This is a genomic window from Vibrio sp. 10N.286.49.B3, from assembly GCF_002873395.1.
Classification (GTDB): Bacteria; Pseudomonadota; Gammaproteobacteria; order Enterobacterales; family Vibrionaceae; genus Vibrio.
Genome location: NZ_MCUV01000035.1, coordinates 41121 through 98791 on the forward strand (window position 1 = coordinate 41121; position 57671 = coordinate 98791).

At 41.8% G+C, this 57671-nt stretch carries 59 protein-coding genes (1 of these 59 only partly in view); 13 read left to right on the forward strand and 46 right to left on the reverse strand.

Going from position 1 to position 57671, the window contains the following annotated elements:
* Nucleotides 1–141: 141 nt before the first annotated feature.
* The 36 genes from BCU68_RS12385 to BCU68_RS12560 form a co-directional block, all read right to left on the reverse strand.
* Nucleotides 142–921, reverse strand: a complete 780-nt coding sequence (locus BCU68_RS12385) for a ParA family protein (protein ID WP_102565056.1) — start codon at nt 919–921, stop codon at nt 142–144.
* A 2-nt stretch (nt 922–923) separates the two neighbouring features.
* Nucleotides 924–2057: a chemotaxis response regulator protein-glutamate methylesterase gene (locus tag BCU68_RS12390; RefSeq protein WP_102565057.1), complete on the reverse strand. Its 1134-nt coding sequence runs from the start codon at nt 2055–2057 to the stop codon at nt 924–926.
* Between the two features lie 13 nt (nt 2058–2070).
* The gene (locus tag BCU68_RS12395) at nt 2071–4362 is read right to left on the reverse strand and encodes a chemotaxis protein CheA (protein WP_102565058.1); all 2292 of its coding nucleotides are present in this window, start codon (nt 4360–4362) and stop codon (nt 2071–2073) included.
* A gap of 9 nt (nt 4363–4371) precedes the next feature.
* Nucleotides 4372–5091 (reverse strand): protein phosphatase CheZ, encoded by a 720-nt coding sequence (locus tag BCU68_RS12400; protein ID WP_102565059.1) that lies wholly within the window; start codon nt 5089–5091, stop codon nt 4372–4374.
* A 64-nt stretch (nt 5092–5155) separates the two neighbouring features.
* Complete coding sequence (cheY, locus tag BCU68_RS12405; protein ID WP_102565060.1) at nt 5156–5524, reverse strand: chemotaxis response regulator CheY; 369 nt, start codon at nt 5522–5524, stop codon at nt 5156–5158.
* Between the two features lie 44 nt (nt 5525–5568).
* Complete coding sequence (locus BCU68_RS12410) at nt 5569–6303, reverse strand: RNA polymerase sigma factor FliA (protein ID WP_102565061.1); 735 nt, start codon at nt 6301–6303, stop codon at nt 5569–5571.
* Nucleotides 6296–7183 (reverse strand): MinD/ParA family protein, encoded by an 888-nt coding sequence (locus BCU68_RS12415; protein WP_102565062.1) that lies wholly within the window; start codon nt 7181–7183, stop codon nt 6296–6298. Before BCU68_RS12415 ends, BCU68_RS12410 begins: the two co-directional genes overlap by 8 nt.
* A gap of 12 nt (nt 7184–7195) precedes the next feature.
* Complete coding sequence (gene flhF, locus BCU68_RS12420) at nt 7196–8689, reverse strand: flagellar biosynthesis protein FlhF (protein WP_102565063.1); 1494 nt, start codon at nt 8687–8689, stop codon at nt 7196–7198.
* Nucleotides 8690–8721: 32 nt separating this feature from the next.
* Nucleotides 8722–10815, reverse strand: a complete 2094-nt coding sequence (gene flhA, locus BCU68_RS12425) for a flagellar biosynthesis protein FlhA (protein WP_102565064.1) — start codon at nt 10813–10815, stop codon at nt 8722–8724.
* A gap of 159 nt (nt 10816–10974) precedes the next feature.
* Nucleotides 10975–12105 (reverse strand): flagellar biosynthesis protein FlhB, encoded by a 1131-nt coding sequence (gene flhB, locus BCU68_RS12430; RefSeq protein ID WP_102565065.1) that lies wholly within the window; start codon nt 12103–12105, stop codon nt 10975–10977.
* A 9-nt stretch (nt 12106–12114) separates the two neighbouring features.
* Nucleotides 12115–12897, reverse strand: coding sequence for a flagellar biosynthetic protein FliR (gene fliR / locus BCU68_RS12435; protein ID WP_102565066.1), 783 nt, complete (start codon nt 12895–12897; stop codon nt 12115–12117).
* A 10-nt stretch (nt 12898–12907) separates the two neighbouring features.
* Nucleotides 12908–13177, reverse strand: a complete 270-nt coding sequence (gene fliQ / locus BCU68_RS12440) for a flagellar biosynthesis protein FliQ (RefSeq protein ID WP_102565067.1) — start codon at nt 13175–13177, stop codon at nt 12908–12910.
* Nucleotides 13178–13205: 28 nt separating this feature from the next.
* Entirely contained in the window at nt 13206–14072 is an 867-nt protein-coding gene (gene fliP, locus BCU68_RS12445) for a flagellar type III secretion system pore protein FliP (RefSeq protein ID WP_102565068.1), read from the reverse strand.
* On the reverse strand, nt 14065–14490 hold the full coding sequence (gene fliO / locus BCU68_RS12450) for a flagellar biosynthetic protein FliO (RefSeq protein ID WP_102565069.1): 426 nt from the start codon (nt 14488–14490) through the stop codon (nt 14065–14067). Before fliO ends, fliP begins: the two co-directional genes overlap by 8 nt.
* A gap of 2 nt (nt 14491–14492) precedes the next feature.
* Nucleotides 14493–14903 (reverse strand): flagellar motor switch protein FliN, encoded by a 411-nt coding sequence (gene fliN, locus BCU68_RS12455; protein WP_102565070.1) that lies wholly within the window; start codon nt 14901–14903, stop codon nt 14493–14495.
* Nucleotides 14904–14928: 25 nt separating this feature from the next.
* The gene (gene fliM, locus BCU68_RS12460; protein ID WP_102565071.1) at nt 14929–15963 is read right to left on the reverse strand and encodes a flagellar motor switch protein FliM; all 1035 of its coding nucleotides are present in this window, start codon (nt 15961–15963) and stop codon (nt 14929–14931) included.
* Nucleotides 15964–15970: 7 nt separating this feature from the next.
* Nucleotides 15971–16456 (reverse strand): flagellar basal body-associated protein FliL, encoded by a 486-nt coding sequence (fliL, locus tag BCU68_RS12465; RefSeq protein ID WP_102565072.1) that lies wholly within the window; start codon nt 16454–16456, stop codon nt 15971–15973.
* A gap of 47 nt (nt 16457–16503) precedes the next feature.
* Complete coding sequence (locus BCU68_RS12470) at nt 16504–18162, reverse strand: flagellar hook-length control protein FliK (protein ID WP_241901373.1); 1659 nt, start codon at nt 18160–18162, stop codon at nt 16504–16506.
* Between the two features lie 94 nt (nt 18163–18256).
* A complete protein-coding gene (gene fliJ / locus BCU68_RS12475; protein WP_102565074.1) occupies nt 18257–18700 on the reverse strand; it encodes a flagellar export protein FliJ in 444 nt (147 codons plus the stop codon).
* A gap of 25 nt (nt 18701–18725) precedes the next feature.
* Nucleotides 18726–20045, reverse strand: a complete 1320-nt coding sequence (fliI, locus tag BCU68_RS12480; RefSeq protein ID WP_102565075.1) for a flagellar protein export ATPase FliI — start codon at nt 20043–20045, stop codon at nt 18726–18728.
* Nucleotides 20045–20845, reverse strand: a complete 801-nt coding sequence (gene fliH / locus BCU68_RS12485) for a flagellar assembly protein FliH (RefSeq protein ID WP_102565076.1) — start codon at nt 20843–20845, stop codon at nt 20045–20047. Before fliH ends, fliI begins: the two co-directional genes overlap by 1 nt.
* A gap of 84 nt (nt 20846–20929) precedes the next feature.
* The gene (fliG, locus tag BCU68_RS12490) at nt 20930–21979 is read right to left on the reverse strand and encodes a flagellar motor switch protein FliG (RefSeq protein WP_102565077.1); all 1050 of its coding nucleotides are present in this window, start codon (nt 21977–21979) and stop codon (nt 20930–20932) included.
* Nucleotides 21972–23720 (reverse strand): flagellar basal-body MS-ring/collar protein FliF, encoded by a 1749-nt coding sequence (fliF, locus tag BCU68_RS12495; protein WP_102565078.1) that lies wholly within the window; start codon nt 23718–23720, stop codon nt 21972–21974. Before fliF ends, fliG begins: the two co-directional genes overlap by 8 nt.
* Nucleotides 23721–23735: 15 nt before the next feature.
* Entirely contained in the window at nt 23736–24047 is a 312-nt protein-coding gene (gene fliE, locus BCU68_RS12500) for a flagellar hook-basal body complex protein FliE (protein ID WP_102565079.1), read from the reverse strand.
* Nucleotides 24048–24179: 132 nt separating this feature from the next.
* The gene (locus BCU68_RS12505; protein ID WP_102565080.1) at nt 24180–25592 is read right to left on the reverse strand and encodes a sigma-54 dependent transcriptional regulator; all 1413 of its coding nucleotides are present in this window, start codon (nt 25590–25592) and stop codon (nt 24180–24182) included.
* Nucleotides 25593–25654: 62 nt separating this feature from the next.
* Nucleotides 25655–26698 (reverse strand): ATP-binding protein, encoded by a 1044-nt coding sequence (locus tag BCU68_RS12510; RefSeq protein ID WP_102565081.1) that lies wholly within the window; start codon nt 26696–26698, stop codon nt 25655–25657.
* Nucleotides 26699–26813: 115 nt separating this feature from the next.
* Nucleotides 26814–28280, reverse strand: a complete 1467-nt coding sequence (locus BCU68_RS12515) for a sigma-54 dependent transcriptional regulator (protein ID WP_102565082.1) — start codon at nt 28278–28280, stop codon at nt 26814–26816.
* Between the two features lie 226 nt (nt 28281–28506).
* On the reverse strand, nt 28507–28917 hold the full coding sequence (fliS, locus tag BCU68_RS12520) for a flagellar export chaperone FliS (RefSeq protein ID WP_102565083.1): 411 nt from the start codon (nt 28915–28917) through the stop codon (nt 28507–28509).
* An 11-nt stretch (nt 28918–28928) separates the two neighbouring features.
* Nucleotides 28929–29234, reverse strand: coding sequence for a flagellar protein FliT (locus BCU68_RS12525; protein ID WP_102565084.1), 306 nt, complete (start codon nt 29232–29234; stop codon nt 28929–28931).
* A gap of 3 nt (nt 29235–29237) precedes the next feature.
* Nucleotides 29238–31265 (reverse strand): flagellar filament capping protein FliD, encoded by a 2028-nt coding sequence (gene fliD / locus BCU68_RS12530; protein ID WP_102565085.1) that lies wholly within the window; start codon nt 31263–31265, stop codon nt 29238–29240.
* A gap of 20 nt (nt 31266–31285) precedes the next feature.
* On the reverse strand, nt 31286–31711 hold the full coding sequence (gene flaG / locus BCU68_RS12535; protein WP_102565086.1) for a flagellar protein FlaG: 426 nt from the start codon (nt 31709–31711) through the stop codon (nt 31286–31288).
* A 79-nt stretch (nt 31712–31790) separates the two neighbouring features.
* Nucleotides 31791–32924, reverse strand: a complete 1134-nt coding sequence (locus tag BCU68_RS12540) for a flagellin (RefSeq protein WP_102565087.1) — start codon at nt 32922–32924, stop codon at nt 31791–31793.
* A 266-nt stretch (nt 32925–33190) separates the two neighbouring features.
* Nucleotides 33191–34324 carry a flagellin gene (locus tag BCU68_RS12545; protein ID WP_102565088.1) on the reverse strand — a complete coding sequence of 378 codons (1134 nt, stop codon included), beginning with the start codon at nt 34322–34324 and terminating at the stop codon, nt 33191–33193.
* Between the two features lie 271 nt (nt 34325–34595).
* The gene (locus tag BCU68_RS12550) at nt 34596–35726 is read right to left on the reverse strand and encodes a flagellin (RefSeq protein ID WP_102565089.1); all 1131 of its coding nucleotides are present in this window, start codon (nt 35724–35726) and stop codon (nt 34596–34598) included.
* 143 nt (nt 35727–35869) lie between these two features.
* Complete coding sequence (locus tag BCU68_RS12555) at nt 35870–36772, reverse strand: Dyp-type peroxidase (protein WP_102565090.1); 903 nt, start codon at nt 36770–36772, stop codon at nt 35870–35872.
* A gap of 121 nt (nt 36773–36893) precedes the next feature.
* Nucleotides 36894–37364: a DUF2919 domain-containing protein gene (locus BCU68_RS12560; RefSeq protein WP_102565091.1), complete on the reverse strand. Its 471-nt coding sequence runs from the start codon at nt 37362–37364 to the stop codon at nt 36894–36896.
* 90 nt (nt 37365–37454) lie between these two features.
* Between BCU68_RS12560 and BCU68_RS12565 the strand changes: the two genes are divergently transcribed.
* Nucleotides 37455–37796 (forward strand): DUF2956 domain-containing protein, encoded by a 342-nt coding sequence (locus BCU68_RS12565; protein WP_102565092.1) that lies wholly within the window; start codon nt 37455–37457, stop codon nt 37794–37796.
* 102 nt (nt 37797–37898) lie between these two features.
* On the opposite strand, the gene BCU68_RS12570 is transcribed toward BCU68_RS12565, so the two are convergent.
* Nucleotides 37899–38180 carry a helix-turn-helix domain-containing protein gene (locus BCU68_RS12570; RefSeq protein ID WP_102565093.1) on the reverse strand — a complete coding sequence of 94 codons (282 nt, stop codon included), beginning with the start codon at nt 38178–38180 and terminating at the stop codon, nt 37899–37901.
* A 223-nt stretch (nt 38181–38403) separates the two neighbouring features.
* Here BCU68_RS12570 and BCU68_RS12575 point away from each other — a divergent pair, with 223 nt between their 5' ends.
* Genes BCU68_RS12575 through BCU68_RS12590 form a run of 4 tightly spaced genes read left to right on the forward strand, consistent with a single transcriptional unit; the run spans nt 38404 to nt 40814 of the window.
* Nucleotides 38404–38754, forward strand: a complete 351-nt coding sequence (locus BCU68_RS12575) for an ArsC family reductase (protein ID WP_102565094.1) — start codon at nt 38404–38406, stop codon at nt 38752–38754.
* Between the two features lie 44 nt (nt 38755–38798).
* Nucleotides 38799–39938, forward strand: a complete 1140-nt coding sequence (gene dapE / locus BCU68_RS12580; protein WP_102565095.1) for a succinyl-diaminopimelate desuccinylase — start codon at nt 38799–38801, stop codon at nt 39936–39938.
* 7 nt (nt 39939–39945) lie between these two features.
* Nucleotides 39946–40620, forward strand: a complete 675-nt coding sequence (locus BCU68_RS12585; protein ID WP_102565096.1) for a M15 family metallopeptidase — start codon at nt 39946–39948, stop codon at nt 40618–40620.
* Nucleotides 40621–40628: 8 nt separating this feature from the next.
* The gene (locus BCU68_RS12590) at nt 40629–40814 is read left to right on the forward strand and encodes a DUF2897 family protein (RefSeq protein WP_102565097.1); all 186 of its coding nucleotides are present in this window, start codon (nt 40629–40631) and stop codon (nt 40812–40814) included.
* A gap of 60 nt (nt 40815–40874) precedes the next feature.
* On the opposite strand, the gene bamC is transcribed toward BCU68_RS12590, so the two are convergent.
* Complete coding sequence (gene bamC / locus BCU68_RS12595) at nt 40875–41891, reverse strand: outer membrane protein assembly factor BamC (protein ID WP_102565098.1); 1017 nt, start codon at nt 41889–41891, stop codon at nt 40875–40877.
* Nucleotides 41892–41944: 53 nt separating this feature from the next.
* Nucleotides 41945–42823 carry a 4-hydroxy-tetrahydrodipicolinate synthase gene (gene dapA / locus BCU68_RS12600; RefSeq protein WP_102565099.1) on the reverse strand — a complete coding sequence of 293 codons (879 nt, stop codon included), beginning with the start codon at nt 42821–42823 and terminating at the stop codon, nt 41945–41947.
* Between the two features lie 277 nt (nt 42824–43100).
* Between dapA and BCU68_RS12605 the strand changes: the two genes are divergently transcribed.
* On the forward strand, nt 43101–43643 hold the full coding sequence (locus BCU68_RS12605) for an ACT domain-containing protein (RefSeq protein WP_102565321.1): 543 nt from the start codon (nt 43101–43103) through the stop codon (nt 43641–43643).
* Between the two features lie 61 nt (nt 43644–43704).
* On the opposite strand, the gene bcp is transcribed toward BCU68_RS12605, so the two are convergent.
* The 3 genes from bcp to BCU68_RS12620 are packed head-to-tail and all read right to left on the reverse strand — an operon-like array spanning nt 43705 to nt 45503.
* Nucleotides 43705–44169 carry a thioredoxin-dependent thiol peroxidase gene (gene bcp / locus BCU68_RS12610; RefSeq protein ID WP_102565100.1) on the reverse strand — a complete coding sequence of 155 codons (465 nt, stop codon included), beginning with the start codon at nt 44167–44169 and terminating at the stop codon, nt 43705–43707.
* Between the two features lie 25 nt (nt 44170–44194).
* Nucleotides 44195–45271, reverse strand: a complete 1077-nt coding sequence (locus BCU68_RS12615) for an AI-2E family transporter (protein WP_102565101.1) — start codon at nt 45269–45271, stop codon at nt 44195–44197.
* Between the two features lie 13 nt (nt 45272–45284).
* Entirely contained in the window at nt 45285–45503 is a 219-nt protein-coding gene (locus tag BCU68_RS12620) for a sulfurtransferase TusA family protein (protein WP_102565322.1), read from the reverse strand.
* A 226-nt stretch (nt 45504–45729) separates the two neighbouring features.
* Between BCU68_RS12620 and BCU68_RS12625 the strand changes: the two genes are divergently transcribed.
* From BCU68_RS12625 to BCU68_RS12635, 3 genes are all read left to right on the forward strand, one after another.
* The gene (locus BCU68_RS12625) at nt 45730–47187 is read left to right on the forward strand and encodes a M48 family metallopeptidase (protein ID WP_102565102.1); all 1458 of its coding nucleotides are present in this window, start codon (nt 45730–45732) and stop codon (nt 47185–47187) included.
* 41 nt (nt 47188–47228) lie between these two features.
* Nucleotides 47229–47579, forward strand: coding sequence for an arsenate reductase (glutaredoxin) (gene arsC, locus BCU68_RS12630; RefSeq protein ID WP_102565103.1), 351 nt, complete (start codon nt 47229–47231; stop codon nt 47577–47579).
* A 113-nt stretch (nt 47580–47692) separates the two neighbouring features.
* Nucleotides 47693–48145, forward strand: coding sequence for a DUF2069 domain-containing protein (locus tag BCU68_RS12635; protein ID WP_102565104.1), 453 nt, complete (start codon nt 47693–47695; stop codon nt 48143–48145).
* Between the two features lie 107 nt (nt 48146–48252).
* On the opposite strand, the gene BCU68_RS12640 is transcribed toward BCU68_RS12635, so the two are convergent.
* On the reverse strand, nt 48253–49434 hold the full coding sequence (locus BCU68_RS12640; RefSeq protein ID WP_102565105.1) for a DUF2066 domain-containing protein: 1182 nt from the start codon (nt 49432–49434) through the stop codon (nt 48253–48255).
* 266 nt (nt 49435–49700) lie between these two features.
* Between BCU68_RS12640 and BCU68_RS12645 the strand changes: the two genes are divergently transcribed.
* Nucleotides 49701–50948 (forward strand): uracil-xanthine permease family protein, encoded by a 1248-nt coding sequence (locus BCU68_RS12645; protein ID WP_102565106.1) that lies wholly within the window; start codon nt 49701–49703, stop codon nt 50946–50948.
* 108 nt (nt 50949–51056) lie between these two features.
* Here BCU68_RS12645 and upp read toward each other — a convergent pair whose 3' ends face one another.
* Nucleotides 51057–51683, reverse strand: coding sequence for a uracil phosphoribosyltransferase (upp, locus tag BCU68_RS12650; protein WP_102565107.1), 627 nt, complete (start codon nt 51681–51683; stop codon nt 51057–51059).
* 168 nt (nt 51684–51851) lie between these two features.
* Here upp and purM point away from each other — a divergent pair, with 168 nt between their 5' ends.
* On the forward strand, nt 51852–52892 hold the full coding sequence (gene purM, locus BCU68_RS12655) for a phosphoribosylformylglycinamidine cyclo-ligase (RefSeq protein ID WP_102565108.1): 1041 nt from the start codon (nt 51852–51854) through the stop codon (nt 52890–52892).
* Between the two features lie 134 nt (nt 52893–53026).
* On the forward strand, nt 53027–53668 hold the full coding sequence (purN, locus tag BCU68_RS12660) for a phosphoribosylglycinamide formyltransferase (RefSeq protein WP_102565109.1): 642 nt from the start codon (nt 53027–53029) through the stop codon (nt 53666–53668).
* Nucleotides 53669–53756: 88 nt separating this feature from the next.
* On the opposite strand, the gene BCU68_RS12665 is transcribed toward purN, so the two are convergent.
* Nucleotides 53757–54602 (reverse strand): class II glutamine amidotransferase, encoded by an 846-nt coding sequence (locus BCU68_RS12665; protein ID WP_102565110.1) that lies wholly within the window; start codon nt 54600–54602, stop codon nt 53757–53759.
* Between the two features lie 75 nt (nt 54603–54677).
* On the reverse strand, nt 54678–55259 hold the full coding sequence (gene lpcA, locus BCU68_RS12670; protein WP_102565111.1) for a D-sedoheptulose 7-phosphate isomerase: 582 nt from the start codon (nt 55257–55259) through the stop codon (nt 54678–54680).
* Nucleotides 55260–55582: 323 nt separating this feature from the next.
* On the opposite strand from lpcA, the gene fadE reads away from it, so the two are divergent.
* Nucleotides 55583–57671 carry the 5' portion of an acyl-CoA dehydrogenase FadE gene (gene fadE / locus BCU68_RS12675; RefSeq protein WP_102565112.1) on the forward strand. Its footprint extends 362 nt past the window's final position, so 2089 of the gene's 2451 nt are visible here — the first part of the coding sequence; it begins with the start codon at nt 55583–55585; its stop codon lies off the right edge, out of view.

Genomic DNA, 57671 nt, shown 5'->3' on the forward strand with positions numbered 1-57671 from the left:
GGCTCTGGCTCTGGCTCTGGCAAGGAGGCTAAAACATCTGCCATATCTTGCGCTAGCTCTATTTGGGGTTCAAGTGCACTATCATCAAGTAAATCGGTAAAGTAATCATCTAATGCCTGTTCACTCGACAGTACATGATGGCTATTGTTCATTGATGGCCAACCTTTCAAGATGAATTAACAATTGCTTATAGGCAAAAACGCCTCGACTACCTGCTGCAAAATGAGAAACGGGTAAACGCTTTAAACTGGCATCTCGAAACTTAGTATCAATCGGAACGGCAGAATTCCAAACTTGACCGGGATAATCTTGCTTTAGTTGCGTTAGCGTTTCGAGTGAAGCGCGAGTTCGCTTATCGTACATCGTAGGCACAATCGTTACGCTAAAAGGCTTTTGACGAGATTTTTGCATAATCGATAATGTACGGATCATACGCTCTAAACCTTTCATTGCTAGAAATTCTGTTTGAACAGGGATAAGAATGCGATCGCTTGCTGCTAGGGCATTAACCATCATCACTCCTAAAATAGGAGGGCAGTCAATAAGAACATAGTCATAATGATTTTGTAGCGCTTTGAGTGCACGCTTTAAAATCAGCCCCATGCCACTGCGATTCCCCATAACACGATCAAGGGTCGCCAAGGACATGTGAGCTGGAATAATATCGATACCTTCGACATCCGTTTCAATAACAAGAGGGGCTACGGTCTGAGTCGTAAATTCATTTAGTTGGAACAAATCAAATAAGCTCGCAGGAACGCTGTCTGAATCTAAACCAAGATAGGTGGTCAGTGAGCCATGAGGATCGGTATCTACCAATAAAACTTTATGCCCTTTTTGGCTAAGTAAACCGGCTAATGTTACTGTGCTTGTTGTTTTACCAACACCGCCTTTTTGATTTGCTACACTCCACACGATCATTTTTATAAACCCTTAGCCAAACTAACTTCAACCAAAATACGCTCAGCTATACGCTCTAGTGGTAAACTTTCTGATGAAATGCCAACTTTCGCTACTGCTTGTGGCATACCATAAACAACGCAACTCTCTTCATTTTGCGCCCAAACGGTGGAACCAGCCGCTTTTAACATACGCGCACCTTCTCGACCATCTGCGCCCATACCGGTCAAAACCATTGATAATACTTTATCTTGATAAACCTTCGCTGCTGAACCAAATGTCACATCAACACAAGGTTTATAATTCATCCGCTCTCCGCCATCAATAATGCGCAGCTTACTTAAGCTTGAACGCCCTTCAACCATCATTTGCATACCGCCAGGGGCTAAATAAGCCACACCAGGACGCAGTACGTCACCATCACTTGCCTCTTTCACCTGAATTCGACACAGTGAGTTTAAGCGACTAGCAAATGCCGCCGTAAAAGTCGCGGGCATGTGCTGAATTAACAATATTGGATGGGGATAATTAGCCGGTAGCTGCGTTAGAATTTTCTGCAGTGCAACCGGCCCCCCCGTCGAAGTGCCAATCGCAGTTAATTGATACCTTTTGCCACTAGCTTTAAATTTTGCAATGCGACTGATTGAAGGCGCCTGAATGGTAGACTTCTCACTTGCAAGTGATTTTTGCTCAAAGCGAGATGTCGTTTTATTTGTGGCTATCGGTTTAACAGGTACGCTACGTCGACGCATAAAAAGGCGACGCGTGGCGATTTGTAGCACCCTCTGCTGAAGTAAATTTATCGCCTCTTCTCGATTACGGGCAATATCTTCAAATTTTTTCGGTAAAAAATCGAGTGCTCCGGCATCAAGTGCTTCAAGCGTTGCTTTTGCTCCATCACTAGTTAGCGATGAAAACATTAAAATAGGCGTTGGATTGCTGCGCATGATTTCACGCACAGCAGAGATCCCATCCATAACAGGCATCTCTATATCCATAGTAATAACGTCAGGCTTCAGTCGTTGAACCTTCTCTAGCGCATCTTTACCATTAATTGCAACATCGATAACTTCAAGTCGAGCTTCTGCATTAATTATTTCACTAACTCGGCGACGAAAAAAACTTGAATCATCAACGACTAAAACTTTAACTGTCATATAAGCCCTTTAGTTAAATACGCGAACCTGCAGCATACTGTTTCAATAAGTCTGGCACATCAAGTATTAGCGCTATATGACCATCACTGGTAATGGTTGCCCCAGCCATACCTGGCGTACCTTGCAGAAGCTTATCTAGTGGCTTAATCACCACTTCTTCTTGACCAATTAAGGTATCCACAACAAAACCAACACGCTGGCTACCAATTTGAACAATAACCACATGCCCATGACCTTGACGAGAGGCGACTTGCTCAGCTTTTGGTGCTAACCAATTTTGCAAATAAAACAGTGGTATCGACTTATCTCTAACAATAATCGTCAGTTGCCCATCGACAACATTAGTTCGGCTTAAGTCAAGGTGGAAAATTTCATTCACTGATGCTAAAGGTAAAGCAAAGGGGTGATCTGCAACACCAACCATTAACGTTGGCAAGATCGCTAATGTCAAAGGGACTTTAATGGTGATTTTGGTCCCTTTACCAAGCTCTGAATCAATATCAATTGAACCATTCAAACCATTAATCGCGGTATTAACAACGTCCATACCTACGCCACGACCAGAGATGTCGGATATCTTCTCTTTACTTGAAAAACCAGGGGCAAAAATTAGGTTAAAGCATTCTTTATCGGTTAAACGTGATGCGGCATCTTCATCCATAATACCGCGTTTAACGGCAATACCACGTAATACATCAGGGTCCATTCCACCGCCATCATCAACAATAGCAAGTAAGATATGATCACCTTCTTGAGATGCCGATAAAATTACTTTACCGGTTCTAGGCTTACCATTTTCAACGCGCACCTCTGGCATCTCAATACCATGGTCAACGGAGTTACGTACTAAGTGAATAAGGGGATCGGCTAATGCTTCAACCAAGTTTTTATCTAAATCAGTATCTTCACCACGCATCTCTAACAAAATATCTTTATTGAGGCTACGAGCAAGATCACGAACAACTCGCGGGAAACGGCCAAATACTTTTTTGATCGGCTGCATGCGGGTTTTCATTACCGCACCTTGCAGATCGGCAGTAACGACATCTAAATTTGAGACCGCTTTTTCCATCTCTTCATCGTTACTATTAAGTCCTAAACTCACCAAACGGTTACGCACGAGAACAAGCTCACCAACCATATTCATGATCGTGTCAAGTGTTGAGGTATCAACACGAACACTCGCTTCCGCCTGCTTTTTAACCACAGGTGTTGCTTTTGCCGTTTCTACAACAGCAGGCGCTAAGGGTTCAAGAGCAGTAACAGGCTCAGGTGTCACAGATTTTGCGGAGGCCACAGCTGGAACTGAAGCTGGAGTAAAGTTTTGCGCCGCAGGTTTTGTTGCAACGTCCAACTCTTCAGGGCTTGGGCCATTGCCAGCACCATGTAGCTGATCAAGCAGACGCTCAAATTCTTCGTCTGTCATCAGATCATCATTACTATCTGATGATACCGCAGGTATTGCTGGCAGTGGTGGTGGCGTAACCGAAGATGTTGAAGAGGCAGGGCTATTACCGACACCATGCAACTCATCTAACAACTTTTCAAATTCATCATCGGTTATATCACCACTGTTTGAAGCGCTTGCCACACTTGGCGCGACCACAGGGGAGCTACCCGGCGCAGAACCAGGGGCACTTCCCTTACCATGTAGCTCATCAAGTAACTTTTCAAACTCATCATCAGTAATATCTGCGTTTTCCGTGCAAACCTCTGGAGAAGGCTTGACTGCGCGAGTTTGATTAGAGATTGCGCTTGGTGCGCCGCCTTTACCATGCAATTCATCAAGTAGCTTTTCAAACTCATCTTGAGAAATGTCATCAATTGAGCTATTCACGACATTAGTTGTCACAGGCTCAATAATAGGCACAACGGCTGCCGCTGGGGTCGGTACCACCGCTGGGATATCTTGTGACTCAGGCTGACATAAGCGATGTAACTCATCGAGTAAGTATTGCTCAGCGGGTTGCGGCTGAGTACCGTCTTGGACTGCTTGAAACTGCATATTTACAGTATCTAACGCACGTAGCATGGTATCCATCAACGCTGGCGTTACGCTTCGCTTACCTGTGCGAAGAATATCAAAGACATTTTCAGCACCATGACAGGTATCGACAAGCTCTGATAAAGATAAAAACCCTGCACCACCTTTTACCGTATGGAAACCACGGAAAATAGCATTAAGTAACTCTTTATCGCCTGGGTTATTTTCCAGCTCAACTAACTGTTCAGATAACAGCTCTAAGATCTCTCCAGCTTCGACTAAAAAATCCTGCAGAATATCTTCATCTAATTCATAGCTCATACATCATCCTTAAAATCCAAGACTGGATAATAAATCATCGACTTCGTCCTGCGATGAAACAGCATCCTCACGCAACTCAGGGTGCATTATTGGTCCCTCGGCAGCAATTGGCACTTTTTTATCTTCGACGATATTACTGATTGGCTGCTCACCACTAAATACGGTTAATATCTCAACTAAACGTCCTTCAACTTCACTCACTAAAGTGATAACTCGACGAATAATCTGCCCTGTTAAATCTTGAAAGTCTTGAGCCATCAAAATATCCGTAAGCTGACTTTTTAGCTGAGTGCTATCACCTTCAACTTGCGTTAATAAGTGATCAATGCGATGGCACAGAGCTTTAAATTCACTCAATTCAATGCGGCCATGCATCAGTTCATTCCATTGCGGTCTAACCTGCTGCAACCCATTATTGAGGTTATCAGCGATTGGTAAGCAATAATCAACGGCATCCATTGTCTTATTTGCAGCAATTTCTGTTTTATCAATCACATATTGAAGGCGGTCTTTTGCTTCAGGAATATCATCATTCGTAATTTCGATCATTCGTTGATCTAAATTAAATTGCACTAACGAGTCGTGTATATCACGGGTTAAAGCACCAATTTCTTGTATCATTGGATTTTTAGGTCCCTCATACACCGCAGTTACAAGGGCATTGGCTTCCTGTTGCTTATTATTCTCGAGTAGTTCAACGAGTTCTTTGGCTTGCTCTAATGAAATCATGACAAATAGACCTTTATCCACGCCAAATATATTATTCGCGGATTATTTAACCTCAAATAAAAACTTATAAACGCTCAAATATCTTCTCAAGCTTTTCTTTTAAGGTCGCAGCAGTAAATGGTTTCACAATATAACCATTCACTCCAGCTTGAGCGGCTTCTATAATTTGCTCACGCTTTGCTTCCGCTGTGATCATCAGAACGGGTAGGTGCTTTAAATTCGCATCTGAACGTATATGTTTTAATAAATCAATACCTTGCATTCCTGGCATATTCCAGTCAGTCACAACGAAATCAAACTCGCCTTTTTTAAGCATAGGAAGTGCTGTTAACCCATCGTCGGCTTCTTGAGTATTATTAAAACCTAAATCTCGAAGTAAGTTTTTTACGATGCGTCGCATTGTTGAAAAGTCATCAACAATAAGGATTTTCATATTTTTGTTCAAAATGGCCTCCACTGAAATTCAAAATCAGTGTATTAGTCGTTTTGTGTCCAAGCACTTAATTTAGTGCGAAGACGCTGCATTGATTGGCTTAATATTTGGCTAACACGAGATTCGCTTACACCTAATACTTCACCAATTTCCTTCAAATTTAATTCTTCGTCATAATAAAGCGATAAAACTAATGCTTCACGTTCCGGCAGTTGTTTAATCGAAGCAACCAAAGCTTGACGAAAAGCTTCATCTGCGACCCCTTTAAAAGGGATATTCTCATCTTCATTATCATCAGGGGCAATAGAGTCATCCGAGATACCGAGATCTTCTATACCAACCAGTCTTGAGCTATTAATATCAGTAAGTGCGCTGTGATATTGCGCTAAACTCATCCCCATATGCTGAGCAACCTCAGCGTCTGTTGGATCGCGATTTAGTTGATTTTCTAATTCGCTGATTGCTACATTAATCTCTCTATTATTCTTATGCACTGAACGAGGAACCCAGTCTCCTCGTCTAATTTCATCTAACATGGCACCACGGATTCGGATACCTGCATATGTTTCAAAACTTGCGCCTTTACTACCATCATAGTTTTGTTGTGCTTCAATCAAACCGATCATTCCAGCTTGGATCAAATCATCGACAAGTACACTCGGAGGCAGTCGCCCAAGCAAATGATGAGCGATACGCTTAACCAGCACTGAATACTTTTCAATAAATGCGGTCTGGCTATTGAGCCGAGCATGCTGATTATATGTAAGCGGCTTATTCACCGAATGGTTCCTCTACAAACGTTGGTCGATTCACTAATCGCTCAACAAAAAACTCTAAGTGCCCTGTTGGTGTTTTTGGTATTGGCCAAGTCAATGCCTTATTTGCTAATGAGTTAATCGCTAATGCTGCTGGTGAACGTGGAAAAGCATCAACTACAATTTTTTGTCTTTTTACTGCTTGACGCACTTTATCATCTAATGGGATGCACGCGACGAGCTCAAGGCTAACATTTAGAAATCGCTCTGTGACTAAGGTCAACTTTGCGAACAATTCTCGCCCTTCGCGATAGCTTCTGACCATATTTGCAACAATTTTAAAACGTTGCACTTGGTGTTGACGGCTTAATAATTTAATCAAAGCATAAGCATCTGTAATAGATGTTGGTTCATCACACACGACCACAACCACATCTTGGGCTGCACGAGAAAAGCTGATAACCATATCAGAAATACCAGCAGCAGTATCAATAAGAAGAATATCCATCTCATCTTCTAGGCTACCAAAAGCACGAATTAACCCTGCATGCTGCGCGTGCGAAAGCTCCGTCATACTTTGCGTGCCTGACGTGGCTGGTATAATTTTAATACCGTGTGGACCTTCAACAATCGCGTCTTTTAATTCACACTCACCCGCTAAGACATGCCCTAGGTTACGCTTTGAACGAATACCCAGCATGATATCAATATTGGCTAAGCCAAGATCGGCATCGAGAACCATCACTTTCTTACCTTGACGAGCCATGCTAATTGCTAAGCCAAGTGTGACGTTCGACTTGCCAACACCACCTTTACCTCCCGTTACAGCAATAACTTTGGTTAACGATGGTTGAGTTAAACGGCGTAGACCGCTTGCTTGATCATATATTGTATTATCAATCATATTTATCGTCGCCTAAAGTCCTTCGGAATCACTGTTCCAATAATGAGGTTCATTTTCTGTCGACTTTTCCAACAACTCATTAGCCTTAGCTATCAAATACTTTGGCTGAGCAATCACGATGTCTTCAGGTACACGTTGTCCATTCGCTATATAAGCAACGGGTAAGGCATTTTGCACAACAACACTGATAAACTCACCAAGACTTAATGACTCATCGAGCTTAGTTAAAATACAGCCTGATAAAGGAATACGTCTAAAGTGTTCTATGGTTTCTTGCAGTACTTGTCGCTGAGCGGTCGCAGGTAAAACTAGGTAGCTATGGATAACTTCACCGCTATCTTGCATCAAAGTGTCGAGCTGTTCGGATAAGCGAACATCTCTTTGTCCCATACCAGCAGTATCAACTAAAACCAAACGCCTATTACGCAACTGGTATAATACATCGGCGAGTTCCTCTGAATCTTTAGCGACTCGCACAGGGCAACCCATAATTCGACCATAAATAGAGAGTTGCTCATGCGCACCAATTCTATAACTGTCAGTGGTAACCAAAGCGACATTATCTGCGCCATATTCCATCGCTGCACGTGCCGCAAGCTTAGCAACCGTCGTCGTTTTTCCAACGCCTGTAGGGCCAAGTAACGCAACAACTCCACCACGCTTAAGAATATCTTTTTGCGTAATGCTGATTTGATCAGAAACTAAAGCTAACAGTGCTTTCCAGGCCTTCGCTGGTTGCGTATCTTCTGGAATATAGCAAGCCATTTGATCGGCAAATTCAGGCGAAAACCCCATGCGCTCAAGACGTTTGATAAGCATGGCTCTTAGCGGCTCTCTACGTTCGACCTCTTGCCACATTAACCCAGATACCTGATGCTCTAGTAAGCGACGAATCGAATTCATCTCTTCACGCATCAATTCCATATCTTGGTTTGGTAGCGCTTTGGGCTCAGGCTCTCGATAACGGTCATAACGAGTAGGATCTAACTTAGGGCTAGGTCTATCAACTCGGCGATCTTCTGCAATCAACTTAGCTAACCCAGCTTGCTTCTCTTGATGAGGAGTGAGCGAAGTTTGGCTGTTTTGTTTCCTTGATGCTGCCTGACGGTTAAGTAGTGCCGATAAAGAATCATTTTTGCCTGGCGTATCTTCTTCTTGTTCCTGGTCACTACTGTACTGCTTAAGCATATTGGCAAAGCGCTTGGTCATTGAGTGAGAACCTTGCTCTCCTCTCTGCAAGCTAACCTTGTCATCATCAAGCGAGCGATGTGCTGAGCGAGTACTTGCCGTCGTAGAGCTCGACATTTGAGTGTACTCATTACGCACAGGACTCGTTGGAGCTCGTGAGGGAAGTGCTTTTGTTGGCTCACCGTCGACAGCAGCCACAATTTCAACCCCACCAGCGACTTTTTTATTTGACATGATCACTGCATCCGCCCCAAGTTCTTCTTTAACTTGAAGCAGAGCAGAACGCATATCTTTGGCAAAAAATCGTTTAATTTTCAATTAAGAGTCCATTGTCATTAAAAAAGGGGTTATTAATTTCCAACTGCCTGTACGATTCGGATTTGTTTTTCATCCGGTATCTCTTGATAAGACAGTACCCGTAAATTCGGGATAGTATTTTTTACAAACTTGGCAAGTGTTGAGCGTAAAACTCCAGACGTCAATAAAACGGCAGGTTCACCTTTTAACTCTTGCTCTTGTGTCGCTTGGCTTAATGACATCTGCAAACGCTCCGCTAAGCCAGGCTCAATACCTGAAGACTCTCCGCCAGATGCTTGCAGTGTTTGATGCAAAATTTGTTCCAATTCAGGTATTAACGTAATAACTGGCAGCTCTGGCTCTATGCCATTGATTTCTTGCACAATCAGGCGTTTTAATGCAATTCGTACGGCAGCAGTAAGGATGTCAGATTCTTGACTCTTTGCCGCATACTCTGACAAGGTTTGTACAATACTACGAATATCACGAATAGGAATAGCTTCATTAAGAAGATTTTGTAACACTTTAACCAAGGTACCTAATGGCAGCTGCTCTGGTACAAAATTTTCAACTAATCTTGGGGCTGAACGACCAAGCATATCCAATAAGTTTTGAACTTCTTCATGCCCTAATAGCTGTGAGGCATTATTCGTCAGTAATTGGCTCAAGTGCGTTGCTAATACCGTTGAGGAGTCAACAACCGTATAGCCTAATGCCTGTGCATGCTCTTGTTGATCTTCTCGAATCCAGACAGCTTCAAGACCAAATGCAGGGTCAATTGTCGCTTGACCATCTATAATGCCATAAACTTGACCAGGATTGATGGCTAATTCTTGATCCGGACGAATTTCTGCTTCGCCAACCGCCACCCCCATCAAAGTAATTCGATAGCTATTCGGAGTCAGTTCTAAGTTATCTCGAATATGAACCGGTGGAATCAAAAAGCCAAAGTCTTGCGATAACTTTTTACGTACCCCTTTCACTCGCTCTAAAAGCTCTCCACCTTGCTCTCTATCAACTAAGGGAATTAAACGATAACCAACCTCAAGACCTATAATATCAACCGGATGAACATCATCCCAAGAAAGCTCTTTTTCTGCTGTCGACTCACCTTCCGGAATAACAGGCGCTGGCGGTGACTCAGCTAAACGTTTATTCTTCTTATCAATGAAGTATCCCCATGTACCAGCTGCTGCTGCTAAGGATAAGAATGAGAAATGCGGCATTCCCGGTACAATGCCCATAACACCTAAGATGCACGCGGTAATATTCAATGCCTTCGGGTTATCAAACATCTGGAATGCCAGTTGCTGCCCCATATCTTCATCGGTATTTTGACGAGTTACCATCATTGCCGCTGCAATAGACAGCAATAAAGAAGGGATCTGAGCAACGAGCCCATCACCAATGGTTAGTAGAGTATATAGCTCAATGGCTTCACTAAACCCTAGGCCATATTGCACCATACTAATGGTCAAGCCACCAATGATGTTGATAAAAAGAATCAGAATACCTGCAATGGCATCCCCTTTAACAAACTTTGAGGCACCATCCATTGAGCCGTAAAAGTCCGCTTCTTTAGTCACTTCAAAGCGGCGTATTCGAGCTTGATCTTGATCGATCAAACCAGAGTTTAAATCCGCATCAATGGCCATCTGCTTACCCGGTAAAGCATCTAAGGTAAAACGAGCGCTGACTTCGGATATACGCCCTGCACCTTTCGTTACAACCATAAAGTTTATGATCATTAAGATCATAAATACCACTAAACCAACCGCGTAATTACCACCGATAACAACATTACCAAACGCTTCAATCACGTTACCAGCAGCACCTGCGCCTTCATGCCCATTAAGTAAAACCACACGGGTTGAAGCCACATTTAGAGCGAGTCGTAGCAAGGTTGCGATCAGCAGTACCGTAGGAAAGGCAGCAAAATCAAGCGGTCTACGGGTGTAAATAGAGACGAGAAGAACAACTAATGACAACGCAATATTGAATGTGAAGGCCATATCCAATAAAAAAGCAGGGATAGGTAAAACGACCATAGCCAATGTCGCGAGTACCATAACCGGAGCGCCAATTGCAGGGAACGCTCGCTGTGGAATTGGTGGTAATTTATCTAAAAATGGGAGATTAAATTTCATTACATACTGCTTTGTTCATTTTAGGTAATGTGGCTCAAGAGTAATAATAAGCCTACAGGATACAAGACCTTAGACCTTTCAGCTATGCGCAGTATACTGGATTATTGACTTATGCTCCAATTTAGCAGCAATAGAGTACAAAAACCTCCAACAATACGGCTAATGGCGCAACTCAGGTGGAACGATTAACGCCTCTCGTTGTAGTTTAGGTCTTTCTCCACCCCGTTTTCGATAATGCTTCAACTGAAAAACATAAGCTAATATTTGTGCTACAGCGGTAAATAGACCGTCTGGGATCTCTTGCTCTAGCTCCGTAGTATGATAAAGAGCACGTGCTAATGGTGGAGCTGGAATAATATAAATGTCATGCTCTCGAGCCACTTCACGGATCTTCATTGCCATATGGTCAACCCCTTTCGCTACCACAACAGGTGCTTTATCTTTGTCTTGCTTATAGCGTAGAGCTACCGAAAAGTGCTCTGGGTTCGTGACAATAACATCCGCCTCAGGTACATCCGCCATCATACGGCGTTGAGCCGCTTCCCTTTGCAGCATTCGAATTCGACCTTTAACCTCCGGCTTACCTTCAGTATCTTTATACTCATCTTTTATTTCTTGCTTGGTCATTTTTAGCTTGTCTGCATGCTGCCAAATTTGGAACGGTATATCGATGGCAACCACAATCAATAATGAGCAGCTAATCAGTAAGATGAAATTTAATAGCAAATCGAGCGCTTTAAATATATTTTGCGGAAAAATACTGGTGCTCAGCATCAATAAGTCGGCTTGAGAAGATTGAATCAAATAAATAGCGACCCCTGAAACTAAGGATATTTTTAAAATCGATTTGATCAGCTCAACCCAACTTTGCATGCCAACCATGCGCTTTAAACCACTAAGCGGGTTCATTTTTGATAATTTTGGCATCGCGGCTTGTGGTGAAAAATTGACACCACCGATACCTCCCGCCCCTAAAATAGCAGCACAGAAAAGAATAATAAGTATGGTAAATAAAGGGATGATTAGCCCGATAAGTGCCCGCCCAATCACTTCAAAAAGAGCTGACACATCGAATATTTCTTCTCGGCTTAATGTAAAAAGCCGCGACATGATATTAAATAACGCTTGCGCTAACGGCTCACCAAATAGCATCAGTGAAACCGCTCCGACAATAAGCACTGACGCCGAGGCTAACTCTTTCGACCTTGCAACCTGCCCTTTCTCTTTAGCCTGTTGCAAGCGTTTGGGCGTGGCGTCTTCTGTTCTTTCTTGACCGTCTGACTCTGCCATATCAGCCTCCTAACACGTTAAGCGGATCAAGCGACATATTTGCTGCTCACCTTGCATCCAGTAAAGATCATAATGACCATATAGCCCTCCAAGGATATACCAACAGAGTAAGAGGCCAATAAGAAGCGCAAAGGAAAAGCCTAATGAGAAGATATTCAACTGAGGCGCAGCTCGTGTCATTACACCAAAAGAGAGGTTGATCGTTAATAGAGCAATAATGGCTGATAACGACATATTAAGTGCCACTTGAAAAATAGTACCTAGCCATAATGCCATTTCACGAAAATCAACGGCGGTCAACGCGCCAGTACCTATTGGCAAGGTTTCAAAGCTCATGACAACTAGCTGGATCATCTTTAAATGCCCGTCAGTTGCCAGAAAAAACATCGTCGCTAAAAACATAAAGAGCTGCCCGAGTACTGGCGCACTTTGTCCATTGGCAGGGTCAACCATAGAAGCAAAGCCTAAGCTAGATTGCATACCGATGATTTGCCCTAACATAACAAAGGTTTGAATAATGAATTGCGTAACCATTCCCATGGCAACCCCGATAACAAGTTGCTCAAATAGAATTAAAAAACCTCGCATAGAAAGCAATTCGATATCCGTGGGCACAGCAGGTATCGCCGGTGTTACCGCTAAAGTGACGGCTAACCCTAAATAGAGGCGAATACGTGAGGATACAAAGCGCGCTCCAGTCACCGTCATCACCATCAACATGGCTGAAATACGGGTATAAGGCCAAAAATAGTTCGCTAACCAATCAAGAACAACACTCGTCGGGTATTCCATAAGCGCTCTTTTAGTACAACACTTGAGGCAGGCGCTCAATAATGCTGAAAAAGTACTCCATCAGCATTTGAGTCATCCAGTGCGCGAACATCATTAGTGCAAGCAGCGTTACAATTAAACGAGGCAAAAAACTCAACGTTTGTTCATTAATTGAGGTTGCCGCTTGGAAAATAGCCACAACCAAACCAATCAAAAGGCTAGGAATGATAATGGCACACACCATAATCAAAACCATTGAAAGTGCGCCTCTAAATAACTCAACAAAGACTTCTGGTGTCATGACTTCCTCATTCGATCACGTTGACTTATCACAAGGCAAAACTGCTGGCTAAAGTCGATAAAATCAAATTCCATCCGTCGACTAAAACAAACAGCATAAGCTTAAACGGCAGTGACACAATCATAGGTGATAACATCATCATACCCATCGCCATTAATACTGATGCCACCACTAAGTCGATGATCAAAAAGGGTAAAAATAACATAAAACCAATTTGGAAAGCGGTCTTTAATTCAGAAGTAATAAAGGCAGGGATTAAAACCGCCATTGACACCTCTTCTGGCGACGTCACCTCTTCTCCCGAGATATTAACAAAGGTTTCTAAGTCTTTAATACGAGTCTGCTTTAACATAAAGGCACGGATTGGCCCTTGAGCCGAGTCAAATGCTTGACGTGCGCTTATCTGCTCATCCATATAAGGCTGAATAGCTTGCTGATTTATCTGATTAAGCACTGGCGACATAATAAAGAACGTTAAAAACATCGCAATACCAATAATAACCTGATTAGACGGGGTTTGTTGCAAACCCATCGCCTGCCTCAATATTGACATAACAACAACGATACGAGTAAAGGATGTCATCAAGATAACCATTGCCGGTAAAAAACCTAGCATGGTCATCAAGGCTAAAATCTGTAAATTAATCGAGTAATCTTCACCACCATTGGCATTGGTGGTCATAGTAAAAGCTGGGATACCGCTGCCGTTACGACTGGAAGTTAGCGTGCTCGATGCCCCTAACTCTGCATCCATAGCTCGCACTGTCACGCTCTCACTGCTTGCTGGTGATAAAGCCTGAGCTTCATCTTGCTGGGCGGCACTCAATGGCGACCACAATAAACAGCAGCTGATAAATAAAGTAAGGAAAGAAGAAAATGAAATACGCTTACTCATGATTTTTCTGCTTGTTATGATCTTTTTGGAGGAGTTGGTTCAGTTGAGCTGAAAACGGTGTTTTAGCTGTGGTAGAAGTAGAGACTGGCTGCTCCAACTTTGAAATGAGCTGTATAGAGTGCGGAGTCACACCTACCAAGAACTGCTCTTCGCCAGCCTGCACTATGGCAATTCTTTCTTTGCCGCCAACCACTATCTGACGCACAACCGACAAATCAGCCTGTTGAGAAAACGCCGGGATCTGCATACGTTTTAATAACCAAGCTAAAAATAAAATCAGCGCAATAACAAAAACTAAAGAACTAAGTGTTGCAAACAAATCCAATTGATTCGATTGCGCTCCTGATTCTGTCGCCAAACTCCATGGGGCATATAAGCTACCAATAGTGGCGGCTATTGCGCAAATTTTTTTTTGCATTTCTATCTCAGCTTCTTAATTCGTTCTGTCTGGCTAATGACATCGGTTAGTCGAATACCGAATTTATCATTCACGACGACAACTTCACCGTGAGCAATTAAAGTACCATTCACCATGACATCCAACGACTCACCAGCCACACGATCTAACTCAACAACAGAGCCTTGGTTTAACTGTAATAAGTTACGGATGCTAATTTGTGAACGCCCAACTTCCATGGAAATGGTCACCGGTATATCCATGATAGTATCAAGCTTGCGGCGCTCATCTTCAGAGATTGGGCTAGAGGAATCCGTCAGTTCATCCAGCGGTGCTGCCATTATGTCGTTGACATCCATTTTAGGTGCTAATGGGTCTTCACCTAATGCTGCTGCCCATTCGTCAGCTAGCTTTTGATCGTCACTTGGTTCCATTAATCAATTCCTAGTTATCTTGATATTAATCGTCACTATCAAGCTCAGACATAATGTCTTTGCCTAAAAATGCTAAGTCAGTTTTGACCACATGTGGCCTTTCTATTTTTTCAGAAACTTGCACCGCTATTTTTTCACCTGAGCGCCCCATTTTGACTCGATAAGTGGGTAACTCTTCGACAAACATTGTCGCGTGCTCTGGCATATCAATAGGGATAATATCTCCAGCTTGTAAATCCATTAAGTCGCGTAAAGAGAGTTTTTGTTCTAGCAAGTTGACGCGGAAATTAACGGGTACATCCATGATTTCATCACGTAAGGCTGAACTCCAACGTACATCCGTTTCCATTTTATCCGACTGAACACCGGCATCGAGCAACTCTCGAATCGGTTCAACCATCGAATAAGGCATCACCATATGAAAGTCGCCACCGCCGCCATCGACTTCAATATGGAATGAACTCACCACAATCACTTCCGTTGGACTAACAATATTTGCCATGCTTGGGTTAACTTCTGAATCTAAGTACTCAAATTCAACCCCCATGACGGGTGACCATGCTTCTTTGTAGTCTTCAAAGACAATTTTCAGTAATAACTGAATGATGCGACGCTCTGTAGGGGTGAACTCTCTGCCTTCAATTTTGGCATGAAAACGACCATCGCCTCCAAAAAAATTCTCTACTAAGATAAAAACTAATCGTGCTTCCATCGTAATTAATGATGTGCCTTTTAATGGACGAAAGCGCACCATATTTAAACTGGTTGGGACATATAGTGTGTTTTGATATTCACCAAACTTCATCATCTGTACGCCATTGATCGATACTTCTGCCGTTTTGCGGAGCATGTTGAACAGACTGATCCTCATATGACGTGCAAAACGCTCGTTAATAAGTTCAAGCGTCGGCATTCGACCACGTACAATGCGATCTTGAGAGGAGAAGTCGAAGCTAATGGCACCATCGATATCTTCGTCTAGTTCGTCATCGACATCATCGACATCATCAACACCATGTAAGAGTGCATCAATTTCATCTTGGCTTAATAAATCGGTCACACGTTACCTACTGAATTACAAAATCGGTGAAAAGAACTTTATCTATCACAGACTGCCCTATCGCAATCACCAGTTGAGCTTGAATATCTTCTGTTGCTTTATCTCGTAACTCTGCGCGCCCATCTGGTGAACGCAGTTGCTCGACAGTAACGGAAGCAAATGTGGATAATAAAGCGCTTTCAATCAGTGGTGAATGATGACGAGCTAAATTTTCGTTACTTTCTCCCCTAACCATCACTTGTACTTTTATCTGTACTAGCCTGTCACGTTGGTCACCCGTCACATTAAATAAGAATGGCTGAGGAATATTCACATATTGAATACGATTTTTTGGACTCACCACTTGGGTTGATTTATCGTCACCCACTTTATTATTATCGCTTGAATTTAATACAAAAAAAGCAACCGCCCCACTAATTAATAATACAGCAATAACCGCTATGATCATTAGTAGTTTCTTTTTAGAAGCATTACCTTCTTGTTCATCAGCCATAGTGTTCTCTACTCATTTCACTTTAAAAAATACCGCTTAATAATCTATTAAGCGTAATAACTAATTCCATCTTGCTTTGAGTCTACACTCAGTTCTATCTGAGTTTCAGCCTCATTATCATCAGTTTGAGAAGTGTGATTACCTTCATTATGATGATCACTGCCTGTATCACTAGCCTGCCCTTGCTGACCACTATTTTGCTGGGATACTGATGAATCACTTAATTGAACGCCTTGCTGGGCTAACATATCGCGTAGCCTTGGTAGCGTTTGCTCAATGATATCTCTCGCTTGTGAATTACTCACCGTAATATGTAGGCTTGCGCTATCGTTATTCATATTTAAACGAATACTCATGCGCCCTAATTCTGGCGGATCTAAACGAATATCTAAATTTTTCAGATTTTTCGACATCATTATCTGTACTTTTTCAGCGACTTGCTCGTTAGCTAGCTCTTTTGTTAGCTGTAAAGGAACTTGTTGAGCTGCTTGTATTTCAGCACGTGTCGCTTGCTGTTGAGTAGCGGGAGCGAGTTGTTGGCTCGTGGCTGCTGATAGCTGCGATAATGACTCTTCACCCTCACTACCTTGTAAAGCTAACACACCTTGTTCGGTTGGCTTGATCGTTGCCGCTGTTGTCGTCAGTATACCATTTTCTATTAGTTCAGCTTTAGCGCCGTTGGCTATTAAGGCTGCAGGAGCTGACTCTGAAGATGCTGCTGATGCAACGAAAGTCTGCGCTGTGTTCGAGGTTGCATTGCCAAGGGGATCACTCCCCGTACGCTGAATATTATTGGTCTGTGAAACTGGAGCGCTTCCCTCTGCTGTATTAGCATTAGGTTGATGAGCAGCCAACGTGCTATTACTTAACGTGCTATTACTTGTTGCTAATTGGCTTACAGAGGCGCTGATCGTATGTAACTTATCGTCAGCAATCGCTTCATCAACTGTACTTTTATCAGCAGCATTTTCATCAGTAATAGTTTCATCACTGAGTAATTCTTCTTCTGCCCTAGGTAAAGCCACTGATTGTTTTTCAATAGCTTGCTCATCGCTACTATTATCAATACTTGCCAGCACATTCCCATTATGATGACTCACTTTGGCTAGCTGATCGCTATCTGTCACTCCCCAAGGGATAGTATTAACATGCTGCTCAACTTCAAGCTCTACGTGCTGTTCAATTTCAGGCTTGCCATGCCGCTCAACTTCATGCTCGGCATACTGGTGAGGCAAGTCTTTGCCGCCTAACGAATCGATTGAGTCAAGCTCATAGGGTATAGAAAGTTCATCGGATGCAGAAAGTTCTGTCGGCGCATTCGCTTTATCCGTCGCTGCTAGTGTTTTATTGGCTAATACTAACCGCTCTAAAAGCTGGCTACCCTCATCCATTAAAGCATCGGATGTCGGCTCTTTGCTTACTTGAGCTTCTGTATCTGCCTTGCTACCAACTTGCTCTTCACCTTCCAAAACAACTGTAGGCGATTGTTCTAGCTCGCCTTCTATTGATGTAACATCAAGGTTCGTTTCATCTTTTTCAGTGTTTAGAACTGGCGAAAACGGATGAGTGTCTTGCTGTAATGCTGATGATAAATGGGTAACAAACGTCTGTTCATCTGCAGAGTGTTCTAAGCTTGGTAACAGCGGAGTTTCTTTATTTAAAGCTGCTACACTATTTGTGCTGCTTACTGTTGAGTGCAAATTCACATTCATATCCAATATTTATTATCCAGAACTAACCAAGCGGTAGCTAAAAAATGCAATAAGCACGCCACCATGAGGGCTTTTTCTTCTCCCGCGTTTATAGCGTTCGATTTTTACGGCTAAATAATAACGTTGAAAACTCATCCATTTGCTTTTGCTCACGCTTATCTTCTGCTCGTTTCTTTTCTTGCTGTTTTTTATCAATTAACCACTCATAAGACTTACATTGCTTACGAGTGTTTAGCCAATACTCTTGGCAGTTGTCGACTTGACTCTTAAAGTGCTGCTCGGCTTCTTTTTGCTTAGCGAGTGTTGCATCAAGTTGGGTTAAAAAACGGTTTAAGTGTCCGTACTCACTTGCTGTTAAGCCGTTTTTTCCTCTATCAATCAACTGCTGGCAATAATCCATGCGATATTGCTCAATTTGCTCCACTTGTCGATAATAATCAGCAAGTTCAGCATTGGCTTTGGTTAAAGCCATTTGAGCTTGGCTCTCTTTATCTTTTGACTGTTCGAGTAAAAAATCCAGTGCACTATTCATTATCTATTTATCCACTAAATACAGCTTAGCCACCAAGCACGTGCTTAAGCATATTCACGCACATATCATAAGGTACGCTCTCTTTCATGCCTTGCTGCAAGTAAACATCCAATCTTGGTTTTAATGTAAAGGCACTATCAATCGCTTGATCACTGCCAGGCTTATAAGCGCCAATAGAGACCAAATCTTGATTTTTACGACAAATGGACAGCACTTGGCGCACCGCTTTAGACATTAATAAATGCTCATCCGTGGTGATTTGAGGCATTACGCGACTGACCGACTTTTCAACATCAATCGCTGGATAATGCCCTGCGTCTGCCATTTCACGCGATAAGACAATATGACCATCTAAAATAGCTCGCGACGCATCCGCGATGGGATCTTGCAGATCATCGCCTTCCGTTAACACCGTAAAGAAAGCGGTAATTGAGCCTTGATCTTCACTACCATTACCAGCGCGCTCAACAAGAGCAGGAAGCTTAGCAAAGACGGAAGGTGGATAACCTTTGGTTGCTGGCGGCTCACCAACAGAGAGGGCAATTTCACGCTGAGCTTGAGCAAAACGAGTTAATGAATCCATTAGCAGCAGAACATCGAGCCCTTGATCGCGAAAGTATTCAGCAATGGTTAAAGCGGTTTGGCATCCTTTAAGTCGCATCAATGGCGACGCGTCGGCTGGTGCTGCAACGACAACAGAGCGCCTGCGTCCCTCTTCACCTAAGCTCTCTTCAATAAACTCTTTAACTTCTCGCCCACGCTCACCAATGAGACCAACGACAACCACTTGTGCGGTGGTTCCTCTTGTCATCATGCCAAGCGTAACCGATTTACCAACACCTGAGCCAGCAAACAAACCAATACGCTGACCTTTACCAACCGTTAATAAACCATTGATCGCTTTCAAGCCGACATCCAGTGGCTCTGAAATCGGTTTTCGGGCGAGCGGGTTAATGGGTTCGGCATTAAAAGGCACAAAGTGGTCGGTATAAATATCCCCTAAGCCATCAAGTGGTTTCCCCACCCCATCAATCACACGACCTAACAGTTCCATACCAACGGCAAGCCCAGTTTCACCAGTAAGAGGGGTCACTTTCGCTCCAGGAAAAATGCCATTAATTTGCTCACTAGGCATAAGAAATAAGTTGTCACCAGAAAAGCCGACAACCTCTGCTTCCATCTGTCCCGACATCGTTTCAATATGGCATAGGCTACCAATTGGCGCTCGACACCCAGTAGCTTCTAACGTCAAACCAACAACTCGCACTAACTTACCAGAAGTAATTGGTCGTGATGTTAAACCTTCCACTTTGTATTGATTCAAGCGTTCAGCAAGTACTGACATTATTCGGTACCTGGCTGATGGCGGTTAGCACGACAAAAGCCCTGAATAACCGAGCGAATACGATCCTCGATACGATAATTGACACTGGAGTCTCCAGCTTCAATTTGTAAATCACCACGATTTAATGCTGGCTCGCCAATCAAGCTCCATTGACGCTGCTCTAATTCATTTTCACCATAGGATGAACGAATGATCTCAGCATCATCAGGGTTTAGCTTTACAGTAATAGCATGACCCGTCACTGGTAATGACTCCACTGACTCTTTTACCGTATCTAAGATAATTTGTGGGTTAGTTTGCGCTTCAATATGGACAACTTCTTTCACTAGCGTTAAAACCATATCGACTAATTGCTTTTCAACTTGATTAGTCATTAATGCTAGAGGTTGAGAGAATTGATCAGCAAGTCCCATAAAAATATCGACTTGCTGTTTAATGTATTCCTGCCCAGCAGTGACGCCTTCTAGCTGACCAGCTTGTAATCCTTCGCTATGCCCTGCTTGAAAGCCTTCTTCTTTGCCTTTGTCATAACCTTGCTTAAAGCCCGCTTCTTGACCTTCATAGAGACCTTCTTGATAAGCGCCTTTTTTTATAATCTCGATTTGCTCATCGGTTAAAACGAACGCTTCTTCCTCGATAACCTCTTCTTGAGGCACCCAGCTAGGATCATAATTAAAAGCTGTCTCACGTGCGCTTTTCTGCACTTCAGAGCTATAGTCTGGCAACCCCCACTTCTCTGGTTGGGCTATCGACTGCTCATCATCAGGACGTAAAAAACCACGTTTTCTGTCAACGGACATAGCATTACCTATTAAAAAATGGAGGGGAATTTGTGATTAGTGACTCTCAAAGCTTAATTTAACGCTTTAAGAGTCAAGGATACGCTATAAGAACTCTTCTGCGCCACCAGAAAGCATAAGGTCACCGCTATCGGCTAAACGACGCGCTATGGCAAGAATTTCTTTTTGTGATGATTCAACATCAGCAACACGTACTGGCGGCATAGCTTCGATGTCATCTTTCATCATATCCGCTGCACGTTTTGACATATTTTTGTAGATTTTCTCACGAAGATCTTCATCGGCACCTTTTAGTGCTCGCTGCAGTACATCTTGTGGAACATCTCGCAGTAATTTTTGTACGCCTTGATCATCGACTTCAATCAAGTTTTCAAAGACAAACATCAGATCTTGAATCTGCGTTGCCATATCTTCATCTTGATCACGAATTTGATCCATCAAGATGCCTTCAACATTATTATCCATGTAGTTCATGATTTCAGCTGCTGCTTTTAGACCACCAATTTTGGCAGCTTGTGCACCCGCCTGACCTGCGAACTGCTTCTCCATGATCTCATTTAATTCGGCTAATGCAGAAGGTTGTACTTCTTCTAAGTTAGCAATACGCATCATCAAGTCCAAACGTACTCGTTCAGGGAATTGAGACAGTATTTCTGCCGACTGATCGGCATCAAGATAAGAAAGTACAATGGTTTGGATCTGTGGGTGTTCATTAATAATAATGCTCGCTACTTGGCGAGGGTCCATCCACTTCAATGAATCAAGCCCTTTAGAGCCTGTGCCTAGTAAGATTTGATCGGCTAAGTTATTCGCTTTATCTTCACCTAAGGCTGCGACTAAAGCATTACGCATAAAGTCTTCACTACCCATACCAATGTTGGTGTATTTTTGAATATCCTCTAAAAATGCACGATGAACAGCGCCGACCTTGCCTTGGCTAAGATCTTTCGCTTGTGCCATTGCACTACCTACACGTTGAACCTGTTTTGGCTCTAAGTGACGAATGATACCAGCAGCATCTTGCTCATTTAAGCTTAGTAATAAAATGGCGGCTTTTTCATCACCACTAATGCTAGAGATATCAATATCTACAGGCTCTAGTTCATCATCCTGCTTTACTATTTCATTAGGCATCTGTCATCCAATTTTTAACTACTTGTGCTGCCAACTCTGGCTCATTTGCAACTAATGCTCGCACGGCTTTTAAGACATCTTCATCTTTATGTAGGTTTGGTAAATCGATACTTGAACCAAACTCAAATAGCTCTCCACCATCAATATCACCAGCAATTAAGCTCGTTTCACCATCAGAGCCAATCGGCAACCCATCAGGTCCATACATTTTATCATCGTTATCTTCTGCAATAGGGTTCAATAGTTTTTTCATTGCTGGTCGTACAAGAACAAGCACAACAACGATAATAACCAATGCACTTGCTAGCCAACGAACCCAATCATTAAAGTTAGGGTGTTCCCAGATCGGCACATCCGCTAATAATTCTGTTTCTGGTTCCGCGAACTTAACACTTAATACATTGAGTAAATCACCACGATTTTCGCTAAAACCAATAGTACCGATTAGCACTTGGCGGATAGCATTTATTTTTGCATCACTCAATGCAGTATAGGTAACTTCGCCAGTACTCGGATCCACTGAACGCTGATCTTTAATGGCAACAGAAACCGTTTGTCTATCGACAATACCGCTTTGTTTGCGTTCATGGCTAATAGTCGTATCCAATTCAAAGTTACGTGTCGCCTCTTTATGAACAGAACCTTGCCCTAACACGGAACCGTCTTTCATTTGAGCGACGTCTTGAGGAATGGATGCATCGGCAGGCGGCTGGTTGCTTAAAGCCCCTGGAACACCAGCTACGACGCTACCATTGTTGTAATCTTCTAATGTGTATTCACTTCGAGTCGCTGCTGTTTGTGGGTCGAACTGCTTACGAGTTTGCTCTATCGCATTGAAGTTCATTTGAATATCAACTTGCGCGGTATAGTTTCCAAAGCCCAAAATAGGGATCAAAACAGAGTCAATTTTATCTCTTAATACTTGCTCTTGTTTGCGTTCTAATTCGTGTTCTTTGCGTCTCGCTGTCGATAAAGGATCTTGAGAACCTGAACTTAATAAACGTCCATGCTGATCGGTTACGGTTACGCGCGAAGTATTCATTCCAGGTACAGCACTCGCAACCATATCAACCACAGAATCAACCTCTTCCTGTTTTAAGGTTGTTCCTGTACTTAAAGTTAAAAATACCGAGGCTGATGCTTCTTGATTATGACGAACAAAAACACTTTGCTTAGGGAGAGCAAGTAATATTTTTGCGCGTCGCACTTGACGTATCTGCTCAATGGCTTTTGCTAATTGGCGTTCACGACTTAGTTTCAATCGCTCTTGCTCTAAACGTTGAGAAACCCCAAAGCCCATATCTTGCAGGAGAATATCATCACCCGCGCTTTTTTCGGTATTAACGCCGGCTCTCACCATATCCAATTTCAACGAATTATACTCATTGGCATCAACATGGATGGTGTTTCCATCAAGCTTATAGTCAATTTTTTGTTGATCAAGGTAATCTAAAACTGAGATAAGCTCTGTCGTTTCATAGGCACCTAAAGGGCGCATTTCTGGCTCTTTTACCCAAAAAAACAGCATAACAATTAAAGCAACACAGATAGAGATAGACAGTACTAAAACCACTTGGCGCAACAAATCAAGATCGCCAATTGCCATATCAAACTTGGAGGAGCTTCGTTCATTTAAATCTGGATTTTGCCCGTCAGAATCTAGACCCGAACTGGTTGTTAAGCCATGTTCCGAACCATCTCCGGCTACTGCTAAATCTGTTGCTCTATTATTATCAGCCACTACTTACTACTCAATTTATACCGGCATGTTCATTAACTCTTTGTAAGAGTCGACTAATTTGTTTCTAATTTGAATAGTCGCATCAAACGCAACACTGGATTTATTACGTGCAATCATAACATCGGACAGTGAGACATTTTCATCGCCTCGATCAAACCGCATCTGTAAATCGCTTGATGATTGTTGTAAAGAATTGACACTGTTCATTGCCTGAGTCAGCATATTGCTAAAATCAGCACCAGCGTTATGACTACTTATTGCAGGTCTTGCATTGGCAGCTTCTAGCATCATTGCTTGCATTTCACCCTGTACGCCATCAATTCTCACATTTACCTCTCACGCCAATATATTGACTATTATCTTTAAACTACACAGCCATCTTTTCACTACATAGCAAATTTTATACCATAGTACTACATTCCGTCACTGACAAAAATGCGTATCCTGCAGCACTATCACTTAATGTGGCAGTTCTATACCCGCATCGCGCATTTTCGCTAACTTATAACGCAATGTTCGTGGGCTAATGCCTAGTTTTTCAGCCATATCTTTACGACGACCGTTACACTCAATGAGAGTTTCCAAAATAATCGCATACTCTTGATCGCGCAATTCTCCGCCTAAACCTTCACTGATCGTCAAACTGCCTTTTACTAAATCACTATTGGTTTCTGCAACGACTTTAATTGCCGGCATTGCGATATCTTGATTTTCAACAACTTGCTGTAGGCTGGCTGCATCTTGCCAATCAAGACCTTCCAATAGTATATGCTCTGAGTCGATATTGGATTGATTGCTAAGAATCAGTGCGCGTTGAATAACATTATCTAACTCTCGTACATTACCAGGCCATGGATAAGCTAATAGTTTCTCCACTGCTGTTGCCGAAATAGTCGGGATAGGCAAACCTAACTTTGCACAGTGGCGCTCAATTAAATGAGCAGCTAACGGTTGTATATCACCTGGACGCTGGCAAAGTGCTGGCCAAGTAATTGGAAATACATTCAAACGATAATATAAATCTTCTCGGAAATTACCTTCTGCTACGTACTGCTTTAAGTCTCGGTTACTGGTTGCTAATACTCGAACATCAAGTTGGATGCTTTTACGACTACCTAGACGCTCTACTTCTCTTTCTTGTAAAACGCGTAATAACTTGGCTTGCAGGTTCATATCCATTTCACTAATTTCATCCAGTAAAATGGTACCACCTTGCGCTTGCTCAAATTTACCAGGACAGGCTTGAACAGCCCCCGTAAATGCACCTTTCTCATAACCGAAGAGAGTAGCCTCAAGCATATTATCGGGAATAGCCGCACAGTTAATGGCCACAAATGGACCTGAATGACGGTTAGAAGCATTGTGAATATAACGAGACATGACCTCTTTACCTGAGCCACTTGGCCCTAATACCATCACATTCGCATCTGTTTTCGCTACTTTTTCAGCCAGTGCTAACAGCTTTAAACTTTTTTCATCTGCAACAATCGCATTATTATCATCCGATTTTATTGGAGCATAACGGCTGACCATATTGAGTAAAACTTCTGGCGCAAAAGGTTTAGCCATATAATCAATGGCACCTTCTTTCATTGCCGAAACCGCATCTTCTATATTGGCATAAGCTGTCATCAGTAAAACGGGTAAATTCGGCCAATGTTGTTTGATATTACGCAGTAAAGCTAAGCCACCCATACCTGCCATTTGCACATCAGAGATAACTATATCAACTTGATTTGACTTTAATTTAAGTAATGCTGCCTCTGCACTATCCGCTTCTAACCACTCATAACCAGCTAAGGCTAAAGTATCAACCAGCGCTTCACGTAAACCTTCATCGTCTTCGACAATTAATACTTTGCTTTGTCCCATGCTTACTCTCCGTACACTTTTTCACCATGTTCTATGGCATGATTTTTATTCTTCGTTTCTATTTAATCAGCTGCATTATTATTGCTTTCTATCAAAGGCAAGCATATAGTAAAACATGCACCATCGCCTTCTTCTGATAGTAGCTCTAGACGCCCTTCATGCGCTCGGCATACCATTTGCACAACCGCTAAACCAAGCCCAGTTCCTTGTGAACGCGTAGTAAAAAAGGGCTCCATGATCTTATCTTGTAACTCTTTAGCTACGCCTGGACCACTATCTTGTACTGAGATCTTCAATTCATTATTAACTGGGCGGAAGAAAACATCGATTTGGGCATTTTTATCCGACATTTGAATGGCATTTAATACCAGATTACTTAATGCCGAAGCTAATGCATTCACATTTCCTAATAGCTGAACCTCTGGCTGCTCGACTTCTTGGCAATAATCGATTTGGCTATTTTTTAATGCTGCCTCAACCATTGGCTGATATTCACTGACTAAATCAGCCAAAACGAAAGGCGTAATGACTTTATTATCGCCACCTTTGGCAAATAGCAGCATATCATTCACTTGCTTCTCCAAATCGTGTAATCGATCCATAAGCTTTGATTGAAAGCGTTCCTTGGTTGCCGGTGTCAAATTGGAAGCGGATAAATTAGACGCATAAAGCATGGCACTAGAAAGCGGCGTTCTTACTTGGTGTGCTAAAGATGCCACCATCCGACCTAATGACGACAACCGTTGTAAATCACTGATCCGTGACTGTAATAAGCGTGTTTCTGTCAGGTCGGTAATTAAAATCAGTTGTCCTGTTGTTGATGCTGAAATCGCTAAACGTACTTTACGCCCATTTTTCAATGATATTTCATGGCCATCATCTTCTTTTGGATCAAAAGCCGTTTGAATGATAGAAAACCACTTCAGGCCAACTAAAGGCACCGCTAAAATTCGTTGGGCCTCTGGGTTTGCCTCACGAATTTCACCTTGAGTATCAAGCAAAATAACACCAGCGGGCATGACATCAAGTACTTGCTTATAGCGCTCTACTTGCTGTTCAACGGAGTCTAAATGGGATTGGTTTTCGGGATCTTGAAAAGATGTCATGTGAGTTCTCCACCTCTAAAGCAAGAATAGTCTGCCACGCTTTTGCATGTCAGACTATTCATTCATCATATAACAATAAGGGAAATGGCTATCAATAGCCCCCTAATAATAGAGGTTAGCGCTGTAGGTTATATTTGCGCATTTTTTCTACCAAAGTTGTACGACGCATGCCCAGCATATCTGCAGCTCTTGCAACCACACCATTTTGAGCTTCAAGTGCCTGACTTATCATATTGATTTCAAGCTCTGCAAGCACTTCTTTCAAATTGAGCCCTTCAGCTGGTAAAGACTGTAAAGAACCATCGTTAAGATCGGACTCATGTAGATCATCAAAGTTGAAATCTTCCGAGAAAATATCAGATAGTGCATCGCGCTCAAGCTCTTCCTCACCAACTGAAGCGACATTCTCTGGCTGGAACTCTGGAATATCACTATAGCGATACTTAGTCGGTAAATGATTCACATCAACAAGGCTATGAGGGTACAAGATTACCATTCTTTCGACTAAATTGGCTAACTCTCGCACATTGCCCGGCCAATGGTGCTCCGTTAGCGAATTGATCGCTCTTGGAGTAAAGTAAATCGGCTGACTACCTTCTGCTTCCATTCGAGTCATTAGCTCTTGTAGCAATAACGGAATATCTTCAATGCGATCTTTTAGCGCTGGCATTTCAATCGGGAAAACATTGAGTCGGTAATAAAGATCCTCTCGAAACAGCTCGTTTACGATCATATCTTCTAAGTTTCGATGCGTTGCTGCTATTACTCTCACGTCAATATTAATCGTAACATTGCCACCAACACGCTCAAAGCAGCGCTCTTGTAACACTCTTAGTAATTTCACTTGCATTGACATCGGCATATCACCGATTTCATCCAAAAAGATCGTACCACCTTCAGCCAATTCAAAGCGACCTTTCCTAGCCGTAATAGCGCCGGTAAACGAACCTTTTTCATGACCAAAAAGTTCACTTTCTAATAGCTCTGGAGGTATAGCTCCACAGTTAATCGGGACAAAAGCACCACCACGACGTGCAGAATGGTAATGGATATTACGTGCGACAACTTCCTTTCCTGTACCTGATTCACCTAAAATTAAAACGTTAGCTTCAGTATGAGAAACTTGATCAATCAGGTGGCGTACATCTTGAATGCCTCGACTTTGACCAACTAAGCTACGGAATAATGTATTTTTTCGTGATACTGATGGGACTTGTACACCTTTACGACCTAAGAACTCTTTGCAATGCCTTAATGCATCACTAAGTTGTGGGTAGTTTAGTGGGCGTTCAAGTTCACCAACAAAATTAGTCAATTCATCGAAAGAAAAAGAAGGGCTACCGATACATAGTAAAGGGATATGATTCGATTTGATCAGGTATTGCTGCAGTTTTTCACTTGCATCAGAGCTATCTGTATAACCGATAATGCAGCCAGCCCACATACCAGACCAATTAATCTGGTCAATTTGATCCGAACTAATGACTTCGCAGATTTCTCCTACGAACTCTAAAATGTTACATAAATTAAGACGATGAGATTGATCATCTTCAATGACGAGTAGTTTTGCCAAGCCTTGCATAAATAGAACTCTTGCCTTTATTCTGGGGTATGTCGCTTTAAAACCAATAATTACGAGAAAACAGCAACAAAAAAAGCCATTAGGCTGTCCAATGGCTTCTATTTTATTTAATAATAAAAATAAGGCAACTAAGCAATGAGCAGGTAGTGAGCTAGATTAAAAATTTTAACTCACAAAATAGCCTTTAAAATGATAAATTTAGCATTAGTTTACAGGTGATTATCCTTTAAATACCAACATCAGCAGCGGTTAAATTATGGTATTCATTCGGAATTTGATCCCAAGCTGATTTAATTTCTCGGATAATATCAATCACATCATCGATCGGCTCTGGGTTATTTTGATGGTTTGCAGCCGACACTTGCATAATCATAAATTCATAAAGTTGATCGAGGTTCTTCGCAATATCGCCACCATCATCCATAGACAAGCAGCTTCGTAAACTAATAATGATATCTAAAGCTTTACCTAAACGCTCACCTTTAACTGAAACATTACCCTGCTGCATCGCAGCTTTTCCTTGGATTAGTCTCTCAATAGCACCAGCCATTAGCATTTGTACTATTTTATGTGGTGAAGCCGCTGTTAGCTGGCTATCTACTGATACCTTTTTGTAAGCTTGTAAAGAACCGCGCATAGTAACCCTCGTTATAAAAACTTTTTATATTGTTGAACTGATTTATTGCCATGGCGATATTTGACTAACGCCTGGCCGGCACGTTGTGTTTCTGATTCCATCAATTCAAGCAATGTTTTGGTTCGCACAACAGCCTCATGCCATTGCGGGCAACTCTTTAAACTGGGGTCTTGAGCCAATTTAGATAAGATAGAGTTTAACCTTTGTTCTCTTGTATCGACCAATACAGAAATTTCTTCAGAATTAATTTCTGATTGGTGTAACTTTGTCATTAATTGGTGATCTAGATCACGCAATTGATTTAACTCATCCATCAATCACTACCCCATCGCATTCATCATGCCACCTAATTGTGAGCGCATTTTACCCGTCGCTTCTTGCATTGCACTAAATCGAGCATGAGTTCTTTTTTCTAAACCATCCATGCGGCGATCTAAAGAAGATTGATCATCAAATAGGCGATAGTTTTGTTCAACTAAGCTCTGCTCTCGTGTACGGATCGTCCCTGTAACCCCCGTCATACTATGAATGGCATCTTCCACTTTTTTAGCAAAACCTTGATTACCGCCAAAGAAATCTTCTAGCTTGTTAAAGTTATTGTTTAACTGACGATCGAGCATTGCATAATTAATTTCTAATTTACCCTGCATTGTGGTCGTGACACCAAACTCTGTCAAAGACTTTAAATCTTCAGGTGCTTGCTCAACCGCACTGGAAAAAACACTTTTTAGGCGAGAGTCTGCTGTACGTACAACGCTATCACCTGCTAAAGGTCCTTTCTGACCAGTTAAAGGATCAACACTCGCTAGCTCTTTAGAAATTTGATGAAATTGATTATAAGAGGCAACAAACTGTTCAATATCACTACGCACACTGCGCCTGTCATATTCCACCCCAATTTCAGCGGGTGGTTTATTGGCATCGGATGTTCTCTTTAATGTTAAATCAACACCTTCTATAGCATCTTCAATGATATTATTATGGCTAGCTAACTCTGCGATACCATCGAGTAATACAATAGAGTCTTGTGCGGCTTGTACTTCTGACATGCCTTGGTAAGTTTCAAATGATTCTTGTGCCTGCTTGAGTTGGACTTCAACCTTGTCCATTTCCTCTAAATGCTCACGCTCTTCAACGGTTAACTTTGCTCGCTGTTGCACTTTCGCTTCTTCTGGAGTGATTTTATTTTCAGCAACGGCTTGCTCGATTGCTTTTTTCTCTTCCGCTAACTCTTGCTCAAGTTGCTCTCGCGCTTCTTTTACCGTGACATAAGAAGCTGTTAAGGTACCCGATGCGGTGTTAGACCAACCAGGAACATCTTGTGACTTTTCTAATGCGATTGCATCGAGTTCTGGCTCGGGAGTACGGTAAGAGTCTAATAGTGTTCCAGAAGCGGTATTCGTCCACCCCGGAATATTATCTTGAGGTAAAAGTGAGCGAGGCGGAAGCGGCAAAGATGATGGGCTATCATTTGCTTGCTGTCTTTCAGGATTCTCATCAGCATGATTTTCTTGATCTGAGTTGACTTGTTCGGAATGAGTTTGATCTAAAGCATTTTGCTTGTTCTGCAGTTGATCATCAAACTGATCGGCAGCCATTGCCATCTCGCTAGCTCCTGCGGCAATATTTATCCCACCGGCAGCATTTACTGCCGCCTGCTCATCAAAGCTGGGAGGCAAAATAGATCGAGCTACTTTTTGTGCGGCTTCAAGATCTTTGACACGATCTTCAAGTGATTTAAATTCGAATAGTTTCAGCGCATTATCTGATTCAGAATCCGCCTTAATGGTAATATTGTTATCCTTACCGGATAAGTTAGAGGCGAGGATAAGGCGCGGGCCCTGAACGTCGTTGATGATAGAGGCACGGACACCAAGATTATCCTTAGCACCATTAATTCCTCTAACAACATCAACGAGTTTAGAGCGAGATCCGACATCTATATCAAAACTCTTGTCACCAAGTGAAACCTGCAGCTTGCCAGGACCAAAGATTGCATCATCTGGAATAATATCCGATGCAACCTTATGGCTCTGAGCAAGCTGCAACACATCGATGGCATATTTCCCTGCTATCGCATCAGTAGTTGCTGTTGCTGAAACAATCTCATCGTCACTCGTATCCACCTTGCGCACGGCAAAGGCTTTTTCATGACGAAAGTTTGCCATCAGACTTTTCATTGTATCAAGTGACTCTCTGAGCCTACCATAAGCACTAATGTTGGTATCTATCTGCATGCGCTGATTATCAATACGTTGCTGTTTAGGCACACGTTCTGCATTGACAATTTTGCTGACCATGGAATTAATATCCATGCCAGACGACATACCCATAGGGCCTAAACTCATTGAATCACCTCAAAAACAATTTATACCTTTTCTTCAATTAATCCTGTATTTGAAGTCAAAGTCGCTAGACGCCTTAAAATTTCAAGCATCTCTTCATCAGGGATCTGCCTAATGATCTCTCCGGTTGTTGTTTCATAAACTGTCACAACATTGCGCCCAGAGTCATCATCAAGCTTAAAGGCTACTCCCTTACTCATTGAGCTAATAAAATCATTCATTTTATCGATCAATTTCACCCTTTCATCTTCATTCATCTCATCACGATGTTGAGCAAATGCCATCACCGAATCAAGCGAAGATTCATGAGCTTTTTTCACCTCTGAAGGTGGAGCATAGCCTTTTGATAAAGAAATATTCGTTGCGTCACTACTGTTTTCTTTAGCAATTTTTATGCCACTTGGCGAGCCGTAAGGCTGGGTATTCGATGCGTAGGACGAAATATCCATAGCAAAGTCCTCCTACCTTATAGAGTTTCAGATAAGTTAACCTTATCTTCCTCGAACAAGTGTAAAACTAACTTTTTGATTAACCAAGTAAACTAAGCGCAGCAGATGGTGTCTGCTTTGCTTGAGCTAAGATAGAAGTACTCGCTTGCTGTAAAATTTGAGACTTCGTCATTGCTGTCGTTTCTTTAGCGTAATCAGTATCTTGAATGCGGCTACGTGACGCGTTAACATTTTCATTAATGTTATCAAGGTTATTAATGGTGTGATCCAAACGGTTTTGAATCGCACCTAAACCTGCACGTTGGCTATCTACATTCTTCAGCGCGCCATCAATGATAGCTACAGCTTCTTGAGAACCTGCTACCGAAGTAATATCGATATCATTAACCGTTTTATCAGTACCTGTACCGATGCTCAATGAGCTTGCTAAGTTACCACCAATAGTAACAGAACCACCATCAACGGCTGTGTTGGCAGCAAAAAGCTGTAGTGTATTATCTTCACCAACCGATGCTTTCACATCATTGCTTTGACCGTTAATATAAGTTGCAACCTGTTCTAGATCATCCCCTTCTTTAACGTCAATAGCTAAAGATTGAGCTACTCCACTTCTATCGGTGTAATCTAAAGTAAGATCAGTGTCACCAGCTGTCGCTACCCAGTCATCAGCTTGTGCTGCTGCTGTGTAAGCCTTACCACCCATTTCAGCAGTATCTGAACGCATGTTACCCATGCTCATAATCACTGCTTCACCTGAATCAGCACCAATCTGGAAAGATTGCTGACCGTAAGTACCATTCAATAGTTTATTACCACCGAATGATGTTGTCTCAGCAATACGGTTTAACTCATTGTTCAACGCTGTTACTTCTTCTTGCAAAGCAACACGCTCACCCTTTGAGTTTGAACCATTAGCAGATTGTAGCGATAGATCACGCATACGTTGCAAAATGTTCGTACTTTCAGTCATCGCGCCTTCAGCGGTCTGAGCAATTGAAATACCATCATTTGCATTTTTTACTGCCATGTCTAGACCACGACTTTGCGAGGTTAAACGGTTAGCAATTTGTAGGCCTGCTGCATCATCTTTTGCACTATTGATTTTATAGCCAGAAGATAAACGCTCCATCGACTTTTGAGTGTCGTTCGCTGCATTGTTCAGGTAACGCTGGGCAGTCATCGCCGATACGTTAGTATTTACATTTATAGCCATAGTTAATCTCCTTAAGGCATTGTTTAAATGGCCAACGTGTCTCTCACCTCACTTTGGCACATTTCATTTCTCTCAATCCCTTTAACGGCTAACAATAAAGAATCTTTAGATAAAAATTAGATATTTAATGATTTTTTTTATAAAAGATAAATCTTGTTTTTTATTGCGCTCCCCTCTACTAACAGGCATAAAAAAACCCAGCCTAGGCTGGGTTGGTCTCACTCATCTCTCACCATGAGTTTATATTCTGGCTATCTAGCTACTAATTAACCTAGTAAGCTTAATGCTGCATTTGGCGCTTGCTTAGCTTGCGCTAAGATAGAGCTTGATGCTTGAGATAGAATCTGTGATTTAGTCATCGCTGTTGTTTCTTTAGCGAAGTCGGTATCTTTAATACGACTCTTAGATGCACTTACATTTTCGTTGATGTTGTCTAAGTTATTAATCGTGTGATCAAAACGGTTTTGAATCGCACCAAGCTCAGCACGATGACTGTCGACATATTTTAATGCTGTATCGATAATCGCTACCGATTCTTGAGCACCACCTGCAGAAGTTACATCGATGTTATTCACTGTAACCGCTTGTGCTGGCCCCATATTTAGGTCACTAGCTAGAGAGCCAGAGAAAGCAATATCTGAAGAAGCTTTATTCTCACCCGCATAAATTTGCAGAGCACCGTTTTCATTAACTGATGCCTGAATATCATCCGTTTGACCATTAATGTAAGTGGCTAATTGCTCAATATCGTCACCTTCTTTTGCGGTGATAGTAATCGATTGTGCCACGCCATCAGCATCATCAAAAGCCATGGTAATTTCTTGAGTACCAGCTTCAACTGCCCAATTAGCATCTTTTTCAGAACCAGCTAAGTAAGAGCTACCACCCATTTCTTCAGTATCAGAACGGATGTTTTTCAACTCCATGATAACTGCTTCACCAGCGTCAGCACCGATTTGGAAAGATTGAGTACCGTATGTACCATTTAGTAATTTATTACCACCAAATGATGTTGTTTCAGCAATTCGGTTTAATTCATTGTTTAGTGCTGTTACTTCTTCTTGAATCGCAACACGTTCTGATTTGGAGTTTGAACCATTAGCTGATTGTAATGAAAGGTCACGCATACGTTGTAGTATGTTTGTTGTTTCATTCATTGCACCTTCAGCTGTTTGTGCAATAGAAATACCGTCATTCGCATTACGTACAGCAACATCTAAGCCTCGACTTTGAACATTCAAACGATTTGAAATTTGTAAGCCTGCCGCATCATCTTTAGCACTGTTAATTTTAGAGCCAGAAGATAGACGTTCCATCGATGTTTGTTGTGCGTTGTTCGCGTTGTTTAGGTAACGCTGAGCAGTCATCGCGGATACATTAGTATTTACATTTACAGCCATGGTGATTTCTCCAATTGATTTTTCGTTGGTGCGGTTTTCGACGTCTCGAAAAACCAAGTAGTTCTCTCAAAGTTATTTCTATTAACGGCTCATAATTTAAATCCTTTAGCTTTTTTTCGCTTTTTTCTAAAAAAATTTCCTAAAAACCTTATTTTGATTAAATAGAATAAAAAAACGAAAATAAGCACGATTTAGCCTAAAGATTTAATCTATGCCGTCGATAACCCTCAGTTAAAGTGTATAAAATCGCGAATAAAGCCTGCGATTAGCTCTAACCTAACAAGGTTAACGCAAGGTTAGGCGCTTGCTTTGCCTGAGCTAAAATTGAGGTACTCACCTGCTGTAAAATTTGCTGCTTAACCATTTGAGCCGTTTCTTTAGCATAATCGGTATCGGAGATACGACTTTTCGATGTGGCTAAATTTTCATGGACATTATCGAGATTATTAATCGCATGATTAAATCTATTTTGATAGGCACCTAATTCAGAACGGTGGCTATCAACATATTTCATTGCAGTATCTAAGATAGCAACGGCTCTTTGCGCACCACCGGCTTGAGTAATATCAATTTGATTTACTGACTCATATTGCCCTCCACTCATCGATAACTCATCAGCAAGGCTGCCATGAAAGCTAATCGTTCCTGAAGTTTCATTGCCCGCCATAAAGACCTGCAACTGACCATGCTCATTTACCGATGCTGAAACGGCCTCTGTTTGACCGTTAATATAGGTCGCTAATTGCTCAATATCATCGCCAGCTTTAGCTTCAATATTAATGCTTTGAGCTTGACCAAACTGATCGGTATACGACATGGATAGTTGTGTATTATTCGCGACCGACCAATTATTATCGGCTGAGTAACCAGCGGTATAACTAAAGCCGCCCATCGCTAAGCTGTCAGTACGTAAATTTTTCAACTCAACTTGTACAGCTTCACCAGAACTGGCACCAATTTGAAAAGCAGATTGTCCAAAACTGCCATTGAGTAATTTACGCCCACCAAAAGAGGTCGTTTCAGCAATGCGATTCAGCTCGTCATTCAATGCTGTCACTTCTTCCTGTAAAGCTATCCGTTCTGCTGAGCTATTAGAGCCATTGGCTGACTGCAAAGACAAATCACGCATACGCTGCATGATATTCGTCGATTCATTCATGGCACCTTCAGCGGTCTGTAGAATAGAGATACCGTCATTAGCATTACGTACTGCCACATCCAAACCACGCATTTGCGCTTCCAAGCGGTTTGATATCTGCAACCCAGCAGCATCATCTTTCGCACTATTGATACGACTTCCCGACGCCAACCTTTCTAAAGATTGATTAAGCATTCCTGTCGCATTGCTTAAGTTGCGTTGAGCAATCAGGGCTGAAACATTCGTATTCACTGTAATAGCCATGCACGTGTATTCCTAAAATAGAGGGGCTATTTATTATCGGCAATGGGCAGAATAACTTTACTAGCAATAAAAAAGGCGCCTCATTGGGCACCTTTAATATTCTCGCCTCTACAAAATGAGGCAAATGAGCAAGTGTAAATAAATTACTTCACACTTAGCGCTGCTAATAACTGGGTTGATGGAGCAAAGAAGTACGCCCCTGTTACAGCATGAGTAAAACGCAGCATCTGATCGGTTTTACCATCACTGATACCATACATACTCTCCAACATAGCAGTAAAGTTATGCAGAGTTTGGCAGTAAGCAATGAATAATAGCCCGTGTTCACCGCTTGCACTTCCATACGGTAAGCTATGTCGAACAATTTTCAGACCTTTGCCATTTTCTTTTAAGTCCACACGTCCAACATGCGATGCTGCTGGTACATCGTCTAGCTCTATCGAGTCAGGCTTTGTTCTACCAATAACCTTCTCTTGAGCCTTAACACCAAGTCGATTCCATGCCGGTAAATCATGTATGAAACGCTGCACCATCACATAACTACCACCTGCGTAGTCGCCACCTGGGATAAGGGCAACTTCTTGACGCTGCACCTCTTTCGGGTTCTCTGTACCATCAATAAAGTCCGTCATATCACGAGAATCAAGGTATCGGTAACCGTAAGTTTCATCGACGACTTCAATTGAGTCAGAGAGTTCACTTAATAACTTTCTTAATACATAAAAGTGCAGATCATGACGTGTCGAGTGGCAGTGGATTAAAACATCAACATCACTAGCAGGGGCGCGAACATCACCGGTAGCTAATTCAGGGAAGTCGATCAACTCGCTTGGCATAGGTTGAGCTAAGTGTGCCCAAAATGATTTAGTCAATGCGATGGATAAGGTTAAGTTGGCTTCAGGTTGCGACTCGTTCAACGAGTTAACCAGCTCAGGAAGTACCTGTAACTCTGTTAATACCTGTTGAACATTTTTTGTTACTTTAATTTGAGTATAAAGGGCGAAAGGACCTGCTTCTGGAAGAATCGCCGATTGAGGAGAGAACATAACTTATAAATCCTTTATCTGTTTTTATTCACTGTAATGAAAATCTACTATTAAAAACATTATACCCATTCATCTCATTAACTGTTTAGATAAATGTATAAAATCTAACAGACTTAAATAGTCATGATTTTGCTGATACTTCTACTGGGATTTTAAAACAATCTTGCGCTAAGCGACTATTGGTTAGGTAAAGAATAAACCACAACATTAACACTAATGACAGCGCATTGGACCAACGAAAGGCACCGTTATCTAGATAAATAAAATAACAAGTTTGCATAACCTCTAAGGCAATTAAACTTAAAGTAATACCACGTGCCCAACTGCAAATTTGATTGATCCATTTTCGATCTGGGTTACGCAACCCTGAGATCCACATGAGAAGTAAACTCGGTGTACCAATAATTAATCCTAAATAGAGCATCTTATGATCTGGATACACTATTGATAAGATCTGTGTGCCACTATCTCGACTCGCTCCAGCGACGATAAATACCACCCAAGCCTTAGCAAGCAATAACCATCCTGCCCATATAAGGTATGGAATTTTCAAAAAACCATCTTGGTTATACTGTTCAAATGAGTAACGCACAATTTATCACTTTAGTTATTGTCTATTTTAGCGCTTTAACTTACCTTGTTTTACTAGCCTTTGTAAAATGAGTACGGTAACAAAATCACCATGAAATCTGCAAAATTAGTTCCATCAATAGAGAGTCAACAAGAAGCGATGAAAGTTGCGAAAGCTACGCAAAAACCAGGTCAAACTAAGGAGCAAACTCGCCTTATTGCCCAAGGGATTGAAAAAGGGATTGCTCTATATAAAAAGCAACATAAAGAGAAACAGCGCCAAGCGGATAAGGTACGTAAAAAGAATATCAAGCAGCGTGAAAAAGAACCGTCAATCGATGTTGATGAGCACAACTATACTGCATCAGAGAGTTCACCTTCTAAAGCGTACTTACCGTGGGGTTTGTTAGTCGCGAGTTGGGTAGGATTTGTTGCTTATATTACTTTGAACTAGAGCTAGCAATGGGCAACGCTGTCCATTGCTATTTTTCTCATCACATCTGAATGGGTGTTCAGGATCTTTCGCCACGCGATGAGGGCATAAAAAATGAGAGAACTAAAAACCTAAGCTAATAGCAATATCACCTTCTCGTTCAATAACCCATTGGCTATCAAATGGTCCCCAATCAGATAACTGGTAATAACCATCATTATGACGACGACCATCTTGAACAAACATCAATTCAATACCAATGCCTGGCAAAGCCTTCAAAACATCTTGAATCGTACGACGTGGCCATCCCGTTTTTTCAATTAGTTTAGGCACATTTGGTCGCTCAAGACTCTCGACCAATAAAGCTAAATATAAACGCCTGGCGAAAACTGGACTCAATTCCATTGATATCTCTCCTTAAATAAACTTTATCCATTATTTCTTTTTTTGCCTTTGATATGTTGAGGAGGATCAATAAGTCGCTTTATCTCAAGGATTTATGCTCGTTTTTAGCTATTAAAATTAATTTACGTTCTGATTTTGTTTGTGCCCAGCTTCCTGATAGGATTCATTGATAGATGATCAAAAAAAAAAGAGTCATCATTATCACTCAATAAAGGAAGGTAAAATGCCTATCATCATGTACGGAATTCCAAATTGCGATACGATAAAAAAAGCGAAAAAATGGTTACAAGATAATGAAATTGACTTTGAATTTCATGATTATCGTAAGCAGGGTATCAGTGAAGAGATGGTGCGCACCTTTTGTCATCAATTAGGTTGGGAGCAAGTGCTTAATAAACGCGGCACCACTTACCGTAAACTAAGCCAAGAACAAAAAGATAGCCTTGATGAAGCAACGGCTATCGCACTGCTCGTCGAGCAACCGGCAATGATAAAGCGCCCTATTCTGCTTTCTAATGATCGCTACATCATTGGTTTTAAAGCTGATCTATACCAAGATTATTTCGCTCAATAGTTTGATCTATTTTTCAATTTTATATAAATAAAGGACACTCAAGGATGGCAACAGATAGCCCAGTATTAGCGTTAGCGAAAGATTTAATTCGCCGCCAATCAGTGACACCAGAAGACGCGGGATGCCAAGAAATGATGATTCGTCGTTTAGAAGCGATCGGATTTACTGTTGAAGTAATGGTATTTGAAGATACGACTAACTTTTGGGCTCGTCGCGGCACTCAAGCACCATTGTTTACGTTTGCAGGTCATACTGATGTAGTACCATCTGGACCAGTAGAGCAGTGGCATACCCCTCCTTTTGAGCCAACTGTTATTGATGGCGTGTTATACGGTCGAGGGGCCGCGGACATGAAAGGTTCGCTAGCTTCAATGCTTGTTGCTGTTGAACGCTTTGTTGCACAACACCCTGATCATGAAGGTTCAATTGGCTTCTTAATCACATCCGATGAAGAAGGTCCATTTATCAATGGTACGGTTCGCGTCGTTGAAACGCTGATGGCTCGCAATGAGATGATCGATATGTGTATTGTCGGTGAGCCATCAAGTACTGAGTTTGTTGGCGATATCGTAAAAAATGGTCGCCGTGGCTCAATTACCGGTGATTTATGTATTAAAGGGATTCAAGGTCATGTGGCGTATCCACATTTAGCGAGCAATCCTATTCACCACTCACTGCTTGCTATCCATGAACTCACCACAACAGTATGGGATGAAGGAAATGATTTCTTCCCACCAACAAGCTTCCAAATTCCAAACTTGAGTGCGGGTACTGGTGCATCTAACGTGATCCCTGGAGAGTTTAATGTTCAGTTCAATATGCGTTTTAGTACTGAGCTAAACAATGAAAGCATTATGCAGCGCGTGTCGAAAATTTTAGATTCACACCAGCTAAATTACGAACTGAATTGGACATTCAATGGCGACCCATTCTTAACGGCTGAAGGCTCTTTGCTTGATGCTGTGGTGAAAGGTGTCTCTAGCGTTACCCAACAAAAACCCGCTTTATTAACCACAGGTGGTACATCTGATGGTCGCTTTATTGCCCGTATGCAAGGTCAAGTCGTCGAGCTCGGACCTATCAATGCCACTATCCATAAAGTGAATGAGTGCGTTAATGTTGATGACCTAGAAAAATTAACCGATATGTACCAACAAACACTCGTTGAACTTCTTACTCAATAGGAACATCATGACCCCTGAGCAGCTTACTGGACAAAATAACCAGCATCTATCCCCTTTGCGTATTGGACAAAAGTGGTTTGATATTCATAGTGAGGTACATACTGACTTAATCCGTTTAATCGAAGCTGCTCATCTCGCTGGATTTGAATGTTATATTGCCAGTGGCTTTCGTGATTTTGATCGTCAACAAATAATTTGGGAGCGGAAGTTCTCAGGTCAAAGCCGTTTGTTAGATAGCCAAAGTCAGCCCTTAGAGAGCCACTTATTATCCTCAGAAGAAAAAATGTGGGCAATTTTACGCTGGTCGGCTTTGCCTGGTGGGAGTCGTCATCACTGGGGAACCGATTTTGACCTTTATGCTGCCAACCATTTACCAAGTGGACAATCATTGCAACTGGAGCCTTGGGAGTATTTATCTGGTCACCAGCACACTTTCTATCGCTGGCTAGTAAAAAATGCACCGGATTTTGGCTTCTACTTTCCTTATGACCAAGACCGTGGTGGTGTTGCCATTGAACCTTGGCATATCAGTCATAAGGCGATAGCAACTCAATGTATGCAAGCACTTAGCCTAGACATTTTATATCAACAGCTACTGAAAAAATCTTTTATCGGTCAGGCTACTGTATTAAAACATTTAGACACCATCTATACTCGTTATGTAACTAATATTTCCCTTTAGGAGTTTGTATGGCTTTCCTCACCAATCCATGGGTTATTTGCTTTATCGTCGTCAGTGTCATTGTGGGTAATATTGCTGCTTTAAAATACACGGCAAATATGAACTTTGGTCAGGGTAAGACCCCTCATAAAAGAAAAGATGACCTAGCAAAGTTAACTGCGCTAGATAAGCAAAACAAGATACAAAAAAAATAAGGAACCAATTAAAGGTTCCCTATTTCAATACTGTCACTCATGACTGAACGCTATGGTTTATTACTGTTCAACCACGGCGGATAAAACCGGAACCATTGATTTTAGTAATGCTTCTTCAACCGGCTTTCCGTTTGAGTCGGTAACATTAATTGATGTGCGGTTACCCAGATCACCAAATAGGAAGGTGTAAGTCCCACTCGCTAAGTCCATTGGTTTAACACCAACTGAATCCCAAAACTCATCATCAGGCGTAGCATATGTCGCTTTTAGTGTCCCTTGTGATTGGTTGCGCTCGTCGATAGTAAAGCCCATATTCGGCAATAAATCCGGTAGGCGTTGCCACAATAGATCATATTGAGTACGAGCAATAATCACAGGGAAACCACTACGATCTCGTCCCATGCTAATTGGGATCTGCTTAACTAACTCTTGTGCACGTAACCTTGCTTCATCACGTAAATTTTGATCGTATTTTGCTGTAACAAGATTGGTCATCAGTGCGTTATAGCGTTCTTTATTGGTAAAAGAAACCTCTTTAACTTCACTACCTTCTCGCCAATCAATTAAGTTAATTTTAAAACCATAACGGTTGTTAGCGCTGAAACGTGAAATATCATAGCGACTTCCAATCGTGACATCTTCATCCTCTGCTTTCCATAGCACCCAATCTGTTGCGACATGGTCTGTGCTTTGCTCAACCAAGCCGACATCAATGTTTTCCAACATATCCATTGCCGTTTGCCAAACACTATCAACTTCACTTTCTTGCAGTAACCATAGCGTCACTTCGCCATTTTTCACTTCAGAACGAGCACCTGGAATCAAGTCTAATACCTGTTGAGGAGGACGAATATCGACTGTTTTGCCTACACCACCAGCAAAGTTACCTTGAGGAATGTCATAATTAGGATAAAGCTCTGGCTCTGCGCCTTGTGGAAAGCTCCAAGCTTCAAACTCTGGGGTATTTAAATATTCAAAATCATCCTTTGCTTGACGACGCTGTGACGGATCCCCTGAACAAGCTGCAAGCATAAAAACAGCTAGCGAACTAACTACTAGCTGATGAGAAAATTTCATTTCAACTCCTAACGTACCGAAAGTATTATCTTCCGGTACTATAAATTATAGATCTAATCAATACACGCTTCAGTTATTGCTTGAGCAACAATCGGGCACGCTGACTCTGATAGCTCAGTTAATGGAAGGCGTAGATTACCGTGAGCAATTAAACCTAATTTGTGAGCTGCCCACTTGACAGGAATAGGGCTTGACTCAATAAATAGATTTTTGTGCAATGTCATCAGACGCTGGTTAATAATTTCAGCTTCTTCGAACTGCCCTTCACTTGCTAGGCGGAACATCGTTGCCATATCAGCGGCAGCAATATTGTTGGTAACAGAAATAACGCCCTGACCACCACGCTTAACAAACTCTAGACCTGTACCATCATCACCACTTAGTAAGATAAAATCTTCGCCACAAAGTTCACGATGAATAGCAACACGGCTTAAATCACCCGTCGCATCTTTCAACGCAACGATATTATCAATTTTCGCTAAACGAGCAACGGTTTCTGGCAATAGATCAACACCTGTACGACCAGGAACATTGTATAGAATTTGTGGTACATCACTCACTTCAGCAATGGCTTTGTAATGCTGATATAAGCCTTCTTGCGTTGGTTTGTTATAATATGGCGTCACACTTAAACAAGCGACAATACCTGAGTTATTCAGCAAACGACTAAACGTCACTGACTCATGAGTTGCATTCGCTCCTGTGCCTGCAATTACAGGGATACGCCCAGCAGCAAATTCAACCACTTTATGAACGACTTTTACATGCTCTTCAATCGTTAGCGTTGCAGATTCACCCGTCGTACCTACCGCAACAATACCATCGGTACCTGACTTAATATGATATTCAACTAACTTTTTCAAGCTATCAAAGTCGACTTCACCATCTAATGTAAATGGGGTTAACAACGCAACAATACTTCCTGAAAACATGTCTATCTCCGTAATTTAATTCTTCTTGCATGGTACTGTAATGCACTCAATGAACACAAGATATATCACCACTTACCCTGTAGTGATAGTCACTTATTCTTCACACTTAAAGTTTGTGTCAATTGTTGATAATAAAAACTATTCCCTGCGATATGCAAGTCATAGATACATTGAACCAAAATAGCAATTATCACTGTAAAAACCAATAACCAAGCGCCTATTCATTGCATGAACTGTGCTACGATAGACATCAATTATGGATAAATTAAGTGATATTATGACTCAACATCTAGTAATCACAGCTGTAGGTTCGGATAGACCCGGTATTGGTAACCAGATCATTCGCCTTGTTACTCAATCTGGCTGCAATATTGTCGACAGTCGTATCGCCATCTTCGGCAATGAATTCACGATCATTATGCTGTTATCTGGCAATACCAATAGCATAACCCGAGTCGAAACAACATTACCCTTACTTGGGCAGGAGCACGAACTCATCACTATGATGAAACGTACTTCAAAGCACGAGTCTCTTAGTCATCATTATACGATTGAAGTTATCGTTGAATCGGATGATAAAGTGGGGCTAACGGAGAAATTTAGCCACTTCTTCGCTGATCGTAAAATTGGTATTTCATCACTCAGTGCCCAGACGATTGATAAATTAAAAATTCAACAATCTCACGACCAATTTCATATTCACTTAACCGCAATGGCCTCAAGTGACTGTGACATGCAACAACTGCACAATGAATTTGATGCACTTTGCTGTCATTTAGGCGTTAAAGGGATACTCAAGAGCCTGCCAAGCACACTCTAAAGCAGCCTCACTTTAATTACTTAGCAACTCATGATATTTGATTGAGTTGCTGATCGATGAATTATGACTTAGCGGTTAAATAATCAAGAACCACTTCATGGTGGTCCTTCGTTTTGAACTTGTTAAACACATGCTCAAGTTTGCCTTCTTCATCAATCAAAAAAGACGTTCTAACCACACCCATGCTCTCACGTCCCATAAACTTCTTCAGTTGCCAAACACCGTAAGACTCGCAAAGGCTATGCTCTTCATCAGCCAGCAACGTAAAGTTCAGTTCTTGTTTATTGGTGAAATTTGTTAGCTTTTTAGGCGTATCAGGGCTTACCCCCATCACGACCACATTGAGTTTTTCAAGCTCAGCTTTACTGTCTCTTAATGCGCATGCTTGTACGGTACAACCGGGTGTTGAAGCTCGTGGGTAAAAATACAACAAAACTTTTTTCCCTAAGTAATCACTTAATGTCACTTCTACACTATTTTGATCAAGTCGTGTAAACGTCGGTGCATGACTGCCAATCTCTAACATAACATTATCCTTTTTATTCAATGTATCAATCACAAGCTTTTGACTTTTCGAGCGATTCACTGCTCGGCAAAGCATTCCATACCGCTTTAACTAGTGTCGCAAGAGGGATAGCAAAAAATACGCCCCAGAAGCCCCATAAACCACCAAAGACTAACACTGAAACAATAATCGCTACAGGGTGTAGATTAACCGCTTCAGAAAAAAGTATCGGTACTAAAAGATTACCATCAAGCGCTTGGATAATCCCATAAGCAATTAATAGTGAATAGAATTGTGGAGTCAATCCCCATTGAAAAAGCGCAACAATAGCAATGGGGACCGTTACCGCTGCAGCACCAATGTAAGGGATTAAAACAGAAAGCCCAACCGCTACAGCAAGAAGTGCAGAGTAGCGTAAGTCAAAGATTGCAAACGTCGCATAACTGACTGAACCGACAATCAGTATCTCCAGTACCTTACCGCGAATATAGTTTGAAATTTGTTGATTCATTTCACGCCAAACCTGAGTAGAAAGTCGGCGGTTTTTCGGCAAAACACCACTTGCCATATCAAGCATCTCTTCTTTATCTTTTAACAAAAAGAAGATAAGCATCGGTACTAAAATAAGATAAACACCTAAAGTAGCCAGACTGACTAATGAAGCCAGCGAGCCTTTCACGACACTCTCCCCCATACCAACCACTTTATTTTTAGCATTAGAGGCGAGAGTTTCAACGATTTGTAAGTTAGCCAATTCAGGGTAACGCTCAGGAATTGATATCATGAATGTTTGCAAGCCGGCATACATATTAGGTATATCGTTGATAAGGTTACCGACTTGAGTCCATATCGTAGGGACTAATCCAAATAAAGCAAAAAAAGCCAAACTGAGAAAAACGATAATAACCAACATAACTGCCAACGTCCTTGGCACTCCTAGACGCTGGATTTGCAACACAGGCCATTCGAGTAAATAAGCAAGCACTATAGCCACTAGCAAAGGGGCAATTAGGTGACCAAAAAAGTAAATGGTAATAAAACCAATAAATAATGTGGCAACTAAGCTGACTGCATGTGGATCTGAAAAACGTCGTTTGTACCAACTATTCATCATGTCAAGCATATGACTGAAATCCCTATTTAATAATATGGAGTACGTAAAAATCTAAGTGCTTTTGACTCTCGACTAGAAAAGAGTTAGAGCGCAAAAACGTGATAATATCTTGCATTGAGACAACATCAACGATATGAATATAAAGACACTCGCCAGGTTCTAGCTGTACACTATGACGCTTTGCTAACAGCAGAGCCATCGGACAACGTTCTTGGCGTAAATCAATAACTTTTATCGTCATTTTAAGCTCAATATAAAAGTGATGATCCATTGTAATGCTTTTTAACTACTGAGCCAGCTTTTCTATAGTTTTATAACTCACTAAAGCCATAGTTTTATCGTTCATTACACCAAGAGATTAAAAGTCGTAAGATCACACCTTAGATTGTAAATAAATATTAACTCGAACCAACTGTTTATTAGTTTGTCTTACTAATCAGAAGAACATGGAGTATCACTGATTTATTATGTTTAAACGCACTCGCTCTCTGATTGCCCTTTGTGTAGCAACATCAATCGCTATACCACTACCAAGCTTCGCCAATAATCAAATTGATCTTCCAGATATTGGAACAGCGGCTGGTGCCACGCTCACTATTGACCAAGAGCTAGTTTATGGTGATGCTTATATGCGAATGATCCGCAGTAGCTCACCTATCATCAGCGACCCTGTATTAAATGAGTATATTGATACTCTAGGTCATCGATTAGTGGCGAATGCTGATGATGTTAAAACCCCTTTTACCTTTTTTATGATCCAAGATCGCAATATTAATGCCTTTGCTTTTTTTGGTGGCTATGTTGCCTTACATTCAGGTCTTTTTTTACATGCCCGTACTGAAAGTGAATTAGCCTCTGTCGTAGCTCATGAGATCGCTCACGTAACGCAACGTCACTTAGCTCGCAGTATGGAATCTCAAGCACGCCGATCACCCGCAACGCTAGCTGCACTTGTTGGAGGGTTACTCCTAGCGATTGCTTCACCTGAAGCGGGGATTGCGGCAATTACAGCGGCAACGGCTGGTTCAATGCAAGGTCAGATAAACTACACTCGCAGCAATGAAAAAGAAGCCGATCGATTTGGTATAAATACCTTGGCAAAATCAGGCTTTGATGTTCAAGCTATGCCAACATTTTTTAGCCGTTTAGCCGATGAGTATCGTTACGCCAGCACGCCGCCTCCAATGTTATTAACTCACCCTTTGCCAGAAGACCGTATTACTGACAGTCGTGAGCGTGCACGCCATTATCCACCACTGCGCATCATGCCTTCTATCGATTACCATCTCGCAAGAGCAAAAATTGTCGCCCGTTTTACCGGTATCGATAGCGCAGCTGCACTAGATTGGTTTGAGCGTACTGCTAAAAGAGCCTCGACAACGATTTTACCTTCCTTTGAATATGGTAAAGCGCTAGTTTATCTAGATACTAACCAGCTAGATAAAGCTCAAGGGATTTTAGAGACCCTTGTTAGTAATGACCCTTATAACCATTTTTATTTAGATGCCATCTCGGATGTTTATATCGCCCAAGGCACACCAGAGATCGCCACTAAATTGCTAAAAGATGCACTAAAGAGAGCACCGCATAATTCCGTATTAACCATCAATTATGCCAATAGCTTAATCGAGGGTGAGAAAATAGAAGAAGCGGTACGCATACTACAGCGCTACACTCACGATAACCCTAATGATACCAATGGTTGGTATTTACTCTCTCAAGCCAATATTCGTTTAGGTGTCAGTGATGAAGATCTCGCCGCTCGAGCAGAGTTGCTTGCTCTGAGCGCCAATTGGAACAAAGCGATTCAATACTATACTCAAGCGAGTCAAATAGCAGAGCTCGGCAGCCTAAAACAAGCACGTTATGACGCTAGGATCGATCAGCTTATGCTGCAAAGAAATCGCTTCCTAGCACTACAATAATAAATATACGTTTTTGTCAGCAGATATAAAAAGGAGACATGATGTCCGTTACTATTTATCACAACCCTAAGTGTTCAAAAAGCCGTCAGACCCTAGCTTTACTCGAAGAAAATGGGGTAAAGCCTGAAGTTCATCTTTATCTAAAGCAACCTTTAAGCTTGCTAGAACTGAAAGATTTATTTTCAAAATTAGGCTTTGAGTCAGTTCGCGAGATGATGCGAATCAAAGATACGCTTTATAAAGAGTTAGAATTAGATGCAGCAACGGTAACAGAAGCGCAATTATTTACAGCTATCGCCAATAATTCAGCCCTACTTGAACGCCCTATTGTTGTGGCGAATAACCAAGCTAAAGTGGGTCGCCCGCCAGAGCAAGTGCTGGAGATTATCTAAGCTATAAACCATCGTGCCTACACCGTCTCATCAGTGTTGAAAGGTAGGCATGGTGTAGTCTGCGTAAAGAGAAAGAGATATGGATATCGAGCAAGTGGCAATAAGGGATTGGAATGTTAAAGCAAAAATCAGACTATCATGCAATGGCAGCAGGTACTAAGCGATGGCGTATATTCGCTCTCTCAAGTCATTTATGTTTACTTGTATGGGTCATTTTATGGCAAAGCATGTTATCGCCACACCCTCACCTCGATCAATGGATAGTAACTATCGCTTGGTCTATCCCACTATTGCTACCCTTACCAGGGATAGTGCAAGGTAAACCTTATACCCATGCTTGGGGTAACTTCGTACTGATGCTTTACTTTCTTCACGCATTAACCATTATTTATATTAATGGTGGTGAACGCTTAATCGCTGCCATCGAGTTATTACTAACGAGTGGTGCTTTTATTGGCAATATTTTATTTGCCCGCCTGCGAGGAAAAGAGTTAGGTCTACACCTTAAACGACTTTCTGAAGTAGAAAAGCACGAGAAAGCTCAATTCTCTCCTCCGCAAAGCTAATATCAGTAAATAATGGGGGATTCTAGATTTCTAAAGCTCTTGATAAAAAAAGAGTTATCACGAAAATGATAACTCTTTTTCAAAATAACTAATGAGCAGTTAATCCGTTACTGCACACCAAGCCACTCAAACGTTGTCACTGATGTTTCACTGCTATGCTGCACAGAGTTCGTATTATAGATCAATGGCTCAATGAACGGGTTCTCTACCACTTCACCATCAAAAGCATTTAAGTTAAATTGAGCTGATGACTCATCAATAGTCTGCTCTTGCTGCTTTACTTGACCTGTGAAGGCATCTACTTTAGCCAAATAATCGAGAGACAAAAGTTGCTGCTCAAATTCAGTTGGAGTCACTAGCAGGTGGACCTGAAAAGTAACGTCGTGCCCCTGAACGCTTAAAATATCAAGCGAGGCGACTGAGTTAAGGCTTTTTAAACGATTTTCTAAAGTAAAAAAATCTAATGCGCCACCCACTTGACTGAATTTAACTTGCATCGATTCTGTCGACTGGCTAGCAATGGTCACAGCACTCTTCTCAGCATAATATTGGCTTAGTTGATCCACTAAAGAAGCGGTCATCACCTCATTATCACCATCAGAAAAACTTCCCGTTAGTGGTGCTTTTTGCTCCGTTAAGATCGCGCTTGGCGCCATATCATAAAGTACCCAACGTAAGCGCTGCTCTTGAGCTTTAATCACTAGTACCGCATCAACAGGATAGCGACGACTCGCTTCGCTAATTGGTTTAGTAAAGTTACCCCAAAGATCGGAAACGGCAATACCAGTAATATCATCAAAATCACCAACTGGAATCGTCACTGGCAAGCCTCGCTTTTTCGCTGCTAATTGAAGTGACTTTGCGAGCTCTGAGTTGGTATGTTCCCAAACAATATTTCGGTCATAACCTTGCTCATCGACAATCCATACTAAGATATTGGCACGAGCTTCTGGCCAAAATGGCACTTGAGCTTGAGTCAATAAACCTCTGACTTGTGAAGCATCAAAACCAAGGTTCATCACTCTGCCTTGTTCATTTTGGCTAAAGCTCATCTGAGTCATATAACGGGCACTATTTTGCATTGCCTTACGAATAACCTCGTTATCTAGTGCCTCTTTACTGCCCGATGCACGAACAATAACCTCTTTTAATCCTGTCACTCGAGCTGCGGCTTCTGCACCGTTTTCTGTATCACTTAACACCACATTGGCATTATACAAATCCACTTTAGTTACAGCGTGAACGGGTAATGCACACCAACTAAGACATAATAGAACTAAATAACGCATATAAAACCTAAATATAAATGCTAGTAGCCGAATGATAAGCAACTATCTTGACTGGAGCAAGATAACAACAAGTGACAAAGAGATTATTTACCGAAAGTGATGAACTCACCCTCTTTGCTTTATAAGTTAACGCATCTTACTATTTTTTGACTGTTTTCAAGTCAATTTTTTGATAAATAACTAAAGCAAACGATTACAAAATGGTACACTCTTGCCCGTTTGAATTTTATCTCTACTCACTTTTTTAATTAAATAGGTATGCCGCCATGAAAAATGCACTTCAAGGGGCTCAAATGCTATTTGTCGCCTTTGGGTCATTAGTACTTGTTCCACTGCTCACAGGTTTAGATCCTAACGTCGCATTATTTGGTGCGGGTATTGGTACTTTATTATTCCAAGTCGTTACCAAGCGCTCTGTTCCTATTTTTGTTGCCTCTTCATTTGCTTTCATTGCCCCTATCATGTTCAGTGTGCAAGCTTGGGGTATCCCTGCAACAATGGGCGGCCTAATGAGTGCCGGTTGTGTTTATGTTGCACTCGGTGGCTTAATCAAAGTTCGTGGTGTGGCGTTTATCCATAAGCTATTGCCACCTGTCGTTGTTGGTCCTGTCATCATGGTGATTGGCTTAGGTCTTGCTCCCGTTGCCGTTAATATGGCATTAGGGAAATCAGGTGATGGTGCAGTACAACTTGTTGATGGTGATGCTGCGCTGTGGATTTCAATTGCTTCCCTATTAACCACGATTGCAATTAGTACTTACGCTAAAGGCATCATGAAGCTCATCCCTATTTTTGGCGGTATCGTTGTTGGCTATCTACTCAGCCTATTTTTTGGCGTTGTCGATTTTACCCCTGTAGCAAACGCATCTTGGCTTGCTCTACCAAACTTTACTTTCCCTGAGTTTAATATTAATGCCATCTTCTTTATGGTGTTTGTTGCTATTGCCCCTGCCGTTGAGCACGTGGGCGACATGCTTGCTATCTCAAACGTAACAGGAAAAGATTACCTTAAAAAACCAGGTCTACATCGCACAATGGCTGGTGATGGTGTCGCTACAATTGCTGCCTCTATGCTGGGTGCGCCACCTAATACTACTTACAGCGAAGTAACAGGTGCTGTAATGCTAACGCGTGCATTTAACCCTGTGATCATGACTTGGGCTGCGATCACCGCGATTGTTCTTGCTCTTGTGGGTAAATTAGGTGCGATTCTACAAACGATTCCAGTGCCAGTAATGGGCGGAATTATGATCTTACTGTTTGGTTCTATTGCTACGGTAGGTCTTAATACTTTAATTAAAAATAATGTCGATTTACACAAATCACGCAATTTAGTCATTGTGGCAATTACACTGGTATTTGGTATCGGTGGTATGGCATTTGGTATTGGTGAGTTCAGCCTACAAGGCATCAGCCTGTGTGGTATTGTCGCAATTATGCTTAACCTGATCCTTCCACAAGATATCGGTGATAATCACATTGTTGATAATGCACAGATGGAAGAAGATAAATAATCCCCATCAAATTAAGTCAATGGGCTGAGTTGATTAGCTCATCGCTCACTTAATAAAAAAGCGCGATAATGAAAATTATCGCGCTTTTTCGTTTAACTCATTACTCTATTATTTTGTACCAAAGATCTTATCACCAGCATCACCAAGACCTGGAACAATATAACCTTTGTCATTCAGTTTCTCGTCGATAGCTCCCGTGTAAAGCTCAACATCAGGGTGTGCTTTCTTAAGTGCTTCGATGCCTTCTGGAGCGGCTACTAATACAAGCACTTTAAATACTTTACAGCCTTGCTCTTTTAAAAGATCCAGAGTAGCAATCATTGAGCCACCAGTAGCTAGCATTGGATCAACAACGAGCGCAATACGCTCATCGATATTTGATGCTAGCTTATTGAAGTATGGTACTGGCTCTAATGTTTCTTCGTCACGATAGATACCAACAACACTAATACGTGCACTTGGCATATGCTCAAGTACACCATCCATCATACCTAGACCAGCACGCAGAATTGGCACTACTGTGACTTTTTTACCTTTAATTTGGTCCACTTCTACAGGACCATTCCAACCTTCAATGGTCACTTTTTCTGTTTCAAAATCAGCGGTTGCTTCGTATGTTAATAAGCTACCCACTTCCGTAGCAAGTTCGCGAAAGCGTTTAGTACTAATGTCCCCTTCACGCATTAAGCCAATTTTATGTTTTACTAATGGGTGCTTTACTTCAACAACTTTCATTTTAAACTCCAGAAATTTTTTATTAAACCCGTCAATTATACACCATTATAATTGGTATTTCAGATTGTTTATGAATGTAAAAAAGTAGCGCAAACGTTTGCCTTTTGCTTTTAACCCCTGTTAGAATAGCGGCGATTTCACATCCATCTTAAGACCGAGGACTATCCCGTGAGCGGTAATAACCCTTCTTTAAGCTACAAAGACGCTGGTGTCGATATTGATGCAGGTAACGCACTAGTAGATCGTATTAAAGGTGCTGTAAAACGCACTCGTCGCCCTGAAGTAATGGGTGGTATTGGTGGCTTTGGCGCCCTTTGCGAACTGCCAACAAAATACAAGCAACCTGTTTTAGTTTCAGGTACAGATGGTGTTGGTACAAAACTTCGCCTTGCTTTGGATATGAAAAAACATGACACCATAGGTATTGACCTTGTTGCTATGTGTGTGAACGATCTTATTGTTCAAGGGGCTGAACCTCTCTTTTTCCTAGATTACTATGCAACAGGTAAGCTTGATATTGATACCGCTGCTGATGTCGTGTCTGGCATTGCTGAAGGTTGTGTACAGTCTGGCTGTTCACTTATCGGTGGTGAAACGGCTGAAATGCCTGGTATGTATGAAGGCGAAGATTACGATGTCGCTGGATTCTGTGTTGGTGTCGTAGAAAAAGCGGATATCATTGATGGTACTAAAGTTGCTGCTGGCGATGCTTTAATTGCCGTTGGCTCTAGCGGTCCTCACTCTAATGGCTACTCTCTTGTTCGTAAAATACTAGAAGTGTCTGGTGCTGATAAGAACGAAGAGTTGAATGGTCGCACTATTGGCGAACACCTTCTTGAACCGACAAAAATTTACATTAAGTCAGCGCTGAAAATGATTGCAGAACATGATATCCATGCGATCTCTCATATTACTGGTGGTGGCTTCTGGGAAAATATCCCTCGCGTACTTCCAGAAGGTACAAAAGCAGTTATCGATGGTAACAGCTGGCAATGGCCTGCTATTTTTAGTTGGCTACAAGAGAAAGGCAATGTTGATACATTTGAAATGTATCGCACCTTTAACTGTGGCGTTGGGCTTGTTGTCGCATTACCAAAAGAACAAGCAGATGCTGCTGTTGAGTTACTTAAAGCGGAAGGCGAAAATGCTTGGGTTATTGGTGAAATAGCCACAGCGCAAGAAAATGAAGAGCAAGTTGAAATAAACTAAGCTTTGCTATAAAAATAATACTAAGAATGAGGACTTGATGTCCTCATTCTGCTATCTGGAACACTGAAAACCATAACAATAGTAAGTACATTAATTCGTTCTCCATTCTACTTCATAAAGGTTCACCTTCGAGTATGAAAAATATTGTCGTCTTAATTTCTGGTAATGGAAGTAACTTACAGGCTATCGTCAATGCCTGTGGGGTCAGTCTACCAACAGGCTCTATCAAAGCCGTCTTTTCTAATCAAGAATCCGCTTATGGCCTCGAGCGAGCAAAACAAGCTGGGATCGATGCTCATTTTATTGACCCACAAGCTTTTGCTTCACGTGGTGAGTTTGATGCCCACCTGATGGCAGAAATGGATACCTATCAACCTGACCTTATTATTCTAGCCGGTTATATGCGAATTTTGAGTAGTGATTTTGTTGGCCATTACCGAGGGAAGATGATCAATATTCACCCCTCATTACTGCCTAAATATCCTGGATTGCATACACACCAAAAAGTCCTCGAAGCGCAAGATAAAGAGCATGGTACAAGCATTCATTTTGTGACGGAACAGTTAGATGGCGGTCCAGTGATCCTCCAAGCTAAAATTCCTGTTTTTAATGATGATGATTGCGACTCACTCATCGAGCGAATCCAAGTTCAGGAACATCAAATTTACCCACTAGTAGCAAAATGGTTTATTGAGGGAAGGCTGCGGATGTCAGAAAGCGGTGATGCTTTATTAGATGGCAAAGTGCTAGGTGAACAAGGTTATGCTGAAGAGTAGTGCTCGTACAACTTATTGATAGGCTATAGAGTATAGCCTATCAACGAGCGTTAGCTCAGCAATGAACTTAAATGCCCATTGCTAAGTATTAAGAAAGTGGCTCAGTTGGGGCTTGACTCGCCACTTTTGCTGGAGCAAAGGCAATATCATCAAGTTGATCAACATTGCTATCCACCAGTTCACCAAAATGAAACAGGTTATATTCCGTTGGTTTCATTCTGTGCCAAGTCTCATTACCCGTTAATGGCTGAGTCGCAACGACAGAAACAACATCATTTGGTGTTGTCTCTTCTTGAAAGTTAATCTCAACATCTTCATCAAGCAAGCTCGCTTTACCAAAAGGGGCACGACGTGTGATCCAATATAAATGGTTCGTACAATAGGTCATCACATACTCACCATCGCTGAGCAGCATATTAAAAACCCCACGCTCTTTTAACACGTCACAGCATTGAGCAATAAAGCGAAAAGCCGCTTCCATATCCTGAGGAGGCTCTGGGTAACGATGTTCTAATTGATTTAACAGCCAACAGAATGCACGCTCACTGTCTGTCTCCCCCACTGGTCTAAAGCGTTGTGTTTCTAAGCTTTGATAATCCGTTAACTGTCCATTATGAGCAAATGTCCAATAGCGCCCCCACAACTCTCGTGTAAAGGGGTGAGTATTTTCAAGATTAACACCACCACGATTTGCTTGACGAATATGACTAATAACAGCACAACTTTTTATCGGGTAATCTTGTACTAGCTGAGCGATTTTAGACTCACAGCTAGGGTTAGGATCTTTAAAGGTACGAAAGCCTTTTCCTTCATAAAAAGTAATCCCCCACCCATCACGATGTGGACCTGTATTGCCCCCGCGCTGAATTAAGCCGGTAAAACTAAAACAGATATCCGTTGGTACATTGGCACTCATACCAAGCAATTCACACATGGCTACTTATACTCCTTTTTTCGCTCATTGAGCAGATTCAAAGTTAACGATTACTCTACGGTTATCAATTGCTAACTAAGCTTTTTCCATCTCTTTTTCAACTAATTGGATAATGATATGAATAATTTTAATATGTATTTCTTGAATACGATCAGCATAGCCAAAATGAGGCACGCGAATTTCAATATCAGCACAACCCGCCATTTTGCCGCCATCTTTACCCGTCAGAGCAATGGTTTTCATACCTTTTTGTTGCGCAGCTTCAATCGCTTTCAAAATATTCGCAGAATTACCCGATGTTGATAAACCAAACAGAACATCACCTTTACGGCCTACTGCTTGCACATAACGAGAGAAAACATGGTCATAACCAAAGTCATTACTCACACAAGATAAGTGACTTGGATCTGAAATCGCAATACCCGCATAACCTGGTCGATCTTCACGATATCGGCCCGTTAACTCTTCTGCAAAATGCATCGCATCACAATGAGAGCCACCGTTCCCACACGATAAAACTTTACCATCTTGCTTAAAAGAGTCTGCAATCAGTCGTGCCGCGGCCTCGATTTGAACAAGGTTATTGTCATCATTTAAAAAAGCCGTCAATACATCGGCAGCTTCTGTCAGTTCACTTTTAATTAAGTCTTGATACATAAATACGATTCTCTTTGTCCTACGAGCTAAAGCCCTTTTACACCAAGAGCTATGATTACTTATGAGTTTACCTGTAAATATTTCAAAGTGTCGACTATTAACCACAAAGAATTGAGCCTTGATAACATCCATTTCATTCTTCTGCTTAATTCATCACCACTTACCGCTGAATTCAAAACTTTTTCACGGCTCAACGCTCATTTAAAATAACATTTAATTTTACATTTACTTAATAACTCCATTACAATTAAACTGGTTTGACCTGTTCAGCTATAAGCAACCTATAACAATCATAAAAAACAGCCCAACAAAAGGAACAATATATGGACATCTTGCTCTCTCTTCTCTGTATGCTTATTACTATTGGCATCTGCTCTTATCATAGGGTTAATTTAACTCTCTCTTTGACAGCCCTATCTAGCGTAATGGTTTTACTGACCGTGATGGGCAACATTGGCTCTTTCGCTTGGGTTATATACCTTCTCGCTATCGCACTTTTCTGTACCACAACCATCCGAAAGCAAATGATCAGTCAAAAAGTACTGACAATCTTTAAAAAAGTACTGCCTGAAATGTCTCAGACTGAAAAAGAAGCACTGGATGCTGGTACCGTATGGTGGGAATCGGATCTTTTTCAAGGGAAGCCAGATTGGAAAAAGCTACATACGATTGAACCCCCAAAGCTGTCACAGGAAGAGGTGGAGTTTCTAAATGGTCCTGTTAATGAAGTTTGTGCCATGGTCAGTGATTATCAAATCACTCATGAGTTGGCTGACTTGCCTCAAGAAGTGTGGCAGTACTTAAAAGATAATAAATTTTTCGCCATGATTATAAAAAAAGAGTATGGCGGCCTTGAGTTCTCTGCCTATGCACAATCTCTGGTTCTGCAAAAGCTAACCGGAGTATCATCAGTGCTCTCTTCTACCGTTGGCGTACCTAACTCACTTGGACCTGGAGAGTTGCTACAGCATTACGGGACTGAAAAGCAAAAGCAACATTACCTGCCAAGGCTAGCGCAAGGCACTGAGATCCCATGTTTCGCACTGACTAGCCCTGAAGCGGGATCAGATGCAGGTTCTATTCCTGATTTTGGCGTGGTGTGTCAAGGTCAGTGGCAAGGTGAGCAAGTTCTTGGCATGCGTTTAACTTGGAATAAACGCTATATAACGCTAGCGCCTGTCGCTACCGTGCTCGGTCTTGCCTTTAAGTTACGCGATCCTGATAGTCTGCTCGGTGAGAAAGTGGAATTAGGTATCACCTGCGCTTTGATCCCAACGAACCTACCGGGTGTTGAGATAGGTAATCGCCACTTCCCTCTTAATGTACCGTTTCAAAATGGACCGACTAGAGCAAACGACCTTTTTGTACCCCTTGATTTTATTATTGGTGGGCCAACAATGGCGGGTCAAGGCTGGCGGATGTTGGTCGAGTGTTTATCGGTTGGACGAGGAATAACCTTGCCATCAAGTTCGACAGGAGGAATAAAAACAGCAGCTTTAGCGACTGGAGCTTATGCGCGTATTCGCCGTCAATTTAAGCAGCCAATAGGACGAATGGAAGGTATTGAAGAGCCTCTTGCGCGCATTGCTGGTAATGCTTATGTCATGGGTGCAGCCAGTGATCTGACGGTGACGGGGATTGATTTAGGCCAAAAGCCTGCCGTTATTTCCGCTATTGTTAAATATCACTGTACCCACCGAGGTCAGCGTTCAATGATCGATGCGATGGATATTGTGGGAGGTAAAGGGGTATGTTTAGGCCCATCAAACTTTTTAGCTCGCAGTTACCAAGGTGCTCCAATTGCAATCACGGTTGAAGGTGCCAATATTCTTACTCGTTCAATGATTATCTATGGTCAAGGTGCTATTCGCTGCCACCCTTATGTGCTTGCAGAAATGAATGCTGCCCACTCTAAAGAAGAGAATGCGCTTGATTTATTTGACCATGCTTTAATTGGTCATATTAGCTTTGGGATGAGTAACTTCTTTCGTAGCGTCTGGCTTAGCTATACCGATGGTTATGGCTCAAGTACACCTTATAAAGATGAAACGGCTCGCTACTACCAACAACTGAATCGTTACAGTACTAGCCTTGCTCTGCTTTCTGACATTTCAATGGCAACGCTTGGTGGATCGCTGAAACGAAAAGAGCGCTTATCGGCACGTTTAGGCGATATTTTAAGTCAACTTTACTTAAGCTCCGCCACATTAAAACGTTTTGATGATGAAGGGCGCCAAAGTGAAGATTTACCTTTAGTACACTGGGGGCTAAAAGACAGCTTAAAGCAAACAGAACTAGCCATTGATGAGTTTCTTGCTAACTTTTCCAACCCCGTTATTGCTCGCCTACTGCGCCTGGTCTTGATGCCTTATGGAAAAGTAAGAAAAGGACCAAGCGATAAACTAGATAGCC

Coding starts and splice junctions, on each gene's coding strand:
- dapA (WP_102565099.1), bottom strand. CDS start 42,823: ATGTTTTCAGGAAGTATTGTTGCGTTGTTAACCCCATTTACATTAGAT.
- BCU68_RS12645 (WP_102565106.1), top strand. CDS start 49,701: ATGAAAAATGCACTTCAAGGGGCTCAAATGCTATTTGTCGCCTTTGGG.
- fliR (WP_102565066.1), bottom strand. CDS start 12,897: ATGGAATACCCGACGAGTGTTGTTCTTGATTGGTTAGCGAACTATTTT.
- BCU68_RS12555 (WP_102565090.1), bottom strand. CDS start 36,772: ATGTTCTCTCCTCAATCGGCGATTCTTCCAGAAGCAGGTCCTTTCGCC.
- BCU68_RS12505 (WP_102565080.1), bottom strand. CDS start 25,592: ATGGGACAAAGCAAAGTATTAATTGTCGAAGACGATGAAGGTTTACGT.
- flhA (WP_102565064.1), bottom strand. CDS start 10,815: ATGAAATTTAATCTCCCATTTTTAGATAAATTACCACCAATTCCACAG.
- BCU68_RS12545 (WP_102565088.1), bottom strand. CDS start 34,324: ATGGCTGTAAATGTAAATACTAATGTATCCGCGATGACTGCTCAGCGT.
- BCU68_RS12665 (WP_102565110.1), bottom strand. CDS start 54,602: ATGTGTGAATTGCTTGGTATGAGTGCCAATGTACCAACGGATATCTGT.
- lpcA (WP_102565111.1), bottom strand. CDS start 55,259: ATGTATCAAGACTTAATTAAAAGTGAACTGACAGAAGCTGCCGATGTA.
- fliN (WP_102565070.1), bottom strand. CDS start 14,903: ATGGAACCAAGTGACGATCAAAAGCTAGCTGACGAATGGGCAGCAGCA.
- purN (WP_102565109.1), top strand. CDS start 53,027: ATGAAAAATATTGTCGTCTTAATTTCTGGTAATGGAAGTAACTTACAG.
- BCU68_RS12415 (WP_102565062.1), bottom strand. CDS start 7,183: ATGATTGATAATACAATATATGATCAAGCAAGCGGTCTACGCCGTTTA.
- BCU68_RS12540 (WP_102565087.1), bottom strand. CDS start 32,924: ATGGCTATAAATGTAAATACTAACGTATCGGCGATGACTGCCCAGCGT.
- fliQ (WP_102565067.1), bottom strand. CDS start 13,177: ATGACACCAGAAGTCTTTGTTGAGTTATTTAGAGGCGCACTTTCAATG.
- flaG (WP_102565086.1), bottom strand. CDS start 31,711: ATGGATATTTCGTCCTACGCATCGAATACCCAGCCTTACGGCTCGCCA.
- BCU68_RS12385 (WP_102565056.1), bottom strand. CDS start 921: ATGATCGTGTGGAGTGTAGCAAATCAAAAAGGCGGTGTTGGTAAAACA.
- arsC (WP_102565103.1), top strand. CDS start 47,229: ATGTCCGTTACTATTTATCACAACCCTAAGTGTTCAAAAAGCCGTCAG.
- fliG (WP_102565077.1), bottom strand. CDS start 21,979: ATGCCTAATGAAATAGTAAAGCAGGATGATGAACTAGAGCCTGTAGAT.
- fliD (WP_102565085.1), bottom strand. CDS start 31,265: ATGAGTTTAGGCCCTATGGGTATGTCGTCTGGCATGGATATTAATTCC.
- upp (WP_102565107.1), bottom strand. CDS start 51,683: ATGAAAGTTGTTGAAGTAAAGCACCCATTAGTAAAACATAAAATTGGC.
- BCU68_RS12615 (WP_102565101.1), bottom strand. CDS start 45,271: ATGCTTGACATGATGAATAGTTGGTACAAACGACGTTTTTCAGATCCA.
- BCU68_RS12620 (WP_102565322.1), bottom strand. CDS start 45,503: ATGACGATAAAAGTTATTGATTTACGCCAAGAACGTTGTCCGATGGCT.
- fliS (WP_102565083.1), bottom strand. CDS start 28,917: ATGCGCGGTTCTTTACAAGCTTACAAAAAGGTATCAGTAGATAGCCAG.
- BCU68_RS12605 (WP_102565321.1), top strand. CDS start 43,101: ATGACTCAACATCTAGTAATCACAGCTGTAGGTTCGGATAGACCCGGT.
- bcp (WP_102565100.1), bottom strand. CDS start 44,169: ATGTTAGAGATTGGCAGTCATGCACCGACGTTTACACGACTTGATCAA.
- BCU68_RS12550 (WP_102565089.1), bottom strand. CDS start 35,726: ATGGCTATTACAGTGAATACGAATGTTTCAGCCCTGATTGCTCAACGC.
- fliO (WP_102565069.1), bottom strand. CDS start 14,490: ATGCAAAAAAAAATTTGCGCAATAGCCGCCACTATTGGTAGCTTATAT.
- BCU68_RS12640 (WP_102565105.1), bottom strand. CDS start 49,434: ATGCGTTATTTAGTTCTATTATGTCTTAGTTGGTGTGCATTACCCGTT.
- BCU68_RS12625 (WP_102565102.1), top strand. CDS start 45,730: ATGTTTAAACGCACTCGCTCTCTGATTGCCCTTTGTGTAGCAACATCA.
- fliP (WP_102565068.1), bottom strand. CDS start 14,072: ATGAGTAAGCGTATTTCATTTTCTTCTTTCCTTACTTTATTTATCAGC.
- BCU68_RS12570 (WP_102565093.1), bottom strand. CDS start 38,180: ATGGAATTGAGTCCAGTTTTCGCCAGGCGTTTATATTTAGCTTTATTG.
- fliJ (WP_102565074.1), bottom strand. CDS start 18,700: ATGAATAGTGCACTGGATTTTTTACTCGAACAGTCAAAAGATAAAGAG.
- dapE (WP_102565095.1), top strand. CDS start 38,799: ATGGCAACAGATAGCCCAGTATTAGCGTTAGCGAAAGATTTAATTCGC.
- fliL (WP_102565072.1), bottom strand. CDS start 16,456: ATGGCTGATGAACAAGAAGGTAATGCTTCTAAAAAGAAACTACTAATG.
- bamC (WP_102565098.1), bottom strand. CDS start 41,891: ATGAAATTTTCTCATCAGCTAGTAGTTAGTTCGCTAGCTGTTTTTATG.
- fliI (WP_102565075.1), bottom strand. CDS start 20,045: ATGTCAGTACTTGCTGAACGCTTGAATCAATACAAAGTGGAAGGTTTA.
- BCU68_RS12390 (WP_102565057.1), bottom strand. CDS start 2,057: ATGACAGTTAAAGTTTTAGTCGTTGATGATTCAAGTTTTTTTCGTCGC.
- BCU68_RS12590 (WP_102565097.1), top strand. CDS start 40,629: ATGGCTTTCCTCACCAATCCATGGGTTATTTGCTTTATCGTCGTCAGT.
- BCU68_RS12395 (WP_102565058.1), bottom strand. CDS start 4,362: ATGAGCTATGAATTAGATGAAGATATTCTGCAGGATTTTTTAGTCGAA.
- BCU68_RS12510 (WP_102565081.1), bottom strand. CDS start 26,698: ATGACATCTTTTCAAGATCCCGAAAACCAATCCCATTTAGACTCCGTT.
- flhB (WP_102565065.1), bottom strand. CDS start 12,105: ATGGCAGAGTCAGACGGTCAAGAAAGAACAGAAGACGCCACGCCCAAA.
- cheY (WP_102565060.1), bottom strand. CDS start 5,524: ATGAAAATCCTTATTGTTGATGACTTTTCAACAATGCGACGCATCGTA.
- BCU68_RS12575 (WP_102565094.1), top strand. CDS start 38,404: ATGCCTATCATCATGTACGGAATTCCAAATTGCGATACGATAAAAAAA.
- BCU68_RS12585 (WP_102565096.1), top strand. CDS start 39,946: ATGACCCCTGAGCAGCTTACTGGACAAAATAACCAGCATCTATCCCCT.
- BCU68_RS12635 (WP_102565104.1), top strand. CDS start 47,693: ATGTTAAAGCAAAAATCAGACTATCATGCAATGGCAGCAGGTACTAAG.
- BCU68_RS12515 (WP_102565082.1), bottom strand. CDS start 28,280: ATGCAAGGCTTGGCAAAACTACTCGTCATTGAAGATGATCAATCTCAT.
- BCU68_RS12565 (WP_102565092.1), top strand. CDS start 37,455: ATGAAATCTGCAAAATTAGTTCCATCAATAGAGAGTCAACAAGAAGCG.
- BCU68_RS12400 (WP_102565059.1), bottom strand. CDS start 5,091: ATGATTTCATTAGAGCAAGCCAAAGAACTCGTTGAACTACTCGAGAAT.
- fliH (WP_102565076.1), bottom strand. CDS start 20,845: ATGTCCGTTGACAGAAAACGTGGTTTTTTACGTCCTGATGATGAGCAG.